The following is a 56,876-nucleotide window of genomic DNA, read 5'->3' on the forward strand; positions in this document are numbered from 1 at the left end:
CCCGGCCCCCCCGCCCCCCCCCCCCCGGCCCCCCGCCCCCCCCCGCCGCACCCCCTCACCCCCCCCCCCCCGCCCCGGGCGCCCCCCCCCACCTACCCACCCCCCACCGCGACCCCCCCCCGCCGTTCTGCTCGGCAGGCCGAGCGCAGTCCTGCGGGCGATCAGGACGTGGCGGGCTCCGGCAGCACGTAGACGCTTCCCTGGACGGTGAGGCGGACGTTGGTGCCCGAGGAGTAGTGGGTCGGCTGGCCGAGGATCCGTGCGGTGATCCGGGTGCCGTCGTCCAGTTGGACGTCGATGAGGGCGTCGTGGCCTTGGAACAGATGGTGGCGGACGGTCGCGGGTACCCCCGGTGCGTCGGCGTCGTTCAGCCGCAGCTGCTCCGGCCGGATCAGGACCGTGACGTCCCCGCGGTGTGGGCTGGAGAGCGGGAGGGTGCCGAGTTCGGTTTCCGCAGTCCCGCCGCTGGCGGTGGCCCTGAGGAGGTTGGCATCGCCGATGAAGGTTGCCACCCACGGGTCCGCCGGGCTGCGGTAGAGGTCGGACGGGCTGGCCTCCTGCCGCACCCTGCCGTCGTGCATGACGACGACCTGGTCGGCGATGGAAAGGGCTTCGGCCTGGTCGTGCGTGACGAGGACGGCGGTGGCGTCGTCGGCGTGGAGCGCGGCGCGCAGGTCGGCGCGTAGTTCCGTGCGGAGGCTGGCGTCGAGCGCGGTGAACGGTTCGTCGAGCAGGATCAGCGGTGGACGTGGTGCCAGGGCTCGGGCAACGGCCACCCGCTGCTGCTGCCCGCCGGACAGTTGGTGGGGCATCCGCTTGCCGTACCCGGCGAGACCGACGAGGCCGAGCACCTCCTCGACGCGGCCGCTGCGCCGGGCGGCGCGGTCGAGGCCGTAGCCGACGTTGCCGGCCACGTCCATGTGCGGGAAGAGCGCGCCGTCCTGGGCGACCACAGCGACCCGTCGCCGGTGTGGGGCGACGTGCAGGCCCGGCCCGGCCACCGGCCTGTCACCGACACGGATCTCCCCGCCGTCGAGGCGCTCGAACCCGGCGATGCAGCGCAGCAGCGTGGTCTTGCCGCAGCCGGACGGGCCGAGCACCGCGGTCAGGGTGCCGGCCGCCACGGTCAGGTCGGCTGCGCGGAGTGCGTGGACCGCCCCGTAGCTCTTGCTGGCGCCGCGGACGGTGAGTGTGGTCATGGTCGGTCTTTCGGGTCGAGGGTGCGCCGGGCCAGGATCAGGGCGGGGCCGGTGGACAGCAGCACCAGCAGCGCCGCGTACGGGGCCCCGCCGGCGTAGGCGGCCACGGAGGTGTGCGTCCACAGCTCGGTGGCCAGGGTGTCGGTGTCGGTGGGGCGTAACAGCAGCGTCGCCGGTAGTTCCTTCATGCAGGTCAGGAACACCAGTGCCGCGCCGGCGCCGATGCCGGGCAGGGTGAGTGGCACGGTGACGGTCCGCAGCACTGTCAGCGGCCCGCGTCCCAGTGACCGTGCGGCCTCCTCCAGGCTTGGCGGGGCCTGGGCGGCGGCTGTCGCGACGGCACCGACGGCGAGGGGGAGGAAGAGGGCGGCGTAGGCCAGCGCCAGCAGCCAGGTGGTCTGGTAGAGCGGGTACGCCACCTGGATGCCGAAGAACACCAGGGACAGGCCGATCACCAGCCCGGGCAGCGCGTGCGTGAGGTAGGTGAGCCGGTCGATGAGGATGGCCAGCGGTCCGGGAGCGCGGGCCGACAGCAGGCCGATCGGCAGGGCGAGGAGCATTGTCAGGGCGGTGCCGAGCGCGGACACGGTGAGGGAGTTGCCGGCAGCCGTGGCGATGTCCGTCAGCGACCCGGGCCGGGAGACGCCCTCGCCCATCCAGTGCAGCAGCGCCGCGGTGGGCACCGCGAAGCTCCCGGCGGCGACGGCGAGCAGCGCGAGGACGGCCGGGATCCGCCACGCGCCGAGTGGCAGCACGGCGGCCGGGCGGCGTACCCCGCTGCCGATCTTGGCGTAGCGTGCGTCGCGCCGCCGGGTCGCGAGTTCGGCGCCGAGGATGAGCAGCGTGACGGCCACCAGGGCGGTCGAGAGCACGAGCGCGCCCGTGCGGTCGAAGCCGAGGTTGAACGAGGTGAAGACGGCGCTGGTGAAGGTCGTGACGCGCAGCATCGCGACCGCGCCGAAGTCCGACAGCACGTACAGCGCGACCAGGAGGCCACCGGCGACGAGCGCGGGGCGGATCTGGCGCAGCGTGACTCCGGTGAAGGTCTGCCACTGGTTGCGGCCCAGTGCCTGCGAAGCCTCCTCGACCGCGGGGTCGGTGCCGATCAGGGCGGCGGCGGTCGGCAGATAGACGTACGGGTAGCAGCAGGACGTGAGCACGACGACGGCCGGCCAGAAACCGTAGAAGCCGTCCAGCATCGAGATCCAGCCGTAGCTGCCGACGTAGGTGGGGATCGCCAGCGGTAGGGCAGCGAGCACCCCGAAGAACCGTCGGGCAGGCAGGTTCGTGCGGGTGACCAGCAGCGCGGCGCCGGCGCCGAGGATCAGGCAGGCGCCGGTGGTGACGGCGGTCAGCGCCAGGCTGGTCGCGGCCAGGCGCAGCAGCTCGGTGGTGAACAGTTCGGCGCGTACCCGGTCCCAGCCCGCCTCGGCGGTGCGTACGCCGAGGTAGACCAGCGGGATGAGCGCGACCGCGACGGCGGCTGTTGCGGTCGCGAGCAGTGCCGGGCGGGGCGCCAGTCGATGCCAGCGGCGCCGCCACCGGTTGCGAGGGGACGGTCGGGCGGGCGCGACCGGCTGCGCCCGCCCGGCCGGAGCGGTGGTGGTCAGGATGTCAGCCCCGAGGCCTGAATCATCTCGACCGACGCGGTCAGGGTGTCCAGATCGTTCAGGTCGATCTTCGGGGCGTGCAGGTCGGCCAGCGCGGGCAGGCCCGGAGCGGTCGGCACACCGGCGACCAGCGGGTACTCGAACGTCTTCTCCGCGAAGTAGGTCTGGCCCTCGGTGCCGAGCAGGTGGTCGACGAACGAGCGGACCTTGCTGTTTCCGGCGGAGCCGGACAGCACGCCGACGCCGGAGACGTTGAGCAGGCCCCCGGTGTCGCCGTCAGCGAAGTAGTGCAGCTTCACCTTGAGCTGCTCCGGGCTGACCCCGAGCTCCTTGGCCTTCTCGAAGAGGTAGTAGTGGTTTACCAGGCCCGCGGCGAGCTTGCCGTCCTGAATCTCGCCGACGATCACGATGTTGTTGTCGCGGATCTGGGGGGAGTTGGCAGCGACGCCGGCCAGGAACTCGCGGGCCTTGTCGTCACCGTGCTGCACCCGTAGCGCGGTGACGAACGACTGGAACGACGCGTTGGTCGGGGCGACGCCGAGCTTGCCCCTCCACTTCGGGTCGGTCATCTCCAGCACGGTGGCCGGCAGGTCGGCCGGCTTGACCTGGTCGGCGTTGTACGCCAGCACCCGCAACCGGCCGGTGACCCCCACCCAGTGCCCGCTGCGCGACCGGTACGCCGCGGGAACCTTCTGCAACACCTCGTCGGGCAGCGCGGTCAGCAGTCCCGCCTTGCTCACGGCCCCCAGGGCCCCGGCGTCCTGCGAGAGGAACACGTCTGCCGGGGATTTGGCACCCTCCTCCTGCAACTGCGCGGCCATCTGCGCGGTCGTGCCGTAGCGCACATCGACGGTGATGCCCGTCTTCTTGGTGAACTCGTCGATCAGCGGCTGCACCAGCGACTGGGTGCGGCCGCTGTAGACCGTGATGTCCTTGTCCGGCTCGCCGCTGCACGCGGTGAGCCCGGTGGCGAGGGTGGCCGCGGCGACGAGTGCTGCGGCGGCGCGCAGGCTGAGCATGAAGGCTCCTAGCAGTAGGGCAGGTGTGCCTAACCTAATTTAGGGCACCCTGATTTCGTCCGGGCGGCACCCCGACTCCCTGCGGGACCGACGCCGAGGGTGGGGGTGGGGCGATCTGCGGATAGGTTAGGGTAGGCCACCCTAACTTAGTCCATCCTAAGGTGCGCCGTGTCCCTCCTCGTCGACCATGCACTCACCGCCCCGGGCGTGCCCTTCGCATGCGGCCTGGCGCGGCACGGTGACCGGACTGCCCTGCTCACGCCCGCGGGAGCCGTGTCGTACCGTGACCTCGCCGACCGGGTCCGTGAACGAGTCGCGATCCTGGGCCCCGGACGTCGTCTCGTCCTGCTGACCGGAGCCAACCGGGTCGACACGATCGTCACCTACCTCGCCGCGCTCGCCGCCGGTCACCCGCTGCTGTTGGCGCCGGCGGACAATCCCGCCGCGCTCGCACGGCTGACGGCGACCTACGACCCCGACGTCACGTTCACGGACGACCACGCGCACCCGAGCCGGCACCGCCGGCGCAGCGCCCACGACCTGCACCCCGACCTGGCGCTGCTGCTCAGTACCTCCGGCTCAACCGGGTCGCCGCGCCTGGTCCGCCTGTCCCGGGACAACCTGCAGGCGAACGCGGAGTCGATCGCGGACTACCTGGGGATCACGTCGGCGGATCGGCCGGTCACGACCCTGCCGATGCACTACTGCTACGGACTCTCCGTGATCAACAGTCACCTGCTGCGCGGTGCCTGCCTGATCCTCAACGACCTGTCGGTGGCCGATGCCGCCTTCTGGCAGCTGGTGCGTGACACGGGTGCCACCAGCTTCGCCGGCGTCCCGTACACCTTCGACCTGCTCGACCGCGTCGGCTTCGCCGACATGACCCTGCCCACGCTGCGCTACGTGACCCAGGCCGGCGGACGACTCGCGCCCGAGCGCGTACGCCGCTACGCGGAACTCGGCCGCAGCAAGGGCTTCGACCTGGTCGTCATGTACGGCCAGACCGAGGCCACTGCCCGCATCGCCTACCTGCCCCCGGACCTGGCGGAGCGTCACCCGCACACCATCGGTGTCGCCGTGCCCGGTGGCAGCCTCCACCTGCATCCCCTGCCCGACGACGAGGGTGCACCGGACACCGGGGAACTGGTGTACCGCGGCCGCAACGTCATGCTCGGCTACGCCGAGCGCCCCGCCGACCTCGGCCGCGGCCGCACCGTCACCGAGCTGCGCACCGGCGACGTCGCTCGCCGCACACCCGAGGGCCTCTACGAGATCGTCGGCCGCCGCACGGACTTCCTCAAGATCTTCGGTCTCCGGCTCGACCTACGGCAGATCGAAACCATGCTGCGGACGAACGGGTACGCCGCCTTCGTCACCGGCGACGACGAACGGCTGCTGATCGCCGTCGAGGGCGACGCCGACCGCGACCAGCTGCACACCCTCGTCAGCCGCCACTACGGGCTGCCGCGCCACGTCGTGGACGTCCACCTGTTCGACCGCCTGCCACGGCTCGCATCGGGCAAACCCGACTACCCCGCCATCCGGGCTCTCGCCGCGACCCCGCCGCAGGCCACTCCGGCAGCCGCTGCTCCCGACCTGACCGCGCTGTTCGCGGAGGTCCTCGGTCAGAAGGAGGTCACCGCCGGACACAGCTTCGTGGACCTGGGCGGCGACTCCCTGTCGTACGTCGAGATGTCGATCCGCCTCGAGCAGGCCCTCGGCCACCTGCCGCCGAACTGGCACACCACACCGATCCGTGACCTGCGGCCCGCGCCCGCCCCTCCGCCGACGCCTGCTCGGAAGGACGGGCCGACTCCGACCGTGCCTGATCGCCGGCGCGGTTGGCGCAGTCGCGTCGACACCACCGTGGCGCTGCGCGCCATCGCCATCGTCCTCATCGTCGGCAGCCACATCCAGGTGTACGACCTACCCGGCGGCGCGCACCTTCTCCTCGGGGTGGCCGGCTACAACTTCGCCCGATTCCAGCTCACCCCGGCGCCACGACGCCAGCGCATCGCCACCCTCGCCCGCAGCACCTCCCGCATCGTGCTGGCCGCCACGACGTGGATCGGCGCGATGTACCTGCTCACCGACGACTACACCCTCGGCAGCGTCTTCCTCGTCGGGTACCTCACCGCCCCCGCGGACGGCACGAACTACTGGTGGCACTTCTGGTTCATCGAGGCGCTGGTCTACTACCTGCTCATCCTTCTCGCCGCGCTCAGTCTGCCGTTCGTCGACCGGCTGGAACGCCGCCGCCCGTTCGCTCTGCCGCTGACGCTGGCCGCTCTCGGGCTCGTCTCGCGCTACCAACTCGTGCCCGGCGTGCATCTGCCCACCCCGGTCGTCGTGTTCTGGCTGTTCGCCCTCGGCTGGGCGGCGGCCAAGGCCACCACCGTCGGCCAGAAACTGTGCGTGACGCTCGCGATCGTCGCGACCGTGCCGACGTTCTTCGGGGACCCCGGACGCGAGGCCGTCATCATCGGCGGCCTGCTCCTCATGATCTGGGTGGCCGACCTGCCCAGCGTGCCCCTGCTCAACCGGGTCGCCGCGGCCCTGGCCGCGAGTTCGATCTACATCTACCTCACCCACTGGCAGATCTTCCGGCCCGTCGATGACATCTCACTGCCCCTGGCGCTGCTGGCCAGCCTGGCGTTCGGCATCGCGTACGCCATGCTCGTCCCCCGCCTGGCCGGCAAGGCGGGGACCGTGGCGGTGCGGTGGTGCACGGGAGCTGCTCACCGCGTCTCGCAGCGTCGATCGTCGCCACCGGGTTCATCGGCACGTCGATCACCTTCGGCCGCGACGAGAACCGCCGAACCCGGTACGACAGCTCCGGCAACTCCCGGAAGCGGTTCCGCGACGTCGGCCAGCGGGCGGTACGTCGCGGTCGACCTCTGACCGTCAGAGATCCACGTCGCCGATCGCACAACTGAGCGCCGGCGGCGTTGATCTCACGGGCGAGGTGACGCGTTGCGTAGCCGGATGCCGCTGAAGCCCAGCGTGCTGGCGATCACGGCGTCCCAGAAGGGCCACAGGTTGTTCAGGACGCGTAGCTGGATGCCGGCCTCGGCATGGCAGTCGAGGAGGTCGCCTACGGGCTCGGGCGGGCCGAGTGGCTCGATCGGCTCGGCCGCGACGTGGGCGTGGGGTTCAGGGACACCGAAGGGCCGAAACCGATCGGCCGGCAGCCGGTAGGCGAACAGCCGGACCGTTCGCATCGCGTCCAGCCAGCCGTACCCGATGGCATGGACGCGGTCGCCGCAGCCGGCGCCGATGATGCTGGCCCGGTCGGCCTCCGTGGTGCCTGTGCGTAGCCAGGCCATCGCGCGGGGGCATTGTCGAGGGAACCAGTAATCGGGTGCCCGGTCGTGATCGACGGCCCAGACGAAGGCGTCTGGCTGTCGGGCGGTCGCGGCGACGTGCGGGAGGAACCGTTTGATTGTCGGGTCCTCGGAGAAGTGCAACACCTCGCCCGGCCCCGGTCGCATGTGGTCGTGTATACACCGGCGGCCGTGCGGGGCGATTCTGGGGTCGTGATCGGGAGGCTGCTCGACCGGCTCGGACCCGCCCTCGTGCCGTTACGTCGGCAGCGAGGGCGGGGCCGTGCACGGCGTCAGGGCTTGATGAGGACCTTGAGGCTCTTGCGGTCGTCCATGTCCTGGTAGCCGGCGGGCACGCCGTCGAGGTCGGTGGTGGCGTCGAACACCTTGCCGGGCTCGATGGTTCCGTCGAGGATGTCGGGCATCAGTTCCTCGATGTACGCGCGCACGGGAGCGGGGCCGCCGGCGAGGATGATGTTGTGGCGGAAGAGGCTGCCGAAGCCGATGGGCGCGTTCTCGTACTGGGGGACGCCGACGCGGCTGATCACGCCGCCGGGGCGGACGACGCCGACGGCCTGCTCGTAGGCGGACATGTGGCCGACGGCTTCGAGCACGGCGTGGGTGCCGTGGCCGCCGGTCAGTTCCCGGACCTTGGCGATGCCCTCGTCGCCGCGCTCGGTGACCACGTCGGTGGCGCCGAACTCGGTGCCCAGGTCCGTGCGGGCCCGGTGGCGGCCCATGAGGATGATCTGCTCGGCGCCGAGGCGCTTGGCCGACAGCACGGCCAGGAGCCCGACGGCGCCGTCGCCGATGACGGTGACGGAGCTGCCCTTGCGCACGCCGCCCTTGATGGCGGCGTGGTAGCCGGTGCCGAGGACGTCGGCGAGGGTGAGCAGCGACGGGATGAGCGCGGAGTCCGCGGCGACGGGCAGCTTGACGAGGGTGCCGTCGGCGAGGGGGATCCGGATCGCTTCGGCCTGCCCGCCTTCGTCGGGGATGCCGTCCAGGAAGTTGGCCTGGGGGTGGGAGCAGGAGGTCTGCAGGTTCTCGCGGCAGAACCGGCAGGTGTTGTCGGAGATGGCGAACGGGGCGACGACCAGGTCACCGCGCTTGAGGGTGGTCACCTCCGAGCCGGTGTCCTCGACGATGCCGATCAGTTCGTGTCCCATCCGGGCCGGGCCGGTTTCACGGGACATCGAGTGGTACGGGTGCAGGTCGCTGCCGCAGATACAGGACGCCGTGATCCGCAGCAGCGCGTCGGTGGGCAGCTTGATCGTGGAGTCCGGGACGTTCTCGACGCGGACATCGCCGGCACCGTACATGAGGGTTGCGCGCATGATCTTCCTTTCCTTCGATTTGTTGTGGGGGTCGTCAGACGGCGGCGTAGGTCTCGACCGCTGCGCTGGTTGTCGTGGCGTCGCCCGGTTTGGGCGGATTCGCGGCGCGGCGCGCGATGAGGGCCAACGCCACCGCGGGGACCACCGCCAGGACGACGATGGCCACGCCGACGGCGGCGGGGCCGGTGGCTCCGAGCGTGGAGGCCAGCGCCAGGCCCGCGATCCAGGAGCCGACGGCGGTACCGGCGTTGAACGCCGACACGGTCAGCGAGGACCCCAGCGTGGGCGCCCGCCCGGCGAAACGCACGGCCAGGGCGATCAGCACCGGGTTCGCGCCCAGCCCGAAGAACCCGAGCAGCACGACCACACCCGCGGTCAGCCACGGCATTCCCGATGCCAGGCAGATCATCCCAAGCAGGATCGCGGTGACGACGGGCGCCACAAGCGTGACCACGTGCGGGTGAGCGTCGCCGAGACGGCCGGCGACCAGTGACCCCACCAGGGCGCCGACGCCGAACCCGACCAGCGCCAACGGCACCAGCCGTGCCGGAACACCGGCCTGGTCGGTGAGCAACGGCGCGATGTAGGAGTACGCGGCAAGCACACCACCGGTGGTCGCCGCGCAGCCGGCAAGGGCCAGCCACAGCCGCCCGGAACGCAGCCCGGACAGTTCGGAACGCACCGACACCGACTGGGCCCGTCCCTTCTCGTGGGGGACGTGACGGGAAATCAGAGCGGTGGCGGCCAGCGCCAGGACGGCGAGCGCCCAGAACGTGCCCCGCCACCCGATGAGCTGTCCGGCGAACGCGCCGAGCGGAACGCCTAGTGCCGTAGCGAGCATGCCTCCGGCGTTCACCAGACCCATGGCCCGCGCTCCGCGCGCCGGCCCGGCGACGCGGGTCGCGACCACGGCGGACAGGGCCCAGAACGCGCCGGTCGCGAACGCGGTGATCAACCGCGCCAGCAGGAGCACCGCGAAGCTGTCGCCGACTGCCACCACGATATGGCCGATCGCGAAGACCACCAGCGCGAGGATGAGGGCCACGCGTTGCGGCAGCCGCAGCGTGAGCATCGCCATCAGCGGCGCACCGATGATCATCCCGATCGCGAACACCGTGATCAGCAGACCCGCACGGGCGACACTGACCTGCAGGTCACCGGCGATCTCCGGCAACACACCTGCCACGATGAACTCGGTCGTGCCCATCAGGAACGTCCCCAGGGCGAGGACGTAGATCAGCAAGGGCAGCGCGGCGGAACGGGCCGAGCTCGCGCCGGACCGGGAACCGCCGTTCAGGGGAGTGGATTCTCCCTGCATACATGAACTCCTGTGCAGGCTCGGAAACGTCTTCGCATCCATTTGAGCGCCGCACCGGGGCGTGAGAAAGGTGGCGTTTATCGGGGGTACAAGCTCTCCCCCCTCTGCCAGGTTCATCCGGGCCTACCGTGGGAACATGCCCGACTCGGCCGACAATCGCACCACTATCCGTGACTTCCTGATCAGCCGCCGCGCCAAGATCAGCCCGGAGCGGGCAGGGCTGCCCGCCGGTGGCCGGCGCCGTGTGCCCGGACTGCGGCGGGAAGAGGTCGCCGTCCTCGCCGGCGTCAGCACCGAGTGGTACACCAGACTGGAGAAGGGCTACATCCGCGGAATCTCCGAAGATGTCCTCGACGCCGTGGCGCGAGCACTGCACCTCGACGACGAAGAACGCACCTACCTGTTCGACCTGGCCCACGCCGCCCGGCCGAAAGCCCGCCGAAGTTCCCGACGCACTGAGGCGAAGGTCGAACCCCACCTTCAGTGGCTGATCGATTCCATCACGATGTCGGCAGCATTCCTGCGCAACGGACGTCTCGACGTGGTCGCCAGCAACGCGCTCGCCCGCGCACTGCACGAACCCATGTTCAGCAGCGACACCACCACAGCCAACGGCAGAGCGAACTTCGCCCGCTACCATTTCCTCGACCCGGCATCACACGACTTCTTCGCAGACTGGGAGGCCGGCGCCGCCTCGACCGTCGCCCTGCTGCGCGCCGAGGCCGGTCGGCACCCCGAGGACCGGCCACTGCGGGAACTCGTCGGCGAGCTCTGCACCCTCAGCGCCGAATTCCGGAAGATGTGGGCATCACACGACATCCGCATCCGGCACGAAGGAGTCAAACGTCTGCAGCACCCTGTCGTCGGCGCACTGGAGTTGACCTATCAGCCCCTCGCGCTGCCGACCCCGTCGCGCGCCGTCCACGAACTGAGCGTGTACACCGCCGAACCCGGAACGATCCACGAAGAGCGGCTGAAAATCCTCGCCACCTGGTCCGCGACCGCCATCGCAGAAGCCGCGCAACGCTCCGACTGACGACGTGGAACTCCGGCTACAAGAGCGTCGGAGAAGGATCCATTCTCTGGCCACAACCCTCCCACCGGGTGCGGCGAGGATATTCAGGCGACGGCAACGCGGCGGGTCCTCAGAATCGTCAGTCATGACCATCGCCGTTCCGGTCGGTGACTTCCTGGTGCTGCCGCCGCGCCTCGACAGGACCGCCGAGCTGCTTGCTGAATCGGCCCGGCGACGGGGCCTGGCAGTGGAGCAACTGCCTCACCCGTCAGTACCAGCTCAGCTGCGGCGGGCCCGGGGTGGGCACCTCTACGGCGGACCGGCCTTCGCCGCTGCCGTCGCCGGGGACCTCGACCTGGCGATGCTCGAACCGGCCGACGACTGGCTGGTGCAGCTGCCGTACGAGTACACCCGCCGCGACATCACTCTCACCACTCTCGGCGACGCACGCTGGTCCCGTACGCCAATGTTCGTCAAGCCGCCCCGAGACAAGACCCTGACGGCCGGCGTCTACGCCGACGGCTCCCGCCTGCCCCGTGCCGAGCGTCACCCCGCCGACACTCCGGTACTGGTCAGCGAGATCGTGACGTTCCTGGTGGAGTATCGGTTGTTCGTCCTCGACGCCGCAGTGCACGCCGCCAGCCGCTACGCCACCAACGGCCGGCTCGACCCGGCTCCCCTCGCCGCCTGCCCGAACCGTGCCGCCGTGCTCGACTTCGCCGTCAGCCTGCTCGACGCCTGCGCTGACAGCCTGCCCAGCGCCGTCGTTGTCGACGTCGGCCTCGCCAGCGACGCCGACCGCGGCGACGAACACTGGGCCGTGGTGGAGGCGAACATGGCCTGGTTCAGCACAAGCTACGCCGCCGACCCCGACCAGGTCCTCGACGTGGTGCTTCGGGCGGCCGGACCACGCCACCGCCTGGCTCCCCGCGACCACGCGTTCACAAGACCGCCCACCCCCTTCGGATAGCAGCCCCACGACGACCGACGTCGCCAACAACGCCCGCCTCGACGCCAGCCGGGACGTCACCACGGAGGAGGCACCCGGACAGCGCCTCGGGCAGTGACGAACGCCCGGCAGGGCGCACCCGCTCGGCGGCAGAGGCGGATGGGCCGACTCGCGCGGCCACGGCGTAACGACCTGCGGCCGCGTTCGGCGGTGATCTGTGGTCCGTCGTCCAGTGCCTCAGCACCAGCAGGAGCATGTTCTCCGTCGCGGGCCTCCCGGCCGCAATTGGATTGTTCGACGAGGGAGCACGGGTGACCATGGTCGGCATGGTGGGGGATCGGTGGTGAGATCGCCGTTTCAGGGCGGGCTACCGCCGGTGGATGCGGTGGTCGGCTCCGTGGTGGAGATCGCCTGTGACGAGTCCGGATTCTCGGGCACCAACCTGCTCCATTCGACCACCCCGGTGATCACGCACGCGAGTGTCGACCTGGGCGCGGACGAGGCCATCGGGCTGATCACAGCGCTGCGGTCCGGGTTCCGGTTCTCGCCGCACGAGTTCAAGTCCGGGCAGTTCCTTCGCGGCCCAGGCGCGGGTGAAGCGCTGGAGTGGTTCCTGGCGGCGCTGAAGGGCCGCGCGCACGTCCATCTGGTCGACAAGGAGTTCTTCCTCGTAACCCGGATCGTCGACCTGCTGCTGACCGAGCCGTCGTACGCGGCCGGTACCCGCCTGACGCAGGACCACCGTCCGGCCGCTCTCGCCCTGTACCGGGCCAGGCGCTCAGCCGGAAGCGACTGGGGTGTCTTCCTGGCAGCCTTCGTCGACCTGGTCCGGATCAAACGGCGGCGTCCGGATCGCCGGACCGTGGAGCGGTTCTTCCAGGCCCGGGATGCGCTGGTACGACACGGGCTCGGCACACAGGCCGATGCTGTCCTCAACGGGCTCAGTCCGACCCGCGTGTGGGCCGTACTGACCAGGCTCGACAACGACGACCGGTCGATCCCGCCACCGCTGGAGCCGATGCTGCCGGCGCTGGCGGAAACGGTCTTGTCCTGGAGCGGCGGACAGCGGCAGGTGCTGGTAATCCACGACGAGCAGAGCGCCCTCACGGCCGACCGGTTGACCCGCCTCCGGCAGGTGCTGGCCAATGGCGGCGGACCATCGGCGGCAGACGCCGAGAGAGCTGGGGCGTTGCCGGCCGGCGTATCGCCCCTGGCTGGGCTGGTGATGGTCGACTCCCGCGACGATCCGCGGGTCCAGGTCGCCGACCTCCTCGCTGGGGTGGCCCGGCGGTTGCCGGCGATCATCAACCCCGCTCTACTTCAGCCGCTGCTCTCCCCGACCTCACTGCACGATCCCGAAGGATGACACGACGACGAGTGGCACGTCGAGATCAGCGGCCCGGAGGACGTCGTGGCACACGTCCGGCTTGGCGACGAGCCGGTCGTCAGCGCGACCCGGATGGCGATCAGCGCGGCTGTAGCCAGGTCGGCCGCCAGTCGACGCACTCGAAGCGGCATGTCAGTGCACGGTGGTGAGATTGCTGGACGCGATCCTGTCGTACCCGGACGGCATGATGCTGGCGTAGCGATCGCGACGGCTCCCGCCGTCGGCGCGAGGAGAGGACGAGCTGGATGAGGGCCGGGCCGCCGCGCTGTCTCGCCATCGATCATGACGACTATCATGCCGAGTATGTGGGGCGCACCGCTGACGGCAGGCAGTTCTTCCTCACCACTCCCTTCGAACCAGCCATCCGAGGCGACGACGACGGTCAGGAGTTCGTCGCTCTGTACCTCTTCGACTCCGAGGGCCGGTTCCTGGAGGCCAGGATCGACGCCTTCGGTCCCAGAGCCCGGATGGACCGTATGGCGCGGCGGGCGGCATGTGATGCTCGGCTGAAGGAGCTTGGAGAGGTTACGTTCACCCGTATCGAGGTCGAGCCCTTCGCGATTGATCGGTTCGGTACAACCTTCGGCCTGATTCTCCGGGAGCCGGAGGACGACGACGACACGTGGTGGGTCACCGTCGAGCCCGGCGACTACATGGCCTTTACTGAGCCATGGGACAGCGGCGAGTACGACACCTGAGGTCCGTTCGGCGGGTGCACACGATTCGGCGAGCTCGTGGTTCGTACTGCTGGGCTCGCCACCTTCGTCTTGCTCGGCCGCCTGTAGATGGTCAGGGCCGACTTCTGCGGGGGTTCTCAGGGTCGCGGGCGGGGGTTCCGCCGGAGGCACCATGATCCGGTGCGCGACCATGATCTCCAGCATGACGAAGGCAGCGAAGTTCGCTCTGATCGCCGGGCCGCTCGCGATGGGCGGCTACGGCGTGGCCCGTATCATCGGCAGACTCGACAATATGTACGGGCCGGGTTTCGACTGGCAACTCGCCCATTTCCTCGGCTTGGCCGGCTTCCTCCTGTTCGTGCCACTGGTTCTGGGGCTGCGGACGCTACTGCCCGCCGGGACGGTCCGCGAAGTGGTGGTCGGCGCGACTCTGCTCGGTCTGGCGGCATCCGTGGTCCAGTTCGGAGCAGACATCGTGCAGGCATTCATGGCTGCCGACAAGGAAGAGCTGCGGAGCCTGCAGCAGGACTTCTCCGGCCTACCCGGCGTGCGACCCGCGATCTACGACGTCGGGCCACTGTTCTTCTTCGTCGGGATCGTGCTGGTCGCCGTGCTGGCCGCCAGGGCGGGCCGGCTGCCGTGGTGGAGTCCGGTGGTCATGCTCGTCGGGGTGCTGCTGCCGCCGGTGAACTTGGATCTGATGCCGTTGGCCGGGCTGTTGATGCTGGTGGCACTGCTGCCGCTGCGGCGTTCGCCCCGGCAGGTAGCGGCGGGCTGAGCCCGCAGAGCCCTTGGCTATGAGCGTATCGACCGCCCCGAACCACTGACACGCCCGACGACCACCACGCCAGCCGACCTGTGCCCCGAGAGTCCGTCCCTGCGGATCACGTCTCCATCCGTCTGTCGGAACGGTGGGTCAACGCACGTGTTCGGGGCGTACGCCGATGCCGACCAGCCGCGCGGGGAGGGCTTGCAGTGCCGGGAACCGCGTCGCCAGGCGTATCGGTGCCGGGGCGTCGATCCGGCCGCTGGCGTGCAGCAGCGGGTCGACGACGCGCCGCTGCGCGGCGCGCTGGAGGTTCTGCGTCAGCACCGTCGGAAGGTGCCGGCGCTTCTGCACCGCGGCGAGGTCGGCTTCGGTGACCGGCTGCCCGGCGGCGAGGTTCGGGCCCAGCATCCGGGCGGTGGCCGCGGCGTCCTGCACCGCCAGGTTGATGCCGACGCCGCCGATCGGGGACATGGCGTGTGCCGCGTCGCCGATGAGCAGCGCGCCGGGCACGTGCCAGCGCTGCAGCCGGTTGACCTTCACCGTCAGTAGTTTGACGTCGTCCCAGGTGGCGAGTTCACCGACTCGGTCGGCGAGGACGGGGTGCCGCCGGATCACCTGCTCCCGCAGCGCCTCCAGCCCGGCCGCGCGGATCTCGTCGTAGCCGCCCTTGGCGATGACGTACGCGCACTGGTAGTAGTCGCCGCGGTCGATGGCGAGCATCAGCCCGCCGGCGCCGACCCGCATCGCCAGGCCCTCGCCGTCGGCTGCGCGGCGCGAGATCCGGAACCACAGCACGTCCATGGGCGCGCCGTAGTCGACCGGCCGCAGGCCGAGCTCCCGGCGTACCACCGAATCACGGCCGTCGCAGGCGACAGTGAGCGACGCCTCGATCTCCAGTTCGCCCTCCGGGCTCATGGCGCGCACGCCGGTGACGGTGCCGGACGGGTCGCGGAGCAGGCTCGTCACGGTGGTGGAACGAAGCAGCGTGAAGGTGGGGAACCTCGTCGCCTCGGTTGCGAGCATCTCCAGGAAGTCCCACTGGGGAACGAAGTACAGGTAGTTGTGCGGCGTCGGCAGGCGCGTGAAGTCCGCGACGGTGTAGGTGCCGTCGTCGAAGGTGACGCGCAACGCGCCGGCCTTGCGCCCGGGCAGCACCGCCATCCGTTCGCCGAGCCCGATCTCGTCGAGCATGTTCAGTGTGGAGGGATGCACCGTGTCGCCGCGGAAGTCCCGGAGGAAGTCGGTGTGCTTCTCCAGCACGGTGACCTCCACACCCTGCCGGGCGAGCAGCAGCCCCAGGACGAGCCCCGCGGGCCCGCCGCCGACGACGCAGACACTGGCCTTCATGGGTAACCTCCAATTGCAACTCGTGTTGCCTTTTGAGTCTGCCGAATGGGATGGTGTAACGCAACAGTCGGTGCGTTAAAGGAGGTGTCCGATGTCTGCCGGTCAGCGACCGGGCGGGCGCAGCGCCCGTGTCCGGGCCGCGGTCCTCACGGCCGCCCGTGGCCTTCTCGCCGACGGGTACGCCGAGCTGACCGTCGAACGGATCGCCCAGGCGGCCGGCGTCAACAAGACGTCGGTCTACCGCCGCTGGACCGACCTGGAAGGCGTCCTCGGCGACCTGCTCAGCGAGTACGCCAGTGAGGTCGTCCCGATCCCGGATACCGGCGACCTCGGCACCGACCTCGAGGAACTGGCGTTGCTGATCCGGCGCGGCATGACCGGCGGACCCGGCGAGCTGATCACGGCCCTGGCCGCGGCCGCGCCCCGCAACCCGCGCGCCGCGCAGATCGTCCGCGGCTTCTTCGCCGAACGGTTCGGCCTGGCCGAGGCCGTCGTCGACCACGCCGTCGCCCGCGGCGAACTGGCTGAGGGCACCGATGCCCGGGCCGCGATCGAGGTCCTGGGCGCGCCCTTCTTCCTGCGGCTGCTCGTCATCGACGAACCCATCGACGAGGAGTTCGCCCGACGTGCCGCCGCCGCGGCCGCCGCAGCCCTCCGCGCCGGCGTCTTCAGTCCGGCGCGAGAACCTCGTCCCGCCATGGGCGCGAGTGCAGTGCCGCCCGCCCGCCGTCCCGGTCGGCAGCGCGGTCCCAGTCGGTGATGACCTCGATATGCACGTCGAACCGCGACGCAAGAGCCCCCGGGCATGAGGTGCCGTGGGAGCCGGGGTTGTGGCCGGCGACGACGTAGAAGCAGCATGTGGGGCGCCGGAGGCGTTGGGGTCGGCATACTTGGCCGGTGTTCGACTTCGGGATCGCCGGGTATCAGCCGTGTTGGTTGAACGGGGAAGACAAGGTCGCGAAGCATCACGGACGGCGCCTGGGCGGGCTTGTCGGCCGCGAGCTGACGGGTCCGTGGGTAGTGTGGGATACCGAGAGCGACGAGTGGTTTGCCGACTGCCCGGTGGTGCTCGACTTCGCCGGGGAGCGTCTGGAGGTCAATCACCAGAAGTTCGATGACCTGTCGATCACATGGAACTCGGTGGACGTGACCCGGCCGCCGGTGTGGCCGACATCGGACGGCTTCCGGCTGGTCTGGCGCGATGACGTTCCCGCCGTGTTGGCTGCCCGGCGCGGGCAGCGGCTTGAGGCGGTCGAGCTTCTCGAATGGGCTGGCGGAGACCTGGCGGACGGCGCCGTCGCTGTTGGCCTGCGCTTTCCGGACGGCTGGTTGACCCTGTACAACGCCTTGGACGAGAACGGACTCGCGTTCGGCCAGCTCCAGCCGCAGTACCGCCGGCACCGGCTGGGATAGGGCTGCCTACCTCTGTGCTGCCAAGGCCACCTGGGGTCGCTTCCGCCGCCGTGCGGTCGGTCAACGTACGTTGGGCCGCCGTCCGGATCAGGGTAGTGACGTCGGCAGGGCGAAAGCCGGGAAGTGTTCCGCGCCGAGGAACGACATGATCTCCGCGATGCGCTCGTCCCTCAAGGTCAACACGGTGATCGACCAACCATGGTGTGGGCCCGTCTGGTCGTTGCCGAGATAGAACCCGACGGCAGGCTGACCGTTCGCAGTCGTCGGACGACACCGCCAACTCCCGCAACCGGTCAGCGGGACCTGGACGGCGAAGTCGGTGACCGCCTCGATCCCGCGATACCAGTGCGCCATCGGGGGCATCGACCACGTGACGTCGCTGGTGAGCAAGGCAACGAGCGCATCGGCGTCACCGCGTTCGAACGCGGTGGAGAATCCGGCGACGATCTGCCGTACGCGAGCGTCGTCGATCTTCCGTAGGGTCTGCTGCTGGGACTGCGGTGGGACCTTCTCCGCGATCACCCGACGGGCGCGGGCGAGGGCGGAGTTCACCGAGGTGGTCGAGGTGTTCATCATGTTGGCAATCTCGGCCGCAGAGAAGCCGAGGACGTCGAAGAGCAGCAGCGCCGCCCGCTGGTTGCCCGGTAGATGTTGCAACGCGGCGGCGAAGGCAAGTTCGACGGCTTCACGCTGTTCATACCTTGCGCTGGGAACTGATCGGCCGTCGCCGAGGCCGGCGTCCGGGTAGGGGCCCAGCCAGGCGAACTCCGTCAGCGGCCGATCATCGAGCACCGCACGGTCACTGGAGGGACCGAGGTCGACGGGTAGCGGTCGCCTGCCACGGGACTCCACGAGATTCAGACAGACCCGGGTTGCGATGGTGTAGAGCCACGAGCGCAGAGAGCTGCGTTCCTCGAATCGCGCGAGTCCTCGCCAAGCCCGCAGCAGGGTTTCCTGCACCGCATCATCGGCGTCATGGGTTGAGCCGAGCATGCGGTAGCAGTGGGCGTGCAACTCCCGGCGCAGCGGCTGGACCAAGCGGGTGAAGGCCTCGTCGTCACCCTCGCGCGCCCGGCCAAGATCGACATTCTCGTCGCGCACCGCAGCCGAGTCTCCAGCCAACCCGGAAGAATCTCTGCTCACGAGCGACGATTCTGCCCCGCAGCGGCGGTCTCCACTCCGGCAGACCCCCACCACCGCGGCCAGTTACCGCTGGACCGGCGCTATCTCGCCCTGACGAACCGACCCTCGACCACGACCGGAGACCTCGACATGACCGAGAAGGAAGCAAGAGCCCGCATCGATCGTGGAAGCGACACCTGGTCTCGGATCCACGCAGAGCGCGCGGCACTGGCGGCCGACCTCGCGGGCCTGACTGATCAGCAGTTCGCGACGCCGTCGTTGTGCACCGGGTTGACGGTGCGCGAGGTGCTCGCTCACCTCACCGCAGGGGCAAGCCTGAACTCCTGGCGATGGCTGGCAGGGGTCATCCGTTGCAGATTCGACTTCGACAAGCAGGTGACCATGCGGCTGAACGAGCAGCTGGGCGCAACTGCCGCCGAGACACTGGAAAGATTCCGCGGCATCGTCATGAGCCGGACCAAACCGCCGCTGCCGACCATGGCGATGCTCGGCGAAACGATCGTGCACGGGGAGGACATCCGGCGCCCCCTGGACATCCGCCGGCCCTACCCGATCGAGACCATCACGCAGATCGCCCGGTACTACCAGGGCTCCGACCAGGTGGTCCTGGCCAAAGGTCGCATCCGCGGCCTGCGACTCGTCGCGAACGACGGCCCCTTCACCACCGGCTCCGGGCCACTCGTGTCCGGCACCACCCTGGCACTGACCATGGCAATGACCGGGCGTACCACGTACTGCGACGAACTCGAAGGCGACGGTGTCGCAACCCTGCGCGGCCGCTGCACCCCTGTCTGATCGACATCCGTACGCGGCAGCCCCTGAAGCGCCCCACAGCCATCGCGCACCGACCGCTCATCGGCGAAGCCGCGAGAGGCGGGTTGTGTCCCGGGAGGCCGGCCTCACCTGCGGAGCCGACCTGCTCGGCCGTGGGACCGACCGCAGTGGCTGCTGCGGCGCTGGTAGCGTGTGTCTGCATTCCAGCCAGCCCGCCGCGGCGGAGTGTTTAGGAGCAACGCGTGGTCGTGATCCTCCCCGAGGTTTCCCGCACCCTCAACGAGTACCTGCTCGTGCCGAACCTCACGACCGAGTACTGCACCCCGGACAACGTCGACCTCTCCACGCCCATCGTGCGGCACCCGGTCGGCGGGTCCTCGCCGCTGCGCATCGCCGTACCGCTCGTCAGCGCGATCATGCAAGCCGTCTCCTCGCCCCGCCTCGCCATCGCGCTCGCGCAGACCGGCGGGCTGAGCTTCATCCACCAGAACCAGACCGTCGAGACGCAGGCCGAGTCGGTCAGCGCGGTCAAGCGCCACAAGGCGGGCTTCCGGCACTCCGACATCAACACGAAGCCATCCGCGACGCTCGGCGAGGTCAGCCGCCTGCTCAAGGCCGCCGAACGGGACGTCGCGGTCGTCACCGACGACGGCACCTCGAGTGGCCTGTTCATCGGCCTGATCTCCACCGCCGACTTCCATCCCCAGCGTCACGACCTCAACGACACGGTCGAGTCCCGGATGCGCCCGGCCGACGGTCTGGTCACCGCGCCCCCGACGATCTCGCTGTCCGACGCGAACACCCTCATCTGGGACCACCGCCTCGACCTGCTGCCGATCGTCACCGCCGACGGTCGCCTCGCCTCGATCGTGCTGCGCCGCGACTACGAGCTGCACAAACAGTTCCGCAACGAGTCCATCGACGACGACAAGCGGTTCCGGGTCGGCGCCGGGATCAACACCCGCGACTACCGCGACCGGATCCCCGCCCTCGTCGAGGCCGGCGCGGACGTGCTGTGCATCGACTCCTCCGACGGCCATTCGGTCTGGCAGCAGAAGACGTTGCAGTACGCCGTTGGTGAGTTGAACGGCGCTGTCCCGGTCGGCGCAGGGAACGTCGTCGACGGCCGCGGATTCCGCTATCTCGCCGATGCCGGTGCCGCTTTCGTCAAGGTCGGTATCGGCGGCGGGTCGATCTGCATCACCCGCGACCAGAAAGGCATCGGGCGCGGGCAGGCCTCCGCACTCATCGACGTGGTTGCCGAACGCGACCGCTATGCAGAGGAAACCGGCATCTACGTGCCGATCTGCTGCGACGGCGGTCTCCTCGCCGACTACCACATGGCGATCGCCCTCGCCCTCGGCGCCGACTTCATCATGCTCGGGCGTTACTTCGCCCGATTCGACGAAAGCCCCTCCAACCTCGTCAATCTCGACGGGCAGCTGTTCAAGGAATACTGGGGTGAGGGCTCCCAACGGGCCCGGAACGTCGCCCGCTACGACCAGGGCGAGACCGAGCTGCCGTTCGAGGAAGGCGTCGACGGCTATGTGCCGTATGCCGGCAGCCTCTACCCCAACATTGCCCGTACGGTCGCGAAACTGCGCGCCACCATGGTCAGCTGCGGCGCCATCACATTGCCGGACTTTCACCGCGACGCGGTGCTCGTCCAGGTGTCGCAGCAGAGCTACGAACAGAATGGCGCCGAGGTCCGGTTGCGCAGCGGCTCAGGCGGCAGCGGACAGTAGCCGGTCGCTTCGTCATCCGCACAGGCGGCCTGCCCTCTACATCCGCGTTCCCCGGCACGGCACCGCGCTTCATCCCCGTCCCGTCAACGCAATAGCGCCCGGTCCAATGCCCGGGGTGCGGCCGGGGCTCAGTCGTCGGCGGCCCCTGCACTGACGGGGTTGGCACGCGCAGCACACGGCGCAGCTGCGGGCCACACCCGCATGCCCGGACGCTCCGAGCGGGTCAGCTTGGCGAACCAGCGGCGGCCGGAGCGGAACACCTCGCCGACCGCCAGCCCGGCCGCCGCCGCCGTGCCCGCCACCGCGCACGTGTCGAGCCACGCCCAGCGGAAGGCTGGGCCCCGGTGCCGGCCGGATGCCACGTGGACCTGTCCCTGCCAGGTGCCGGAGCCGGGCGGCTCCAGCTCGACCAGCACTGTCCCCGCCGGCCGCAGCAACGCCCGGCACCGGCGCAGCAGAGCGATCGGGTCGCCCCCGATGCCGATGTTCCCGTCCAGCAGGACCGCGTGTGCCCAGCGTCCCTCCGCCGGCAACGGGCCGAACAGGTCGGCCCGCACGGCGACCGCGCCCCGGGCCCGGGTCAGCGCCACCGCCCGGGCCGACACGTCCACCCCGAGGGTGGTCAGCCCGGCCACGGTCAGTGCCAGGGTCACCCGGCCCGGGCCGCAGCCCAGGTCGAGGGTGGGACCGGCGCAGCGGGTGACCACCGCCGCCTCCGCCGTCCCGGCGGGCCCGTGCCACCGGTGCACCGGCAGGCGGCGGCGCAGTCCGTCGGCGGGCACCAGCCAGTGCGCGTTGTCGCCCCGGTCGCGCAGGGCGGCGGCGAAACCGTCCCCGGTCACGCCCGCACCACCATGGCGCGGCGCACCGCCGCGACCTGGCGGGCGAAGCGGCCACCCGGGGCCGTCGCGGCCACCGCCCGCGCGTCCGACCAGTCGTCCACGTCCCGCAGCACCGGCAGCGGCATCGTGCGCAGCCCTCGCCCGGTCAGCGCGGACCACGTCGAGCGGCCGGTGCGTGGGGTGGACATCGGCACCCCGCGCAGCGCCACCGCCTGCCGCGGGTCGCGCAGCCCCAGCGCCCACCAGCCGCCGTCGGCGGCCCGTCCCAGCACCGCCTCGGCGTCCGCCAGCCGGCGTACGGCGGCGGCCAGCCGCGCCGGGGTCAGCTGCGGGGTGTCCATCCCGATCTGAAGCACCCGACGGCCGGGGAAAGCGTCGGCGACGTCGACGTGGGCGTTCGCGAGTCGGGCCGCGAAATCCACGCCCCGCTGCGGCAGGACCGGCCAACCGGCGACGGCGGCGGCCAGTTCGGCGGCGTCCTCGGCGTCGGTGAGGCGCCCGGCCAAGGCCAGCACCGGCGTCACCCCGGGAGTGTCCCGGACGGCGTCCAGGGTGTCGCGCAGCGCGGCGGCGGCCAGCTGGGCGGCCTGGACCGGGGTCGCCGGTGGGCAGAGCCGGGTCTTGACCATGCCCGGCACGGGGGCCTTGGCGACCACCAGCAGCACGGTCACCGGGGGCGCTCCACGGTGCGCAGCACGGCCGCGAAGTCCCGGGTGGCGCGCAGGGTACCCCGGAACGAGCCGGAGACCTTGGAGCGGGTGCCCGTGGCACGCGGGGCGTACGCGACGTCGAGTTCGTGGATGCGCCAGCCCGCGGCGGCGGCCCGGATCAGCAACTCCAGCGGGTAGCCGAAGGCCCGGTCGGTGACGCCGAGACCGAGCAACGCCTCCCGGCGGGCCACCCGCATCGGGCTGAGGTCACGCAGCGGGACCCCCCGGTGCCGCAGCAGCGCGGCGACCAGCGCCGTTCCTGCCCGGGCGTGCCAGGGCCAGACCCCGACACGGACCGGCCGGCGACGGCCGACGGCCAGGTCGGCGTTCCCCCCGGCGACCAGGGCGACCAGGGCGGGCAGCTCCCGAGGAGAGAATGAGCCGTCGGCGTCCAGGACGCACACCAGTTCGGTCTCGGCGGCCTCGATCCCGGCGTGCACGGCCGCGCCGTACCCCCGACGGCGCTCATGGACCACCCGGGCGCCGTGCCGGGCGGCCACCTCGGCCGAGGCGTCTCGAGACCCGTTGTCCACCACGATCGCCCGGTATCCGGGCGGCAGCGCGGTCAGCACGGCGGGCAGCGCGGCGGCCTCGTCCAGGCACGGCAGCACCACGTCGATCGGTGTCGGCATACCCTCGACGCTAAGTCCGCGCGGGGCCACCCGTTCCGCGTTCGGCCCTACGGAACGCCTACCGAACAGGCACTTCTTACCGTTCCGTGACGTAGCGGCGATTCGGCTGACAGGGGGCGGGGCAGGCCGTACCGTCCGGTCGACATGAGACCCGGTGCCACACTTTCCCGCTCGCCCGTTGCCGACCGCGTCCGGGCGCGCGACGGGGGCGACCTGGTCGTGCTGGGCGTCGAGGCGGCGCTGCTGGCCACGGCCGTGGTGATCGGCGCGGTGCTGAACCATCGGGGTGTGGGCCTGCACGCCGAGGCCGCCCCCCTCTACGCCACGTGGCGGCCGCACCTGGGCTGGGGCACCCCGGTCGCGCTGCTGGTCGCCGTGGCCGTGCTCGGGCCGGGGCTGCGGTGGGCCCGTGCGGCCCGGTGGGGTCCGCTGCTGTTCGCCGGCTACCTGGCGGCGGTGGCCTGGACGCTCGCCCTGGCGCTGGTGGACGGCTGGTCGGCCGGGCTCGCCCGGCGGCTCACTCCGCAGGCGGAGTACCTGCACGAAGTGCCGCGGGTCACCGATGTCGGGCGGATGCTGGTCGGCTTCACCGACCGGATCCTCGACTTCCAGCCGGACTCGTGGTCCACCCACACCGCCGGCCATCCGCCGGGAGCCCTGCTGTTCTTCGTCGGGCTGGACCGGATCGGCCTGGGCGGCGGGACGGCGGCGGCGTTGGCCTGCGTCCTGGTCGGCGCGACCGTGGCGGTGTCCGTGCCGGTCACGCTTCGGGCGCTGGGCGCAGGCGAGGCGGCTCGGGCGGTGCTGCCGTTCCTGGTGCTGCTGCCGGGGGCGGTCTGGGTGGGCGCCTCCGCCGACGGTGTCTTCACCGGTGTGGTCGCCGCCGGCTTGGCCCTGCTGGCGGTACGCGGGCCCGCGATCGCGCTGGCCGGCGGGCTGCTGCTCGGCTTCGCGCTCTACCTGTCGTACGGCTTCGTGCTGGTCGCGCCACTGGCCCTCGCGGTGCTGGCGTTGCGGCCGGCGCGCCGGCGCGGCGCGATGTTCGCCGGTGCGGCCGGGGTGGCCGCGGTGGTGGTGGTGTTCACCGTCGCCGGCTTTCAGTGGTGGCGGGGGTACGACCTGGTGGTGGAGCGCTACTACCAGGGCTGGGCGGCCGACCGCCCGTACGGCTACTGGGTCTGGGCGAACCTGGCGGCGCTGCTGCTCGCTGCCGGACCGGTGGCCGGGCCGGCGTTGCGCCGCGCACTGTTCTCGGCTCGGGCGGGCCGGGGGGCGGTGACACGGGTCGGAAGTGGTCCGTCGGTCCCGGTGGCCGGCGGCCCGGAACCGGGTGGTTCGGCGGTGCGCGGCCTCGTGCGGCACCACCGGCTCGTCGCACTCGCGTGGCGGGTCCGGGGGCGCGGACCGACCGTGCTGCTGCCGGCCGCCGCCGCGCTGGCGGTGGCCGGCGCCGACCTGTCCGGGATGAGCAAGGCCGAGGTGGAGCGGATCTGGCTGCCGTTCGTGGTCTGGCTGCTGGTCGCCGTCGCGCACCTGCCCGCGCCGGCTCGTCGGTGGTGGCTGGCGGGGCAGGCGCTGACCGCCCTCGCCGTGAACCACCTGCTGTTCACCGTCTCCTGACCGAACGCCAATCTCGTCGGGAGCGGGTGGGCCGCGACCCGGACGGCCGGGGCGGTCCGCCGGCGGAGTCGCCGGGCGGGCCAGCGGGCGGCGGGTGCGGTGGTGTGGTCAGACCGCCACGGTGGCGGGCTCGCGCAGCGGGTCGGTAGCGAAGGCGGTCACCCCGTCGACGAAGCCGACCCGGGCGGTGTAGCCGAGCAGTTCACGTGCGCGAGCGGGGTCGGCCACCACGTGCCGCACGTCCGCGGCCCGGGCCCCGCCGACCACCACCGGCGCCGGCCCACCCATCGCCGAGGCCAGGGCGGCGGCCAGGTCGCCGACGGTGTGCGGCTCGCCGGAGCAGACGTTCACCGGCACCAGGCCGTCCGGCGCCGGCGCGGTCAGGGCCAGCAGGTTCGCCCGCGCCACGTCGGTGACGTGCACGAAGTCGCGCCGCTGCCGGCCGTCCTCGTAGACGCGCGGCGGCCGGCCGTCCGCCAGCGCCGACCGGAAGATCGACGCGACCCCGGCGTACGGGGTGTCGCGGGGCATCCGGGGACCGTAGACGTTGTGGTAACGCAGCGCCCACACCCCGCCCCCGGTCTGCCGACCCCAGGCGGCGGCCAGGTGCTCCTGCGCCAGCTTGCTGGCCGCGTACGTGCTGTGCGGCTCCAGCGGGGCATCCTCGGGCACGAGCGCCGGGGTGAGGGTGCCGGTGCACTCCGGGCAGGTGGGGTCGTACCGGCCGGCGGCCAGGTCGGCCGGGCGCCGCGGGGCGGGCCGGACGACGCCGTGCCGGGCGCACACGTAGCGCCCCTCGCCGTACACCACCATCGAGCTGGCCAGCACCAGGCGGGACACTCCGGCCCGGTGCATCGCGGCGAGCAGCACCGCCGTGCCGTAGTCGTTGTGGCTGGCGTAGTCGGGGGCGTCCGACGGGTCCAGCCCGTGTCCGACCATCGCCGCCTGGTGACAAACGGCGTCGACGCCGCTGAGCAGGTCGTCGAGCAGCCTCGGGTCCCGGATGTCCCCGACCACCGGGTCGTGCCGGCGGGACCATTCGGGAAGGGCGCCCCCGTGTGCCTGCGGCAGCAGCGCGTCCAGGCACACCACGTGGTGCCCCTCGGCGACGAGCAGGTCCGCGACCTGCGATCCGATGAATCCGGCGGCGCCGGTGACGAGTACGCGCATTTCCGTCACGCTAGGTCAACCGGTGGCCCCGCGGGCCGGTTCGGGTCGGGCGTCAGCCTTCCGGAAGGCCCGGCGGTGAGCCCTCAGTCATGCGGACCGGTGGTGAGCCTTCGGTAATGCGACAAAGCCAGCCGGCGGGCGGTGCTGCCGGTTAGCGTGCTGCACGAGGGCCCGCCGTGCCGGGCTCGACGACCCGCCGCCAGGAGAAACGTGCCCGCCGATCCGCCGCCAGACCCGCCTCCGAGGCCCGACCCCGGAGAGCCGACGCGGGCGTCCGGCCGGCCCGAGCCCTCCGCCGTGCCACCCCGGCCGCCCGCCGCCGGGACGACCGACAGTCAGGGGTACGCCTACCCGGCGCGGCTGTGGCGGGCGCTGGACCGGCACCGCCCACCGGGTGCCGAGGCTGCCGCCGGCGCCTGGCGCAGCCCGGTACGCGGCCCGTGGCTGACCTCGGTGTTCGGTGCCGTCCTGCTTGCCGCCCTACCGCTGGTGATCATCACCGGACTGTTGGACTGGATCGCCTACGGTCCCCACCTCGGCCAGGCCCTTCCCCGCGACGTGGGCTGGCTGCACCCGCCCGTCTTCGACTGGCCGACCCGCCCGGCCTGGCTGTTCCGGGTCACCCAGGGCCTGCACGTGACACTCGGCATCGTGCTGGTGCCGGTGGTGCTGGCCAAACTCTGGTCGGTGGTGCCGAAGCTGTTCGACTGGCCGCCGGCTCGATCGACGGCTCAGGCGTTGGAGCGACTGTCGCTGTTGCTGCTGGTCGGCGGGATCCTCTTCGAGATGGCCACCGGCCTGCTCGACATCCAGTACGCCTACCTGTTCGGGTTCGACTTCTACACCGCGCACTGGTACGGCGCCTGGGTCTTCACCGCCGCCCTGGTCACCCACGTGGCGATCAAGTTGCCCCGGATGGTCTCCGCGTTGCGCGGTCCGGGCTTCGCGCGTACCCCGCTGGCCGGGACCCGACCGGAGCCGGCGGACCCGGACGGTCTGGTTGCCCGGCGCCCGGGTCCGGCGACGATGAGCCGACGCGGTGTTCTGGCCCTGACCGGGGGCGGCGCGTTGCTGCTCGCGGCGCTGACCGTCGGGCAGAGCCTGGACGGCGTGCTGCGCCGCACCGCGCTGCTGCTGCCTCGGGGCCGGCGGCACGGCGACGGGCCGAACGGCTTCCCGGTGAACCGCAGCGCTGCCGCAGCCGGCATCCGGTCCGCCGACACCGGGGCGGACTGGCGGCTCAGCGTGCGGGGCGGCGGCCGCAGCGTGGAGTTGGACCGTGACGGCCTGCTCGCGATGGCCCAGCACACCGCGGACCTGCCGATCGCCTGCGTCGAGGGTTGGTCGACGGCGCAGACCTGGACCGGGGTGCGGCTGCGCGACCTCGCCGCCCTGGTCGGCGTGCCCGAGTCCGCCCCGGCACGGGTCCGATCGCTGGAACGGAGCGGCCTGTTCCGTCAGGCCCGGTTGCAGCCCCACCAGGTCCGCGACCCGGAATCGTTGCTCGCCCTGCGGGTCAACGGCGTCGACCTGTCCCTCGACCACGGCTACCCGGCGCGGATCATCGTGCCGGCACTGCCCGGCGTGCACTGCACCAAGTGGGTCCGGGAGATCACCTTCGAGGAACGTGCCGATGGTTGAGTTCCGGCGCGGCTACGGCGCCGCGCCCTGGCACCTGCTGCTCATGCTCGGCTGTTTCGCAGTGACGGGCTGGATCGCGTTGCGGCTGTCCGGGGAACCGGCCGCAGGCGGGATGCTGCTCTGGTTCCTCGGCGCGGTCATCGCCCACGACCTGCTCCTGTTCCCGGTCTACGCGTTGATCGACCGGGGGCTGCGCGCCGCCCCGGGGCGCCGAGGCGCACCGTCGGCGCTGAACCACGTGCGGGTGCCCGCGCTTGCTGCCGGGCTGCTGCTACTCGTCTACCTTCCCGGCATCCTCGGTCTCGGCGACGAGACGTACACGGCGGCGACCGGTCTGGCTCCGCGACCGCTGCTGGCCCGCTGGCTGGCGATCAGCGGGGTTCTCTTCGCCGCCAGCGCGGGGCTCTACGCGTTGCGGCGGCGCTGACCCTTCCGCAGGCCAGGCTTCGCCGACGTCTGGCGACTGGGCTCGCGACGCCCTGCGCGCTTCTGTGGTGATCGCCGACGCGGCAGGTGGACGGGGACTCGACGCAGGGGTCGGCGAGGTGGGCGCTCCTGCCGGGCGGCGAAGGACGTTCGCACGGTGGGTCGCACCGGAAATCGAGTGGACAGGGAACTTGTATCGAGTTACAAGTTGTACGCATGTACAGGATTGTCAGGAGGTGACGTCGTGCGGGCAATGAGCCGGGGCGAGGTGCGCGGTGCGATCGCGAACCTGGACGCGGTCGAGAGCAAGGTCCGTCTGCCGGCCTGGTTCGACGAGGTCGCGTGGGGCAAGCTCGACTACCTCGGGTGGCGGGATCCCCGAGCGCCGTTGCGGGCCTACCTGGTCACCGACATCGACGGCACGGCGTCGGGCGCCTTGCTCCGCCAGAGTCCCAGCCGGGCTGAGCTCGGCGGGCGAGCGGTCATGTGCTCGCTGTGCCACTTCATGCGGCGCTTCAACGAGGTCGCCCTCTTCTCGGCGCCGCGCCCCTCGGCGGACAAGCGCCAGCGGCTGAGCACGCTCGGCATCCTCGTGTGCACCGACCTCGACTGCGCCACGAAGGTGCACAGCGCGCCCGTCCTCGGACCGCTCGACCCACCGGTGGACGAAATAATCCGGGCGCGCAGGGAGGGGCTGCGGATGCGTACCGTCGCGTTCCTACGCTCGGTGTCGAGCACTCCGAGAACCGTACGAGGGAGGGGATGATGGCGTACCTGGCGCGTGCGGAGCGGCGCCGTTCGATCGTCGAGGCGGGGGCCGCCGTGGTCGAGCGCGACGGCTTGGGTGCGGTGACGGCCAGAATCGTGGCGGACGAACTTGGCGGGTCGCAGGGCCAGATCCACCACCACTTCGCGTCAACCGACGAACTCGCCGCCGAGGCCTGGCGGCACTACGCGGCGCAGCAGATCGATGAGTACGAGCGCAACGTCGACGGCCTCGATGCGTACGACGCGCTCGTGCTCTTCTTCGCCGACCTCGTGAGTACCGACGGGGACGGGCACGCGCTTGCGCGGTGGGCCGAGGCGGGCGCACACGCACAGCAGCGCCCCCTCGTCGCGAGGAGCTACGTCGAGACGCTCTCACGGCTGACCGACGTCCTCGCCGCGGTCCTGGCCGGGGACTCCGAGGCCGCGCAGGCGCGAACGGCCGCCTGGCGGATCCTCATGCTCGGAGTCGGGCTCGCCGGGCTCACCCGCATCACGGAGGACTCACCCGTGCCGGCTCGTGACGTCATGCTGTCGGCGATCGGAGCCGAGACGGGCCGACGCTGAACCACACCCTTGCCGGCGACCGCGACACGCTGGTCGCCGACGAGCGCCCCTGGCGACGGCGATCAGCGGCGGGTGGCGAGACGTGGCGGCCGATCGGGCCTGGCGCCGCTGTCAGCCCGCGAAGGTGTACTCGGGGAACCCCGGCACCTCGGGTCGGATCCGGAACAGTGCCCCCGCCGGGGAACGGTCGTCGGCCGGCAGGCCCTGGCGGGAGGTGGTGACGTAGAGGTCAGCGTGGTCGGGTCCGCCGAACGCGCATGCGGTGGGGCGCCGAACCGGCAGCTCCACGACGGCGGTGAGGCTGCCGTCCGGGGCGTACCGGTGGACGACGCCCCCGTCCCACAGGGCGACCCAGACACCGCCCTCGACGTCGAGGCAGAGCCCGTCCGGCGTGCCCGCGTCGGGCGGCACCGCGACCACCGGCCGTCGGTCGTGCAGCTCGCCCGTGGCCAGGTCGAAGGCGAAGGCGTCCATCCGGTGGGTGGCCGAGTCGACATACCAGGCGGTCCTGCCGTCCCGGGTCCAGGCCAGGCCGTTGGAGACGGTGAGCCCGGTGAGCACCGTCTCGACGGCGCCGCTCGGGCTGAGCCGGTGCAGCGCGGCCCGACCCGGCGCGGCGTCGTACGCCATCGAGCCGCAGTAGAAGCGCCCGAGCGGGTCGCATCCGCCGTCGTTCATCCGGACCGACGGGTCCGACCAGAGCTCGGGCAGCAACTCCACCGAGTCGTCCCCGAGCAGCGCGAAGCCCCGCTCGACGGCGGCGACGAGGCCACCGCCGGATCGCGGGCGCAGGGCCGCGACCACCGGGGCGACGTGCCGGCGGCTGACCGCCCCGGTGGCCGGGTCCAGCGCCAGGACGTCCCCGACCAGCATGTCGACCCAGCGCAGCCGCTGGTCGGCGGGGCACCACACCGGCCCTTCGCCGTGTCCCGCGACCGCCGGCGTGACCTGCTCCGCGACGACCATCGGACCTCCCTGACGTGCCGTACGTGGCGTGGTTCGCCCCGCCCACCACGTCACCATCCTCGGTACCGCAGGCGGGGTGCGGCTCGTCCGGTGTTCACAGGTAGTCGGCCGGCCAGTGGAAGGCCCCGGGCGCGCCGGTGATCGCGGCCAGGTGGTCGGGTGCCGCGTGGATCGGCCGGACCATGCCGGTGGCGTCGGTCTCCGTCACCGGGTCGGTCAGGAGACACGGTAGCGCCGCCTCGATCGCCGGGTCGGCCGGCAGCCGGGCCGTGCAGTGCCGTACGCCGCGTTCGGCGGCGGTGCGGGCGACGGCGCCGAACAGGGCGCGCAGGGCGTCCGGCCGGTCGGGCCGGGCGGCGGCCTCGACCACTCGGACGCGCCCGGGAGACCACTGCGCGGCCAGGTAGCCCGCCGTGCGGCCGTGGTGCCGGGCCACCAGTATCTGGGTGGGTGGGGCGTACCAGACCGGGACCCGGAGCCGCCAGTCGTCGGCGTCCCGCACGGTGCTCAGCGGCCGGTGGGCGTTGAACGACTCGTGCACGGGGGCGAGCTCCGCCCAGTCCACCGGGGATTGCTCCCGCACGGTCCAGTCCGGCGGCAGGGGAGTGCCCGCCGCCGGTCGGCCGCTCGGGTGGCGCAGGGTGAACGTGCCGTAGCCGCTGCTCAGGTAGACGCCCGGTGTGCCCGTGAACAGCAACGACCAGGCGCAGCCGTCCGCCGCCATCGCGGCGACGGCCAGGTCGAGCAGGCGGCGGACGTGACCCCGACCGCGGGCCTGGACCCGGGTGGCGACGTTGGCGACGCCGCCGACCAGGTCGACGCCGCCGACGGCGTTGCGTACCCGGCGGGGCAGGTAGTAGACGGCGGCGACGACCGCTCCGGCCTCCACCGCGACGAACGTGCGCCGGAAGCGGTCGTGGTCGTGGGCGTAGAGCCGGGTCACGTGCGCGTCCGTGAACGCCTCGGCCCACGTGGCGTAGAGCGACGGTACGTCCGCCGGTGTGGCCGGACGGTACTCGACGAGGGCGGTCACGCGGGCGCGAGCACGTTGCGCTGCCGGCCGAGCCCGTCGATCGCCGTCTCCATCACGTCGCCGGCCGTCAGGTAGGGGAACCGGCCGGACAGCGCCACCCCCTGCGGGGTGCCGGTGTTGAGGACGTCGCCCGGTTCCAGCACGGTGAACTGGGACAGGTGCCAGATCAGGTACGCCACGTCGAAGATCATGTCGGCCGTGCGGGAGTCCTGCCGGGGCTCGCCGTTGACCCACGAACGTAGCCGCAGCGCCTGCGGGTCACCCACCTCGTCCGGCGTGACCAGCCACGGGCCGAGCGGGTTGAAGGTCTCGCACGACTTGCCCTTGGACCACTGGCCGCCGGGGTCCGCGAACTGGTAGTCCCGTTCGGACACGTCGTTGGTGACCGCGTACCCCGCCACGTGGGCCAGCGACTCGGCCGGGGAGCCCAGGTAGCGGGCGCGTCTTCCGATCACCACGGCCAGTTCCACCTCCCAGTCGGTCCTCGTCGAGCCACGCGGCACCAGCACCTGGTCGTACGGGCCCACCACGGTGTTCGGCGACTTGTGGAACAGGATCGGCTCGCCGGGCGGGGCGACTCCGGACTCGGCGGCGTGCGCGCTGTAGTTCTGCCCGATGCAGAGCACCGCCCCGGGCCGGGCGATCGGGGCGCCGATCCGCTCCCCGGTCACGTCGAGCGGCGGCAGCGGCCCAGCCGCTCGCACGCGCCCCACGGGGTCCGCGGCGAGGAACGCCGCGTCGATGTCGGCGGTGATCCCGCTCAGGTCGAAGTGGTTGGTGCCGTCGAACAGCACCGGCCGCTCGGCGCCGACCGGGCCGATTCGCATGAACTTCATGGTTTCCTCTCTGCCGACAGCAGGCCGCGGGCGGGCCCGGGTCCAGCGCGTACGGGTCGGGTGGGGGCGTCGGGTCAGCCCGTGTGGGCCAGCATCTCGGGCGTCACCGCGTGGGCGAGGGGTCGACCAGTCACGTGCCGGATGATCTCGTCGACGACGATCTCGCCCTGCCGCCGGCGACCCTGCACGGTCCCGGCGGCCTGGTGCGGGGTGAGCAGCACGTTGGGCAGCGCCCGCAGCGGGTGGCCGGTGGGCAGCGGCTCATCGTCGAAGACGTCCAGCGCGGCGTCGATCCGGCCACGGGACAGCTCCGCGACGAGCGCCGCCTCGTCGACCAGCCAGGACCGGGCGGTGTTGACCAGCCCGGCGCCGTCGGGCAGCAGTGCCAGTTCGCGGGCACCGAGCAGGTGCCGGGTCTCCGGCAGGGTCGGTGCGTGCAGCGCGACGATCCGGCTACCGGCGAGCAGTTCGTCCAGGCCGACCAGCCGGACGCCGAGCGCGGCGGCGTCCGCCGTGGCCAGGGTCGGGTCGTACACGCTGACCTCCGCCCCCAGGGCCCGGACCAGCTCCAGGTACGCCCGCCCGGTGCGGGAGGCGCCGACGACGCCGACCGGGCAGCCGAGGATCTCGTGCCGGGGTGGCGCCTGTTCCGCCCGGCTCCAGCTCGTGCCGCCGCGCAGCGCGTGGTCGAAGCGGGGCGTCTGGTGCAGCAGGGCCAGGGTGAACGCGAGCGCGACCTCGGCCACCGACCGGGCCATGCCCTGCCCCGCCTGGGTGACCGTGATGCCGCGGGCGAACACCTCGGGGGTCACGAACGGCTTGACCGACGCGCCGGTGTGCGCGACCAGCCGGAGCACGGGGGCGCGGTCCAGCAGGGCCGCGTCGAGCCGAGGAACGCTCCAGGAGGTCACCAGCACCTCGGCCCGGGCCAGCAGCGGCACCAGGTCGGTGCGGGTGAGTGCCGCGTGGTCGTCGACCAGCGTGGCGTCGGTGACCGTGGTCAGCCGGTCGCCGACCCGGTCGGGGAAGAACTGGGCACGCAGCGCGGCCGGTACGGACACCACGGTGACCGGACGGCGCCCGCCGGGGAGCGTGGTCACGGGCCGGTCGTCCGGCGGCTCGGGCCTGCCGGCCGCGCCGGCCCCGGGGGGCTCACCGGAGCCAGTCATCGCGACGCTCCGCGACGAAGTCGTCGTCCGTCAGCCACGGGTAGGCGGTGGTCACCCGGGTCAGCTCCTCGGCCTGGCCGGGTGACAGCCCCTCGGCCGGGTCGAGGCACCACACCCCGTCGAGCAGCCCCTGCCGGCGCAGCACCTCGTGGACCCCGGCGATGCAGCCGTCGAAGTCGTTCGCCGCGTCGAACACCGCCGCGTTCGCGTCCGTGAGCGCCGCCGCGCGGGCGGTCAGTTCCGCCAGCGCCGCCGCGTCGCCCGAGCGGGCCGCCCGCACCCGGTCGAACATCGCCACCGCCGCGCGGGTCCACACCGCCCACTGGCCGAGCAACCCGCCGACGAACCGGCGGCCGGCGAACTCGCCGAGCAGGTCGCCGAGGATGTGGTCGTCGTTGCCGGTGTACAGAGCCACCTCCGCGCCCCGGTCGGCGGCGGCGATCCCGCGCACCGCCTCCAGGGTGCGGTACCTGTCGAACGGGGCCAGCTTCACCGCGACCACCGACGGCAGGTCGGCGAACGCCCGCCAGAACGCCGGGGACAGGCGCGGGCCGCCGATGGCCGGCTGGAGGTAGAAGCCGATCACCGGCAGCACGTCGCCGACCGCGCGCGCCCGCTGGAGCAGGTACGCCTCGTCGGCGCCCGGCACGACGGGGGACAGCAGCACGGCGTGGTAGCCCAGCCCGGCCGCCAGCTCGGCCTCGGCGACGGCCTGGACGGTGGGGCCGCACGCCCCGGCGACCTTCACCACCGGCCGGCCGGCCTCGGCGTCGACGGTCTCGGCGGCCAGGGCGAGCACCGGCCGCAGCAGTCCGGCCTCCCGGACGGCGAACTGGGTGGTGTGCACGCCGACGGCGAGTCCGCCCGCCCCGGCGGCCAGGTAGTAGCGGGTCAGCGCTCGCTGCCGCCGCTCGTCGAGGCGACGGTCGGCGGTCAGCGCCAGCGGGTGCGCCGGGATGACGGTGCCTTCGCGCAGCAGTTCCAGGGACACGGTCAGAACCTCCCGTCGCGGACGGCGAACTTGGTGGGCTTGCCGGAGGTCGGCAGCCCGGCGGCCAGCCAGTCGGCCTGCCAGTCGACCAGGGTGCCCAGCGGGACGTCCGGGTAGCCGAACAGCGCGTGGCAGCGGGTGGCGTCGTTGAGCAGCGCCGTGGGCGCCTCGGTGCCGGCGTACGTCACCGGCCTGCCCAGGCGCGCGCCGAACCGGGCGGCGATCCGGCGCACCGGCGCGGTCTCCGGGCCGGTCAGGTTCAGGGTGCACACGTCGGCGCTGGCGTGCCGCAGCGCCCGCAGGGCGACCTCGTTGGCGTAGCCCTGCCAGACCACGTTGACGTGGCCGGTGGTGACGTCGACCGGGTCGCCGGCCAGCACCGCCTGCCCGATGTCGGCGAGCACCCCGTAGCGCAGGTCGACGGCGTAGTTGAGCCGGAGCACCGCGACCGGGGTGCCCCGGGTCGCGGCGGCGTGCGCGAAGACCTGCTCGCGGCCGAGGCAGCTCATCGCGTAGTCGCCGACCGGGCCGGTCGGGTCGGTCTCCACGCAGCCGCCGGAGGCCACCGGCACCATCGGGTAGACGTTGCCGGTGGAGAACGCGGCGATCCGGGCGGCCGGGTAGCGGCGGGCCACCGCGGCGGGCAGGACCGCGTTGACCATCCAGGCCAGGTAGGGGGCGGTGGCGGTGCCGAACTTCGCGCCCACCATGAAGATCACGTCGCGGGCGTCGGGCAGGCCGCCCAGGTCGCCGTCGCCCAGCAGGTCGAACGCCACCGGCTCCACCCCGTCGGCGGCCAGCGCGTCGGCCGCCGCCCGGTCCGACCAGCGCGACACCGCGTACACCCGGTCGCCGGTGCGGCCGGCGGCGTCGAGCCCCCGGCGGGCCAGCCGGCACAGCGACGGGCCCATCTTGCCCCCGGCGCCGAGCACCACCAGGTCGCCGGAGTCGCCGGCCAGGTCGGCGACGAGCGCCGCCGACGGCCGGGCCAGCCGGTCCTCCAACTCGGACTCACTGTTGAACACTGGTCTTCTCATCCCTTGATTCCGGACATCGTGACGCCCTCGGTGAAGTACCGCTGGCCGACGAGGTAGGCGGCGAAGATCGGCACGAACGCGACGACCGAGCCGGCGAGCATGACGTTGAGCGGCACGTTCTCCTGCTGGAGGGAGGCGATGCCGACGGTGAGCGTGCGCATGTCCCCGCTCTGCCCGATGATCAGCGGCCAGAGCAGGTCGTTCCAGTGCCACAGGAAGACGAACACGCCGAGGGTGGCCAGGATCGGCTTGCACAGCGGCAGCACGATCTGCACGAACATCCGCCACTCCGACGCGCCGTCGATGCGTGCCGCCTCGAACAGTTCGTCCGGCAGGCCCTGGATGAACTGCCGCATGAGGAAGACCGCCTGCGCGTTCGCGAGCGTCGGCAGGATCAGCCCCCAGTAGGTGTCCACCCCGCCGACCTTCGCGATCAGGATGAAGGTCGGGATGAGGGTGACGTGGTAGGGCACCATCACCATCGCCAGGAACGACCAGAACATCGTCTCCCGGCCGGGGAATCGCTTCTTCGCGAACGCGTACCCGGCCATCGCGGCGAGCAGGAGCACCGCGACGACGCTGACCACCGAGTAGATCGTGGTGTTCAGCAGCCACCGCAGGATGTCCCGCGAGTCGAGCACGGTGGCGTACGCGTCGAGGTCGATCGGCCAGGGCAGCAGGCTGCCGGGGAACTCGACGGCAGCGGTCGGCTTCAGGCTCAACACGACCATCGCGTAGAACGGGAACAGGGTGACCACGCTGGCGACGGCGAGCAGCACGTACCGCAGCGCGGTGCCGGCCGGTCCGGGCTGCAACGCCCGGTACGACCGACGCCGTCGCCTCGCCGGCGGGGATGGCGTGGTGGGCGCGGGCGTGGGGGCGGTGCTCGTGGCGGTCACTTGTTCCTCCCGAGGGCCAGCCGCTGGACCAGGGCGACGACCAGGGTCATCACGAACAGGGCCACCCCGATCGCGCTGGCGTAGCCGAGGTCGAAGTACTTGAAGCCCTGGTCGTACAGGGCCATGACGAGGGTGTAGCTGGCGCGGGCCGGGCCGCCGCCGGTCATCGCGTACACGAGGTCGAAGACCTGGAAGGAGGCGGTGGTCTCGATCACCAGCAGGAAGAACAGGACCGGCTTGAGCTGCGGCAGCACGATCCAGCGGAACCGCTGCCACGGGCCGGCGCCGTCGGTGAGCGCCGCCTCCTCCTGCTCGCGGGGCAGGTCCTGGAGCCGGGCCAGCACGATCAGCATGCCGTACCCGAAGTGTGACCACACGCCGACCAGCGCCAGCGCCGGCACCACCAGCGCGCTGGAGGCCAGCCACGAGTCGTCGGGCAGGCCGAGCCAGCCCATGATCCGCGACCACGGGCCGTCGGAGGAGAACACCCAGGAGAAGATGGTGGCGACGAGGACCAGGCTGGTGACCACCGGCAGGAAGAACACCGACCGGAAGAAGCCGACGCCGCGGAAGCCGCGCCGGACCAGCAGCGCCAGCCCGACCGACACGGCCACGGTCAGCGGCACGTACAGCAGGGTGTAGGCGACGGTGACCCGCAGCGACTGCCAGAACACCGGGTCGTCGACCAGGTGGCGGGCGTTGTCCAGCCCGGTCCACTCGGCGTCGCCGCCGATCGTGTACTCCATGAAGCCGAGCACCAGCCCGGCGATGGCCGGGCCGAAGCGGAACGCCAGGAACAGCAGGAACGCGGGGAGGACGAAGAGCAGACCCCATCGTGCCTCGCGCCGGGCGATCACCCGCCGGGCCCTGCGGGCCGGCAGCTGAGCAGGTACGGCCATCTCGCCATCCTCTTCGCGGGTACGGACCGGCCGACGTGGCCGGTCTGGTGGTGCCCGGCCCGCCGCCGCGACGCGGCGACGGCGGGCCGGTGTGGGTCAGAGCAGCGCGTCGGCGGCCTTGGCCGCGTCGGCGAGGGCCTGCTCGGGGGTCTTCTTGCCGATCAGCGCGGCCTGGATCTCGGGGCCGAGCACGCCCATCACCTCGCGGCTCTTCTCGTTCAGCGAGCCGACGGTCATGCTCGGCAGGGTCTTCTCCAACTCGCCGTTGACCGGGTCCTGGGCGTAGAGCGAGCCGGCGGACTTCTTCGTGGAGAAGTAGCCGCCCGCCGTGTCGTACGCGGTGGCCACGGACGGCTGGGTGGCGAAGGTGATCCACTCGCCGGCGGCCTTCTTGGCCTTGCTGCCCTTGAGCATCGACAGGCTGCCCACGGCGCCGTAGCCGACGCTCTTGACGTCGGTCAGCGGCGGGAAGATCTTGATGTTCTCCTTGCCCCAGAACGTCTCGACGTCGGCCGGGACGTGCTGCCAGGTGCAGGCCACCTTGTTCTTGGCGACGTTGGTCTGCTCGAAGGCGGGGATGTTGGTGAGCAGGTCCTTCTCCACGTAGCCGCCGTCGACGAGCTGCTTGAGGAAGGTCAGCGCCTTGACGCCCTCGGGGCCGTCGAACGCCACCGACTTGCCGTCGGCGCCGAACACGTCACCGCCGGCCTGCCACAGCAGGGGGTAGAAGGACTGGTTCAGGGTGGCGTTCGGGTCGGCGTAGTAGTTGGTCACGTCGAAGCCCTTGGCCTTGAACGTCGGCGCGATGGCGAGCAGGTCCGCCCAGGTCTTCGGGTACTCGGTGACGCCGGCGACGGCGAACACCTTCGCGTTGCACATCAGCGGGTTGGCGCTGGTCAGGATGGGCGCGCCGAGCATCTTGCCGTCCTGGGTGACCGCCTCGCGGAGGTTGTCCAGGTAGTCGGCCTTCGCGTCGGCCGGCAGGTACTCGTCGACCGGTTCGATCATCTTGCCGAACTTCCCGAGCTGGTCGGGGATCAGGTAGACCACGTCGGGGCCCTTGCCGCCGGCGATCGCGGTGGTCAGCGACTCCTCCCGCTTGGCCCACGGGAAGATCTCGACCTTCACGTCGACGTTCGGGTGGTCGGCCTCGAACGCGGCGACCTGCTTGTCCCAGAAGCCCCGGTGGGTGGCCTCGTCGGGGATCACCGGGTAGATCCACATGGTGACGTTCTGCTTGTCGCCGCCGGCGTCGGACCCGCCGCCGCACGCGGTGAGCAGCCCGGCCGCCAGCGCGGCGACCGCGACCGGCGCGAACCTGCGAACTCGCATCTGTCCGTTCCTCTCTGAAGGGTTCACTGCGCGGGCACGGTGACGACCGTGCCGGTGTGCCGGGCCGCCTCGGCGGCGAAGACCGCGAGGTGGCTGGCGAGGGTCTCGTCCAGTCCGGACCGGATGTGTCGGCCGTCGCCGGTGGCGACGGCGCGGACGAAGGCGTCCATCAGCCCGGTGTCGCCGCCGCCGTGGTCGTCGGCGGCGGTGGACCCGCCGACCGTGCCGGCGTCGAGGACCTCGATCCGGTCGGTGCGGAAGTCGTGCACCCGGACCCGCTCGCCGTCGCCGGAGAGCGAGCCGTGGGTGCCGAACAGCTGGGTCTGGCGGTGGGTCTGTTCGGTGAAGGCGGCCATGGTGAAGGTGGCGGTGACCCCGCCGGTCAGCTCCATCGCCACGACCTGGTGGTCGACGACGTCGTTGTCGCCGGCGTAGACGCAGCGCCCGTATGGGCCGGTGCGCAGCGCCTCGACCAGCGCGGCCTCGTCGGTGCCGTCGGTGACCACGCTGACCGGCCAGATCGGCCCGTGCTCGCGCAGCACCGGCAGGTACAGCTTCGGCGCCGAGTACGGGCAGTCCGGCTCGACCGGGCAGTCCAGGCACCGCTGCGCGGCGCCGGCCGGGGCCTGGTCGGGCCGGAAGTGGCGCAGCCCGCCGAAGCTGGCGACGCGTTCGATGCGCCGGCCGGTGACGTAGCCGAGCCAGTCCAGGTCGTGGCTGGACTTGGCCAGCAGCATCGGGGTGGCCAGGTCCTCCCGCCGCCACGGGCCGCGTACGTAGGAGTGGGCGTAGTGCCACCAGCCGACCGGTTCGAGGTGCTGGACGCTGACGATCTCGCCCAGCACCCCGCTGTCGACCACCCGCTTCACCAGGTCGGTGTAGGGGGTGTAGCGCAGCACGTGGCAGACGGCGAACAGCACCCCGGTGGCGCGGACCGCGTCGACGATCTCCCGGCACTGGTCCGCCGTCGGCGCGAGCGGTTTCTCCACCAGCAGGTGCCGGCCCGCCTTGGCGAACGCGACGGCCGGCTCCACGTGCATCCGGTCCTGGGTGGCCACGACGACCGCGTCGGCCGGCGCGTCCGCCGCCAGCAGGTCCCGCCAGTCGGCGTACGCCGCCGCGCCGGGGTGCGCGGCGGTGATCAGCCCCCGCTGGTGGGGGCGCGGGTCGGCGACCGCGACGAGCCGCGCGCGTGCGGGGTTGGCGGCCACCCACCGGGCGTACGTCTGTCCCCGGTTCCCGGCGCCCACCAGCGCCACCCGCACCGGCCGGTCCTGCTGTTCCACCTGTTTCTCGCCTTCTCTCTCGCTCGCCGTCGCCGCGCTCAGACCGTCAGGTTTCCGGCGTCACGCACCCGGGGCGAGGCGGCGGGCAGCTCCCGGGCCACGCCCTCCTCGACGCACCCGGTGTGGTGCAGGTACGACCCCTCGCCGAAGCCGGCGTCGGCCAGCCGCAGCTTCCCGCCGGTGAACTGCGCCCCGACGGCGGAGTACCGGTTGGTGCCGGCGTCGACGCTGACGTGGGCGGTGCCGGCGTCGACGGTGCTGCTGCGGTAGCCGCCCAGTTCCCACCGCACGACGCCGGTGGCCGCGGCGCGGGACAGCAGCGCCTTCGCCGCGTTCGTTCCGGTGAACAGTGCCCCGGATCCGACGCTGATCCGCTGGTCGGCGGCGCCGGCGAGGCGGATGCCGGTGTCGGTGAACGTGCCGCCGGAGACGCGCAGGTCGGCGGACTTCACGGTGACCGGCGCGGCGTCGGGGGCGCCGACGAACGTCACGTCGGTCAGGTGCAGCCGCCCGGTGCCGCTGAAGGTGTGGCCGTTGACCCCCCGGAGCGTGGTGCGGACCAGGTGCACCGGGGTGGTGACGCTGGCCTGCACCACGTCCGTGCCGGCGGTGGCGAGGGTGAAGGAGCAGCCCTCGATGACGTTCGGCCGCTGCGACCGGGTGGACTGCTGGGAGATGATCAGCGTGTCGTCGGCGGAGCAGCCGCGCAGTTGCACGCCGTCGGCGTTGACCCACATCATCCCGGAGCCGGCCAGCCCGGCCTTGCGGATGACCTGCACGTCCTCCAGGGTCAGGTCGGTGACCTTCACCCGGGCCACGAACCAGGAGCAGACGTGCTTGCGCACGGTGATCCGCTTGGCCGCCGAGCCCCAGGCCGCGCCGGAGTTGGCGAAGGTCATCAGCCCGGAGTTGCCGGTGTAGACGAGGTCGTGCTCGTACTGGCCGTGGGTGACGAAGGGACCCTGGTCGTCGCCGTCGCCGTGACAGTTGGTGACGTAGCAGTACGCCGAGGCGGTCCAGTCGTTGAGGTGCCGGGCGTTGGAGGTGCGGCAGTCCTCGACGTGCCCGTACAGGCAGTAGATCTGCTGGGTCAGGTAGCCCGCGCCGCCCCAGGTGACCGAGGTGGGGTTCGTCAGGGTGCACCGGGTGGTGTGGAAGTACGTGCACCAGCGGCGCATGATCACCGGCCAGAACGTGCCGGTGGCGTCGACGTCGGCGACGTCGCAGTGCACGGCGTACTCGTAGGCGATCGGGTGGGAGCCGGTGTACTGGTCGCCGCCGTTGCCGGTGAACACCAGGTCGCGTACGTGGACCCGGCTGACCGGCTCGACCCGGGTCCAGGTGAGGGTGCGTCCGGGGGCCAGCTCCCAGCCGTTCTTGTAGTTGACCCGGATGTGGGTGCCGTCGACGATCTGGGTGACCTGGACGAGCTTCTGCAGCTCCTTCTCCCAGCGGCCGGCGAGCTGGTTGACCTCGACGGCGTACCACTGGCCGACGGCGAACGCGCCGGAGTCGGCGACCTGGAAGGAGTCCCAACCCTCCCGGACCGGCTCGGTCAGGGTGTGGGTGCGCACGTCGTCGGTGACCGTGCCACGGAAGAACAGCACGGCGGCGAACGGGTCGTCGCGGCCGGCGTCCTCGATTCCGTCGGTGGACATGGTGTGCCCGCCGAAGTCGAGCACGAGGTCGCTGCGGGTGAACCGGTGCCGCTTGACGAAGTGCAGGTCGGAGTGGGCCTCGATGCGGTGCACCGACGGGTCGTTCACCATGGCGTCCAGCGCGGCGTCGGCGGGGGTCTTCGCGTCGAAGATGCCGAAGTGCCGGAACTCGACGACGCCGTCGTGCAGCTGGAGCCAGCGGCCGGGGCCGGGCCGGTCGCCGTGCGGGTCGAGCACGGTGCCGCCGTTGCCCGCGGCGGTGCTGGCCGCGTTCCAGCGGACGAAACGGGCGCCGCCGTCGCCGGCGGCGTAGTGCCCGTCGACGTGTACGACCCGCCCGTCGTGCAGGGTGCCGGGACTCAGGCTGAGCAGGGCGGCGACGGTGCCGACGTGCAGGACCGCGTCGAGGCCGGGGGCCAGGGGGTTCGCCGTGCTGTCGGACTCGGGGGCGGCGGACGCGGCGGTGGCGGGGGTGAGGGCGGCGCCGGCGAGGGCGAGCCCGCCGACCCCGGTGGCGCGCAGCAGGGTGCGGCGGGAGGTCGGTTCGGAACGGTCCATGGGGGTGTCTCCTCTTCCAGGGGGGCGAGGCGATCAGAGGGTGAGGTTGTCGCCGGTGGCGACGCGGGCGGAGTCGGCGGGCAGTTCGCGGGCGACCCCCTCCTCGACGCACCCGGTGTGCAGCAGGGTGGAGGCGGCGCCGAAGGCCGCGTCGGCGAGCGCCAGCCGCCCGCCGGAGAAGCGGGCGCCGACGGCCCGGTACCGGTTGACGCCGGTGTCGATGCGCACGTGCGCGGTCTCCGCGTCGGCCGCCGCGCTGCGGTAGTCGCCCAGCTCGATCCGGACCGTGCCGGTGCCGGCGGCCCGGGTCAGCAGCGCCCGGCGGGCGTTGCTGCCGGTGACCACCGCACCGCCGTCGACGACGAGGCGCTGGTCGCGGACGGCCGACAGCTCGATGCCGGTGTCGGTCAGGGTGCCGCCGCGTACCACCACCTCGGCCGCGCCGATCAGCAGCGGTGCCGCGCCCGGCGCCCCGGTCAGGGTGCAGTCGGTGAAGTGGACGGGGCCGGCGCCGCGCATGATCGCGCCGTCCAGGCCGCGGAAGGTGGTTCGGACGAAGTGCACCGGGTTGCTCACCGGGGTCTGCACGATCACCGTGCCGGCGGGCTGGTCGAAGTCGCAGTCGGCGATGACCGTGGGCCGGCGGGAACGGGTCGAGCGCTGGGCGATGCTCAGCGTCCGCGCCGAGCAGCCGCGCAGCTGCGCGCCGTCGGCGTTGACCTGGAGCGTGCCGGCCGGGTCGAAGGTGGAGCGGGCGACGACCCGCACGTCCTCCAGGGTCAGATCGGTGATCTTGGTGCCGGCGACGAACCAGGAGCAGACGTGTCGGCGGACGGTGATCCGCTTGGCGCTGATGCCCCACTGGCCACCGCTGTTGGCGATGTCCATCAGGCCGGAGTTGCCGGTGAAGACGAGGTCGTGCTCGTACTGGCCGTGGGTGGTGAACGGGTTGCCCCCGGCGTCGTCGCCGTCGCCGTGGCAGTTCTCCACCGTGCAGTACGCCGAGGCGGTGAGGTCGTTGAGGTGCCGGGCGTTGGAGCTGCGGCAGTCCACGACGTGCCCGTACAGGCAGTAGATCTGCTGGGTGAGGTAGCCGGCGCCGCCGTACATCACGGTCGGCGGGTTCTTCAGGGTGCAGTCGGCGGTGGTGAAGTGGGTGCACCAGCGGCGCATGATCACCGGCCACCAGGTGCCGGTGGCGTCGATGCCGGAGACGTCGCAGCGCACCGCGTACTCGTAGGCGACCGGGTGGGAGCCGCTGTACTCGCGGTCGTCCGGCCCGGACCCGGGGTACTCGCCGGTGAAGGCGACGTGGCCGAGGAAGACCATGTTGCGTACGTGGGCGCGCTGGACCGGTTCGACCCGCCGCCAGGTGATCGTGCGTCCGGGCTCCAGCGCCCAGCCGTTGAGGTAGCCCACCCGGATGTGGGTGCCGTCGACGATCTGGGTGACCTGGACCATCTTCTGCAGTTCGCGCTCGTCGGCGCCGGTGAGGGCATTGCTGGTGGCGGTCCACCACTGGCCGACGGTGAAGCGCCCCGAGTCGGGCACCTGGAACACGTCGGTCAGCTCGGGGACGGTCTCGGTGAGGGTGTGGGTGATCGTCGTGTCGGTCACCGCGCCCCGGAAGTAGAGCACCGCGCCGAACGGGTTGTCGTGGGTGTTGCGCTCGATGCCGTCGGTGTGCACCGTGTGACCGCCGAAGTCCAGCTCGATGTCGCTTCGGCCGAAGGTGTGTCGCTTGACGAAGCGCAGGTCGGTGTGGGCCTCGATCCGATGGATCGCCGGGTCGGCGACCATCGCGTCCAGCGCGGCGTCGGCGGGGGTGTCCCGGCCGAAGATCCCGAACATCCGGAAGTCGCCGACCCCGTCGTGCACGGCCGACCATCGGCCGCGCCGGTCGCCGCGCCCGCCCGGGTACGGGTCGTGCACGGTGCCGCCGTTGCCGGCGGCGGTGCTGGTGGGGTCCCAGCGCAGCAGCATGCCGCCGCCGTCGCCGGGGGTGTGGTAGCCGGCGACCCGTACGAGCGTGCGGGCCGTCAGCGCGGCGGGGGTGAGGTCGGCCAGGTCGGCGACGGTGTCGACGCGCAGGACCTGGTCGTGGGGGGTGGGAACGGACGTGCCGAGTAGACCCATGGAGAGCCTCAACCTTCGCGGTCCCGCCGGCCGGCGGGTGCGCCGGACGGCGGTGCTGGGGGTCTGTGGGCGCCGCGGGGCGCCACAGGACGGGGGGAAGGTCGGGCAAACGCGCGAGGCGCGCAGGCGGCGGAGCTGCTGACCGGAACGCCCGGTGCCGGGGCTGCGGCACGACGGGAGTCAGCTGGTTCGCCCGAGACGGTCGCGGTCGGGCCGCGACGCTGGCGGAACGTTAAACAGCAGGTGAACCCGCTGTCAAGGGGTCTGTTCCGCCGGGACGTGGCCGAGCCGGACGGAGATGGCGTCGGCGGCCTGGCGCACCAGTCGTCCCAGCTCCTGGTATCGCCAGCTGGGTAGGCCGAGCTTCAGCCCGGTCACGCTGATGGCTCCGCAGCACGCGCCGGTGTGGTCGCGCAGGGCGCTGCCGATGCAGAACACCCCCTCGGCGTCCTCCTCGTCGTCGAGGGCGTACCCGGCGCGGCGGACGTCGGCCAGGTGGGCCAGCAGGGAGTCCAGGTCGCAGATGGTGTGGTCGGTGCGTCGGGGCAGCCCGACGCGGCCGATCAGCTCGGCGACCTGCGGCGGGGTCATCTCGGCCAGCAGGGCCTTGCCCAGCCCGGTGCAGTGCGGCAGCTCGCGCGTGCCCATCCGCAGCTCGATCTGGATCCGTTCGCCGTTGCTGACCTGGTCGACGACGACCGCGTGCGCCCCCTCGGGGACGGCCAGCCGGGAGCTGAGCCCGGTGTCGCGGGTCAGCCGGGCCAGCACCGGGCGGGCGATGTCGCGCAGGGAGAGCTGCTCCTGGGCGCGGACGCCGAGGCGCGCCAGGGACATCCCGAGCCGGTAGCGCCGGTTCATCCCCTCGCCGTCGTCGGCGGCCAGGCCGTGGTGGCACAGGGTGTGCAGGGTGGCGAACGCGGCGCTCTTGGACAGGCCGCAGACGCGGGCGACGTCGGTGACGCTGAGCCCCTCGCCGGGGGTGGCGGCGGACAACGCCTCCAGCACCTCGGCCGCGCGACTGACGCTGCGCACCAGGTAGCGGGAGCTGTCCCCGTCTTCGGTGGTGGTCATGGTCCTTCTTTCGGGCAGGGGGAAGCCGAACTGTTCGCCAAGGCCGAACAGGGTAACAAAGCTGTTCGAGATTTGGCATCCCGGCGTGTTGACCGAGGCGAACGAGCGTGCTTAGTATGCCGAACATCGTTTGGCAATGCCGAACAGTGTTCCGAAACTTCGAAATGTTCCTCCTGCGGCGGACACCCCGCGGCACCGCGACCGGGCTGGGTCGCCGCGCCGCACCGATGAGGAGAAGGTGTGAATTCACGATCGGCCCCGACCGGCGCCACGCTCGCCGAGCGGGCGCGCCGGGTCATCCCCGGCGGCGTCAACAGTGGACAGCGCAGCATCCCCGGCCTCACCGAGCTGGTGATCGCCCGGGCCTCCGGAGCGCACTTCTGGGACGCCGACGGACGCCAGTACACCGACTACCACGCGGCCTTCGGGCCACCACTGCTCGGTCACAACGACCCCGACGTCAACGCCGCCGTCACCGAGGCCGGCAGGCGGCTGGACCTGTGCGGCGTGGCCGTCACCGACGGGGAGGTCCAGCTCGCCGAGACCCTCGCCGAGCTGGTGCCCAGCATCGAGAAGGTGCTGCTGACCAGCACCGGCAGCGAGGCCACCTTCCACGCCCTGCGGGTCGCCCGCGCCGCCACCGGCCGGCGCCTGGTGGTCAAGTTCCAGGGCTGCTACCACGGCTGGCACGACTCGGTCAGCCTCAACGTCATCTCCGCCCCGGACAAGGTGGGCGTGGCCGACCCGATCTCCACCGGCATCCTGCCCGAGGTCCTCGACGCCACCCTCGTGCTGCGCTTCAACGACGTGGCCGCCGTCCGGGCCGCCTTCGCCGCGCACGGCGACGACATCGCCGCCGTCATCGTCGAGCCGGTGCCGCACAACGTCGGCTGCCTCCTGCCCGACCAGGAGTTCCTGCGCACCCTGCGCGAGGAGTGCACCCGGGCCGGCAGCGTGCTCGTCTTCGACGAGGTGATCACCGGCTTCCGGCACGACCTCGGCGGCTGGCAGAAGATCAGCGGTGTCACCCCGGACCTGACCACCCTCGGCAAGGCCATCGCCAACGGCTACCCGATCGGCGCCCTGGGCGGCCGGGCCGACCTGATGGACATGTTCAGCACCCACCCCGGCGCGCCCGCGTTCTTCGCCGGCACCTACAACGGCCACCCGGCCGTGGTCGCCGCCGCCATCGCCACCCTCGGCAAGCTGCGCGCCGAGCCCGTGCACGAGCACGTCTACCGGCTCGGCGAGCGGGCCCGCGCCGGCATCACCGAGGTCCTCGCCGACCTCGGCGTCCCCGCCGTGGTCACCGGCCACGGCTCCGTCTTCGTGACGTACTTCATGGCCGGCCCGGCACCGCGCAGCTACGACGACCTGCTGCGCAACGATGCCGGCATGTTCATCGGCTACCGTCGGCGGATGCCCGAGCACGGCATCTTCGAGCTGCCGCTGAACCTCAAGCGCAACCACATCTCGTACGCCCACACCGACGCCGACATCGACCACCTCGTCGACGCCACCCGGGCGGCCGTCCGCGACACCCTCGCCGCCGGCGGGGTGACCGAGCTGGCCGGCACCGCCACCATGGGCGGCGCGACCCCCACCGGGGGAGGGCGGCGGTGATGCTGACCGTCGACAAGACACGCCCGGTCGGCCCGGCCGGGCGGATCAGCCGGGTGGAGACGCTCACCCTCGGCACCGCCTGGCGCGACTTCTCCTACGTACGGGTGCACACCGACGCCGGGCTCTCCGGCGTCGGCGAGATCACCCACCCGTACCGGGCCCGGGAGACCTGCCAGCTCGCCGAGGCGATGGCCGGGCGGCACCTGATCGGCGCCGACCCGTTCGACGTCGAGGAGATCTGGCTGCGCATGTACCAGGGCGACTTCCTGCGCGGCGGCGACGTCGGCGGGATCGTCGTCTCCGGCGTCGACCAGGCCCTCTACGACATCATGGGCAAGGCCCTCGGCGTGCCCGCGTACCGGCTGACCGGCGGGGCCTGTCGCGACCGCGTCCGGGTCTACGCCAACGGCTGGTACACCGGCGACCGGGAGCCCGCCGCCTTCGCCGAACGGGCCGTCGCCACCGTCGCCAAGGGGTACACCGCGCTGAAGTTCGACCCGTTCGGCGCCGGTCTCGGCGAGCTGTCCCGCGCCGAGCTGCGCCGATCGGTCGACATCGTCGCCGCCGTCCGCGAGGCCGTCGGGCCCGAGACCGAGCTGTTCGTCGAGGGCCACGCCCGTTTCGCCATGCACACCGCCGCCCGGCTCGTCCGGGAGCTGGAGCCGTTCGACCTCGGCTGGTTCGAGGAACCGCTGCCGTGGACCCACATCGAGCGGTACGCCGAGCTGCGCGCCCGCGCCACCATGCCGATCTCCGGCGGCGAGCACTTCCACAACCGTTACGAGTACGCCCGGCTGTTCGCCACCAACGCGGTCGACATCATCCAACCCGACCTGTCCATGGCCGGCGGGTTCACCGAGGTGCGCAAGCTCGCCGCCATCGCCGACCAGCACGCCATGGTGGTCGCCCCGCACAACTCCAACTCGCCGCTGTGCACCACCGCCTCGGTGCACGCCGTCCTCGGGATGCCGAACTTCAAGATCCTCGAGACGTTCGACGGCCTGTTGGAGGAGTACGTCTTCGACGCCGTGCGCGGTGCCCTGCCCGTGGTCGACGGGCACATCGACCTGCCCACCGCGCCCGGCCTCGGCGTCGAGCTGGTCGACGAGGTGTTCGTCGAGCACCCGCCGAGCCACGGCTTCTGGAACATGTTCGCCGAGGGTTGGGAGAAACGGGACCGCCGATGATCGTCGACGTGCACTCGCACCTGTTCGACTGCCCGGACCACGTCGGCGACCCGTTCGCCGCCGAGGCGGCCCGGGCGCACGGCGGCGAGGTCGACCTGACGGTGCGGTGGTCGGAGTACGCGGCCACCGCACCGGAGGACACGAAGACGATCGTGGTCGGCGGCAAGGCCCGCCGCTCCGGGCTGTGGGTCGACGACGCCGCCGTGGCCGCGTACGTCGCCGCCCAGCCCGACCGGCTCGTCGGCTACCTCGCCCTGGACCCCACCCAGCCCGGCTGGCGCGACGAACTGGAGCACGGGCACCGCGACCTCGGCCTGCGCGGCATCAAGCTGATGCCGATGTACGCCGGGTTCGACCCCGCCGACCCGGCCCACGACGACCTGTACACGTACGCCGTCCGGCACGGACTGCCACTGCTCGTGCACACCGGGACCACCTTCGTCTCCACCGCACCGCTGCGCTTCGCCCTGCCGGTGCACCTCGACGAGGTGGCGATCCGCCACCCCGAGCTGCGGATGGTGCTGGCCCACCTCGGCCACCCGTACGAGGGGGAGTGCATCGCGGTCGTCCGCAAGCACCGGCACGTCTACGCCGACGTCTCCGCGCTGCACTACCGACCCTTCCAGCTCTGGCACAGCCTCCGGCTCGTCCAGGACTACGGGGTGTGGCACAAGTTGCTGTTCGGCAGCGACTATCCCTTCACCACCGTCGACGCCTCGATCGAGGGGCTGCGGGCGGTGGGTCGGGTGCCCGGCATCCCCGGCCTCGACCCGCTCGACACCGAGCAGATCGAGCAGCTCATCGACCGCCCGTCGCTCGACCTGCTGGGGTTGGCATGACCATCGTCCCGCCCTCCTTCGACCTGTCCGGCCGGCTGGCCGTGGTGACCGGTGCGGCGCGCGGGCTCGGGGCGGCCTTCGCCACCGGGCTCGCCGCCGCCGGCGCCGACGTCGTGGTCGTCGACCGGCCCGGCGTCGACCTCGGCGCGGTCGCCGCCGCGATCACCGACCGCGGCCGCGCCTGCCATCCGTACGCCTTCGACCTTGCCGACACCGAGGCGATCGCACCCTGGGTGGACGACCTGCGGCGCGCCCACGGGCCGGTGCACGTCCTGGTCAACAACGCCGGCGTGGCGCGGCTGGAACACTTCAACGAGATCACCGTCGCCAACTGGCGGGAGGTGATGCGGGTGAACGTGGACGCCGTCTTCTTCCTCGCGCAACGCGTCGCCGAGCACATGATCGCCGACGGGGTGGCCGGCCGCATCGTCAACGTCTCCTCGAAGAACGGGCTGATGGCGGAGGCCGGACTGGCCCACTACAACGCCTCCAAGGGCGCCGTCGAGCTGCTCACCCGGTCGCTCGCCGCCGAACTGGGGCCGCACGGCATCACCGCCAACACGATCGCTCCCGGGATGATCGCCACCCCGATCGACGGTGAGTTCTCCCTGGACCGGCAGGCGTTCGAGGCCGCCTGGGAGGAGCGGATCCCCCTGCGCGGCGGCTACGGCACGCCGGCCGACTGCGTCGGCGCGCTCCTGTTGCTCGCCTCCGAGGCCGGTCGTTACATCAACGGCACCCACCTGGTCGTCGACGGGGGAGTGCTCGCTGACCAGATGCCCCGACTGCGGTTCATGCCGCCGTACCGCAGCACGCTCTGAGGGCGCCGGGACGCTCGCGGGCCCGGCCGGGCCGCCGTCATGCCCTGAGGTAGGCGAGGACAGCGAGCACCCGACGGTGCCGGGCGTCGTCAGGCGGCAGGCCGAGCTTGGCGAAGACGTTGCCGATGTGCTTTTCCACCGTGCTGGCGGTGACCACCAGCCGCTCGGCGATGGCCGTGTTGGAATGACCTTCGGCCATCAGCGCCAGGAGTTGCCGTTCACGCGTGGTCAGCGCCCCCAGGGCGTCGTCCCGGCGCTGCCCGGCCAGCAACTGCGCGACGACCTGCGGGTCGAGCACCGTCGCGCCGCGGGCGACGCGATGCAGGGCGTCCAGAAACTCCCCGACCCTGGCGACCCGGTTCTTCAGCAGGTACCCGACCGCGCCGGAGCCGTCCGCGAGCAGATCGCCGGCGTAGGACGCCTCCACATACTGGCTGAGCACCAGCATGGGGGCGCCGGGCAACTGCGAGCGGGCGGTGATCGCCGCGCGCAAGCCCTCGTCCGTGTAGGTCGGCGGCATCCGCACATCGACGATCGACACGTCCGGGCGGTGTCTGAGCACCGCCTCGACCAGGGCCGGGCCGTCACCGATCGCGGCCACCACCTGGTGACCGTCCTCGGCGAGCAGGCGGACCAGGCCCTCGCGCAGCAGTACCGCGTCGTCGGCCAGGACGATCCGCAGCGGACCGCGGGCCGCGCGGTCCGGCGGTGGTTCGTGCGGGTTCAGCAGCACGGCAGTTCCGCGGTGATCGTCGTCGGGCCGCCGTAGGGACTGGTGACCCACAGCCGGCCGCCGACCGCGTGCAGCCGGTCTTCCAACCCGCGCAGCCCGTGTCCCTTGTCCAGCGCGGCGCCGCCCACCCCGTCGTCCGTCACCCAGACCCGCAAGGTTCCCTCACGGTGGCGCAGCCCGATCGCACACCGGTCGGCGCGGCTGTGCTTGGCGACGTTGGTCAGGGCCTCGGCGATCACGAAGTACGCGGCCGTCTCGACCGCAGCGGCCAGCCGGTCGTTCAGGGGGTCGGCATCGAGTTCGACCGGTACGGTCGAGCGCGCGGCCAGGGCGGTGAGCGCCGCACGCAGACCGCGGTCGACGAGGATCGGCGGGGCGATGCCACGCGACAGGGCCCGTAGCTCGTCCAGCGCCTCCTCGGTCTGGACGATCGCGTCGGCGAGCGCCGCGCGGACGGCCTCCGGCCTGCTGTCGAGGTGGTGCTGGGCGCGACCCAGTTCCATCGCCAGGCGGACCAGCCGCTGCTGGGGCCCGTCGTGGATGTCGCGTTCGAGCCGGCGCAGCGCGGTCGCCTCGGCGGTCACCGCGGCGACGGGCCGCGCGCGGGCGGTGTCCCGCTCCCGCTCCAGTCCGCTGATCCTGCGGTGCACCGCGGACGCGTCGGACAGCAGCGCCTGCCCCAGCCCGGCCTGGGCGGCGACGCACGCCCGGGTCACCAGCGGCAGGGTGAACAGCAACAGCAGGCCGACTGCGGTCCCGAAGGCGAGCCGCTCGGTCGGCGACGTCAGGCCCAGGGTCACGGCGATGTGGGACCGGGGGCTGCCCACGGTCAGGGTCGTGGGCCGCATCGGTCCCGCGGAGGAGTAGGGGCTGCGCAGGGCGGACGTGCCGGCGCCGAGTCCGACGAACCACCACAGCACCGTCACCACCGAGGTGACCAGGGCGACAGGGAGCACCGCCACCGCGTGCGCCACGCCGAGCCACAGCCCCGGGCCGGACGCGGCTGTCTCCTTCGGTCTCCGCCGCTGGCCCACACCCCCCACGCCGACGGCCGGGGGACGCACCTTGGCGATCCGCCACCGTTCCACGTCGGCGAACCACCGCACCAGCGCCAAACCGCCGGCCACGACCGGCGACCGGCCCGGCAGCAGCAGACCGACCGCTCCGACACACAGACCAGTGAGCACCAGCAACAGGCCAGCCGCGGCGGTCACCGGCGCGGTGAGCAGGTACAGCGACTCCACGAGCGTGCGACGCCCCGTACGGAAGACGAACCTGACGCCCGACCGCCACCGACGCCCGCGGCTCGCCACCGCTCGGCCTGGACCGACCACGACGGCGGATTCCCCACCGTCGCGCGCACGCCGATCCGCCTTCAGGTCGACCATCTGCCCGGTGGAGGTGACCCGGTGCCGGTCCGGCTGTGGTCCTCGAAGACCAGGATGCACAGCGCCGATGTGGACGTGCGCTGGCGGTAACTCGTCGCCCGGCCCGCTGGACCGTGTTCATGCCCCATTGTTCCCTGTTCTGGCGCAGCGGTTCTGACATCGTGGTGCTGCCGTGGCGGTTCAGGCATCACGGCGGGTGAGAGCCGAACCCCGGCCGCTAGCGCGTCCATCGTATACGTGCGCAGCAGGATCGCGGGCGTGCCGGAACGGAGAGCAGCGGCAACACGAACAGCACGCCGACCATGGCGCGGATGGCGCCCACGGCGTGCCGGATGGTCGCGCCGATGCCCAGGCCGACGAGCGCGATCAGCGGGGATGCGCCGGCCATCACACCGCGCGCCGTACGCCAGGTTGACCGAGCGTGGCCTGCGGGGCCGACGCTTGCCGCGGCCGCCTCTCTGCGCCCGCCCTGCCCCGAGAGGTGGGGCAGGCCCCACCTCCAAGTGTCCGGCGCACCCCCGTGACCGGGCGTCCGCCGGTGCGGGATGGTGATCGGAATGAACGACAGCATCACAACCCACCGGCGCGCACGAACGATCCCGAACACGATCTGCTCGCCGCCGACCCGGTAACCGCCTCATGGTGGCGGCGGCCCTCCTGGCTGCGGCCGGACCGTCTACACACACTCGACCGAGCCGAAGGAATCTCCTTGCGCAGTCCCGTAGCCCCGTCGCGATCCGCAGGCGTCTCCGGTCGCATCCTCGTCATGCTCGTCGCCCTCGCTGTGGCCCTCGCCGCCGCCTTCGTCGTCGCCCCGCGCACGCTGGCGGCGAGCGGGTCGGGCGGCGGCTTCGTCGGAAGGCGCGACCTCGTCGAGGCCCTGGGCGAAGAATTCGTCAAGTATTGGCAGTCCGGCGACCGGGCTTTCTCCCCGGGAATGCAGAGGGTTGTCGATTACTGGTTCCGTTACCACCTGGCCAAGGCCGTGATCGCTGCGATCTTGCTGATCGTGCTCGTCGCACTCGGCCTTCTTCTCTGGAAGGCATTCCTGAGGGCCGGCGGTATCGGGGCGGGAAGGAGGGCCGCCCTCACGTCGGGCGGCGTTCTTGTCACGATGCTCGCGCTGTTCTCGTTGGCGATGGTGATGGCCAACGTGCAGGGTGCGGTAGCGCCCTACGCCTCGCTGTTGCCGATGTTGACGGCCGGCGAAACCGACGGAGAGCTCGCCGACACGCTCGATCAGGTCAGGCAGCGACTGGCGGATTCCCTGAGCGCGGGTGACCAGACCCCGCCGGCCCTCGAGGTGATGATCAGCGACTTCTCCCGATATCACGTGGCGATGGCCGTGGTTGCTGCGATCGTGGCGGTCGTCCTCGTCGGCACGAGCGTGGGGTTGTGGAAGAGGGTTGCGAGAACAGCGCCGTCCGACAGGCGAACGAGGCGCGTGTTGGGGTCCTTCGGTGCTCTCTCGGCGTTGTTGTCGCTGGTCGTGATCGTTGTCGTTGTGGCGAACACGACCACCGCAGCGGACCCGGCGCCGGCACTCCTGGCCTTCTTCGACGGCGGATGGTGACGCACCTCGTGGGCGATCAGCTGCACGCTCTCCAGCGAGAAGACACCTCTCGTGCTGTGGGCAGCCCTCCGCTGTGCCAGCCCTGGTGCGGTGTCCACCAACGTTCCCCGGGTTTTCGACGGATTTCTGTGGATCATCGCTGTAGAGGCGAGCGACTCCCACCGGGGGGCGGGCCACAGCGCGATGACCGTCGCAGGGCCGGGCGCCATTCGGCGTCGGCCCGGATCAATGCGGGGCCGGCTCTTGCTTCGAAGGTCAAATGTCGGGAAAACTGGCCATGATCCTCGTGGGCCAGTCGCGACGCGCGGTCCGTGATGTGGACAAGGAGCTGACACGTGGGCATTGGTCGGCGCAGCGCGGGAGGGTCCGTGACAGTCGACAGTGTCGCCATGCCGGCCATGGTGTTCACACTGCTGACCCGCGCCGCCGTGGCCGGGGTCGCATTTTCGCGCCGGCCTCCGATGTGGATGCCGGCGGCCGTCGCGGAGGGTTCCGGCCCGGTCGACGGCACCGCCGCTGCCGTGCTGCATCGCCAGACCTCGCGTTGCCTGCTGCTCGGTGCTCTGGCATACCGGGTGTGCGTCCTGCCCGTCGCCATGGGCCTGCTCGCGGTGCGCGGGGAGCCGGTGGCACTGGTTGCTCTGCTGCCGATTGCGGCTCTGCTGCTGGCCGCCAACGTCGCGGCGATCGTCACGGTCCACCGGCGGTCTACGGTGGACCTCGAACGCGTACGCGGGGCCGTGCTGGTCGACCTCGCCGTGGCGTACGGGGTGCACGTGGTGGGAAGTGCGGTGGTGCCCCACACCGAGGTGTTCTGGTCGTACCTGGCCGGCGCCGTGGTCCTGGTGACCGGCGCGTACGGGCTGGTCGGTGGCGTGCTCGCGGTGCTGCTGTCGATGCCGGTCCAGTTGGCGACGGTCGCGTTCGGCGCTGCCGTGGACAGCGGAACGGTCGCCGGCCGGGCCGGGTGGCTCGGATTGGCGGTGGTGGTCGCGTTGGCGGCGCTCGTGATCTGTGGGCTGAGTCTGCACCTGACCATGTCGTACGGGATCCAAGCCGGTCGGGAGGCCGAGCAGGCCCGGTGGCTGCGGTCGCTGCACGACACGGTGTTGCAGACCCTGGAGGCGATCGCCCTGCACAGCGCGGCGGATGAGACGGCGTCAGCGGTGCAGCTCGCCCAGGTGCGGGCCACCGCCCGGGTCCAGGCCGCTCGGCTGCGGAGGACGCTCGACGACCCCGGTGGCGGCAGAGACAACCCGCTCGCCGACGGGTTGGCCGAACTGGTGGAGGAACTCGCGGGACGCGGGCTGCGGGTGGAGTTGGCGGTGGCCGCCGGCGCCGGCAGCCGGATGTCCGGCCCGTACCGGGACGCGGTCCTCGGTGGGGTGCGGGAGGCGCTGGGCAACGTGGCAAAGCACGCCGGGACCGGTGACGCGGTGGTCCGCGCCGACGAGGAGAGCAGCGGCCTGGTCGTGGTGGTCCGTGACCACGGCTGTGGCTTCGACGTCGCCGGCCGACCCGGGTTCGGCATCCGGGAGTCGATCGTGGCCCGGATGCGCGAGGTCGGCGGCAAAGCGACCGTGGAGTCCTGGCCCGGCCGCGGCACCCGGGTAACCCTGCGGGTGCCGGCATGATCCGGCGGGGCCGTCCCAGGCGCGGCGTCGGCACGGCAGCCCGGCCGGCTGGCCCGCGACCCGCTCTCGGCGCGCTGGCGGGCGTCGTCGGCGCGCTGGTCGGGGCGCTGCCGGTAGCCCCGCCGGCCAGCCATGCGGCACCGGCCGGCTGCGCCAGCCCGGTGGGAGTGCACACCGCCGGCACCCCGTGGGCGATGGAACTGCTCGGGCCGCGCCGGGTGTGGCCACTGAGCACGGGTTCCGGGGTGCGGACCGCGGTGCTCGGCACTGGCGTCGACGCCCGTAACGCACAGTTTCGCCCAGGCCAGGTCGAGGAAGGTCGGGACGTCCTGGCCAACCGCTCCGGGGCCACCGACGACTGTGACGGCCGAGGTACCTTCGCCGCCGGCCTGATCGCCGCCCGGCCACACGACAAGACCACCTTCGCCGGTCTGGCTCCCGGCGTGTCCGTGCTCCCGGTTCGCTACACCCAGACCACCAGACAGGGAGACGGGAACGTCGACCCCGGCCGGCTCGCCGCCGCCATCGACTTCGCCGTCACCGCCCGCGCCCGAGTGATCTACGTGGTACTGCCGGCGACCAGGAACAGCGCCCAGCTGCGGGACGCCACCGCACGGGCGATCGCGGCCGACATCGTGGTGGTGTCGCCGGCCGCTTCCGGCGCGCGGAACCAGGGTGCGACCAGCTACCCGACCGCCCTGCCCGGGGTGCTGGCGGTCGGTGCCTTCGGGCCGGACGGCGCGGTGGCCTCTACCGAATCCGGTGACCACATCGGGGTGGCCGCCCCGGGAAGACAACTGGTGAGCCTCTCCGCCGGAGCGGCCGGTCGGCTGGGACACTCGCCCACGGTCGACGATCCGGCCTACGCGGCGGCGTACGTGGCGGGCACGGCGGCGCTGCTGCGGTCCTACCGGCCGGAACTCAGCGCCGCCGAGGTGGTGCGGCGGATCGAGTCGACCGCGCAGCGAACCGCGGTTGACGGGCACCACCCGCAGCTCGGCTGGGGAATGGTGGATCCGTACCGGGCGGTGGCCGCAGAGGGCGTCGAGGATCCGCCGGGACCCGTGGGCGCGAGCGCGCAGCCGGTCGCCGCGGCCCGTGCGAACCCCGGTTCCCGTGTGGACCCGTCGGTGCTGCCGCTGGCGTCGGCGGGACTCGGGGCGGCGCTGCTGCTCGGGATCGGTACGGCCGTGGCGCGTCGAGGCCGGGCCCGCGGTTGGCGTCCCGGCGGCTGACCGGCCCCACCCGTGGTGCGGCTGGCCGCTACGGCATCTCGGTCGGTACGCAGCGGCTGGAGCCGCCCACCACCACCTCGCCGGTGCCGTCCCGGGAGATGTGTACGCCGAGGTTCGCCCCGTCCCGCTGGAACTGGTAGGCGACCTCGGAATCGCCGCTGCGGTCGGTGGCTCGCCAACCGTCCGCGCTCAGCTCCGGCACCACCTCGGTCAACAGGATCTCGACGGCGCCGGGCGGGACGGGAACCCGGAGGTTGTACTCCCAGCGCACCGACTCGCTCGGTACGCCGGCCGGCCGGAACGGGTCGCAGTCGAGCTGCTCGTCGCGGCTGATCCGGACGTCGGCACCGAACCGCGCGGCGACCGCGTGCAGCACGGCCCGCAGCGGCCCCGCCACGGCGGCCAGCGGCTCGTAGTCGATCGGGCTGGTCATGGCGTCGACGGTACCGTCACCACCGGGCCGCCGGTGAACACCTGGTACATGTTCCACCACGCGTCACTGTGGTAGGTCAGCACGTCGGAGTGCGCGGAGGTGCCCTCCAGCGGTCGACCGTCGGGGTAGTTGCCGGTCTCC

52 protein-coding genes (1 of these 52 running past the window's edge) are annotated in these 56,876 nt (G+C 72.1%); 22 read left to right on the plus strand and 30 right to left on the minus strand.

The genetic code is table 11. The annotated features are described in order from the left end of the window. Positions 1-161: 161 nt before the first annotated feature. The 3 genes from AB0L34_RS05315 to AB0L34_RS05325 all read right to left on the minus strand — a co-directional run bounded on the left by AB0L34_RS05315 (position 162) and on the right by AB0L34_RS05325 (position 3,828). Positions 162-1,199, minus strand: a complete 1,038-nt coding sequence (locus AB0L34_RS05315) for an ABC transporter ATP-binding protein (protein ID WP_363702069.1) — start codon at positions 1,197-1,199, stop codon at positions 162-164. Beyond that, complete coding sequence (locus AB0L34_RS05320) at positions 1,196-2,719, minus strand: iron ABC transporter permease (RefSeq protein WP_363702180.1); 1,524 nt, start codon at positions 2,717-2,719, stop codon at positions 1,196-1,198. The genes AB0L34_RS05315 and AB0L34_RS05320 overlap by 4 nt, the downstream gene beginning before the upstream one ends. 86 nt (positions 2,720-2,805) lie before the next feature. Next, positions 2,806-3,828, minus strand: a complete 1,023-nt coding sequence (locus AB0L34_RS05325; RefSeq protein WP_363702071.1) for an iron ABC transporter substrate-binding protein — start codon at positions 3,826-3,828, stop codon at positions 2,806-2,808. Positions 3,829-3,996: 168 nt separating this feature from the next. Here AB0L34_RS05325 and AB0L34_RS05330 point away from each other — a divergent pair, with 168 nt between their 5' ends. Beyond that, positions 3,997-6,729, plus strand: coding sequence for an AMP-binding protein (locus AB0L34_RS05330; RefSeq protein WP_363702073.1), 2,733 nt, complete (start codon positions 3,997-3,999; stop codon positions 6,727-6,729). Positions 6,730-6,782: 53 nt separating this feature from the next. Here AB0L34_RS05330 and AB0L34_RS05335 read toward each other — a convergent pair whose 3' ends face one another. The 3 genes from AB0L34_RS05335 to AB0L34_RS05345 all read right to left on the minus strand — a co-directional run bounded on the left by AB0L34_RS05335 (position 6,783) and on the right by AB0L34_RS05345 (position 9,806). Next, entirely contained in the window at positions 6,783-7,319 is a 537-nt protein-coding gene (locus AB0L34_RS05335; protein ID WP_363702075.1) for a DUF6886 family protein, read from the minus strand. 125 nt (positions 7,320-7,444) lie between these two features. Then, positions 7,445-8,488: a zinc-dependent alcohol dehydrogenase family protein gene (locus tag AB0L34_RS05340; RefSeq protein ID WP_363702077.1), complete on the minus strand. Its 1,044-nt coding sequence runs from the start codon at positions 8,486-8,488 to the stop codon at positions 7,445-7,447. 34 nt (positions 8,489-8,522) lie between these two features. Then, entirely contained in the window at positions 8,523-9,806 is a 1,284-nt protein-coding gene (locus tag AB0L34_RS05345; RefSeq protein ID WP_363702079.1) for an MFS transporter, read from the minus strand. A 136-nt stretch (positions 9,807-9,942) separates the two neighbouring features. On the opposite strand from AB0L34_RS05345, the gene AB0L34_RS05350 reads away from it, so the two are divergent. The 5 genes from AB0L34_RS05350 (at position 9,943) to AB0L34_RS05370 (ending at position 14,612) form a co-directional block, all read left to right on the plus strand. Beyond that, positions 9,943-10,842 (plus strand): helix-turn-helix transcriptional regulator, encoded by a 900-nt coding sequence (locus tag AB0L34_RS05350; RefSeq protein ID WP_363702081.1) that lies wholly within the window; start codon positions 9,943-9,945, stop codon positions 10,840-10,842. 124 nt (positions 10,843-10,966) lie between these two features. Further along, entirely contained in the window at positions 10,967-11,791 is an 825-nt protein-coding gene (locus tag AB0L34_RS05355) for an ATP-grasp domain-containing protein (RefSeq protein ID WP_363702083.1), read from the plus strand. A gap of 355 nt (positions 11,792-12,146) precedes the next feature. Next, positions 12,147-13,136, plus strand: coding sequence for a DUF3800 domain-containing protein (locus tag AB0L34_RS05360; RefSeq protein ID WP_363702085.1), 990 nt, complete (start codon positions 12,147-12,149; stop codon positions 13,134-13,136). A gap of 266 nt (positions 13,137-13,402) precedes the next feature. Then, positions 13,403-13,855 (plus strand): hypothetical protein, encoded by a 453-nt coding sequence (locus AB0L34_RS05365; protein ID WP_363702087.1) that lies wholly within the window; start codon positions 13,403-13,405, stop codon positions 13,853-13,855. Between the two features lie 181 nt (positions 13,856-14,036). Further along, positions 14,037-14,612, plus strand: coding sequence for a hypothetical protein (locus tag AB0L34_RS05370; protein ID WP_363702089.1), 576 nt, complete (start codon positions 14,037-14,039; stop codon positions 14,610-14,612). A gap of 138 nt (positions 14,613-14,750) precedes the next feature. Here AB0L34_RS05370 and AB0L34_RS05375 read toward each other — a convergent pair whose 3' ends face one another. Further along, positions 14,751-15,950, minus strand: a complete 1,200-nt coding sequence (locus AB0L34_RS05375; protein WP_363702091.1) for an FAD-dependent oxidoreductase — start codon at positions 15,948-15,950, stop codon at positions 14,751-14,753. Positions 15,951-16,041: 91 nt separating this feature from the next. Here AB0L34_RS05375 and AB0L34_RS05380 point away from each other — a divergent pair, with 91 nt between their 5' ends. Together AB0L34_RS05380 and AB0L34_RS05385 are read left to right on the plus strand one after the other, a co-directional pair. After that, the gene (locus AB0L34_RS05380; protein ID WP_363702093.1) at positions 16,042-16,710 is read left to right on the plus strand and encodes a TetR/AcrR family transcriptional regulator; all 669 of its coding nucleotides are present in this window, start codon (positions 16,042-16,044) and stop codon (positions 16,708-16,710) included. Between the two features lie 137 nt (positions 16,711-16,847). Then, positions 16,848-17,363, plus strand: coding sequence for a hypothetical protein (locus AB0L34_RS05385; RefSeq protein WP_363702095.1), 516 nt, complete (start codon positions 16,848-16,850; stop codon positions 17,361-17,363). An 87-nt stretch (positions 17,364-17,450) separates the two neighbouring features. On the opposite strand, the gene AB0L34_RS05390 is transcribed toward AB0L34_RS05385, so the two are convergent. Then, positions 17,451-18,464, minus strand: a complete 1,014-nt coding sequence (locus AB0L34_RS05390; protein ID WP_363702097.1) for a sigma-70 family RNA polymerase sigma factor — start codon at positions 18,462-18,464, stop codon at positions 17,451-17,453. A 171-nt stretch (positions 18,465-18,635) separates the two neighbouring features. Between AB0L34_RS05390 and AB0L34_RS05395 the strand changes: the two genes are divergently transcribed. Both AB0L34_RS05395 and AB0L34_RS05400 read left to right on the plus strand, forming a co-directional pair. Beyond that, entirely contained in the window at positions 18,636-19,301 is a 666-nt protein-coding gene (locus AB0L34_RS05395) for a maleylpyruvate isomerase family mycothiol-dependent enzyme (protein WP_363702099.1), read from the plus strand. A gap of 221 nt (positions 19,302-19,522) precedes the next feature. Then, on the plus strand, positions 19,523-21,025 hold the full coding sequence (locus AB0L34_RS05400) for an IMP dehydrogenase (protein ID WP_363702101.1): 1,503 nt from the start codon (positions 19,523-19,525) through the stop codon (positions 21,023-21,025). A 128-nt stretch (positions 21,026-21,153) separates the two neighbouring features. Here AB0L34_RS05400 and AB0L34_RS05405 read toward each other — a convergent pair whose 3' ends face one another. Genes AB0L34_RS05405 through AB0L34_RS05415 form a run of 3 tightly spaced genes read right to left on the minus strand, consistent with a single transcriptional unit; the run spans position 21,154 to position 23,209 of the window. Continuing rightward, complete coding sequence (locus tag AB0L34_RS05405; RefSeq protein ID WP_363702103.1) at positions 21,154-21,867, minus strand: methyltransferase domain-containing protein; 714 nt, start codon at positions 21,865-21,867, stop codon at positions 21,154-21,156. After that, on the minus strand, positions 21,864-22,538 hold the full coding sequence (locus tag AB0L34_RS05410; protein ID WP_363702105.1) for a DUF2064 domain-containing protein: 675 nt from the start codon (positions 22,536-22,538) through the stop codon (positions 21,864-21,866). The genes AB0L34_RS05405 and AB0L34_RS05410 overlap by 4 nt, the downstream gene beginning before the upstream one ends. Next, complete coding sequence (locus AB0L34_RS05415; protein ID WP_363702107.1) at positions 22,535-23,209, minus strand: glycosyltransferase family 2 protein; 675 nt, start codon at positions 23,207-23,209, stop codon at positions 22,535-22,537. The genes AB0L34_RS05410 and AB0L34_RS05415 overlap by 4 nt, the downstream gene beginning before the upstream one ends. 219 nt (positions 23,210-23,428) lie before the next feature. Here AB0L34_RS05415 and AB0L34_RS05420 point away from each other — a divergent pair, with 219 nt between their 5' ends. After that, on the plus strand, positions 23,429-24,829 hold the full coding sequence (locus AB0L34_RS05420) for a hypothetical protein (RefSeq protein WP_363702182.1): 1,401 nt from the start codon (positions 23,429-23,431) through the stop codon (positions 24,827-24,829). A 108-nt stretch (positions 24,830-24,937) separates the two neighbouring features. Here the strand turns inward: AB0L34_RS05420 and AB0L34_RS05425 are convergent, their stop codons facing one another. Then, the gene (locus AB0L34_RS05425; protein ID WP_363702109.1) at positions 24,938-25,999 is read right to left on the minus strand and encodes an NAD-dependent epimerase/dehydratase family protein; all 1,062 of its coding nucleotides are present in this window, start codon (positions 25,997-25,999) and stop codon (positions 24,938-24,940) included. A gap of 297 nt (positions 26,000-26,296) precedes the next feature. Here AB0L34_RS05425 and AB0L34_RS05430 point away from each other — a divergent pair, with 297 nt between their 5' ends. The 4 genes from AB0L34_RS05430 to AB0L34_RS05445 all read left to right on the plus strand — a co-directional run bounded on the left by AB0L34_RS05430 (position 26,297) and on the right by AB0L34_RS05445 (position 29,398). Further along, on the plus strand, positions 26,297-27,640 hold the full coding sequence (locus AB0L34_RS05430) for a molybdopterin-dependent oxidoreductase (RefSeq protein ID WP_363702111.1): 1,344 nt from the start codon (positions 26,297-26,299) through the stop codon (positions 27,638-27,640). After that, positions 27,633-28,067, plus strand: coding sequence for a hypothetical protein (locus AB0L34_RS05435; protein ID WP_363702113.1), 435 nt, complete (start codon positions 27,633-27,635; stop codon positions 28,065-28,067). The genes AB0L34_RS05430 and AB0L34_RS05435 overlap by 8 nt, the downstream gene beginning before the upstream one ends. 252 nt (positions 28,068-28,319) lie before the next feature. Further along, entirely contained in the window at positions 28,320-28,832 is a 513-nt protein-coding gene (locus AB0L34_RS05440) for an FBP domain-containing protein (protein WP_363702184.1), read from the plus strand. After that, the gene (locus tag AB0L34_RS05445) at positions 28,832-29,398 is read left to right on the plus strand and encodes a TetR family transcriptional regulator (RefSeq protein WP_363702115.1); all 567 of its coding nucleotides are present in this window, start codon (positions 28,832-28,834) and stop codon (positions 29,396-29,398) included. Before AB0L34_RS05440 ends, AB0L34_RS05445 begins: the two co-directional genes overlap by 1 nt. A 111-nt stretch (positions 29,399-29,509) precedes the next feature. Here AB0L34_RS05445 and AB0L34_RS05450 read toward each other — a convergent pair whose 3' ends face one another. From AB0L34_RS05450 to AB0L34_RS05510, 13 genes are all read right to left on the minus strand, one after another. Continuing rightward, a complete protein-coding gene (locus AB0L34_RS05450; RefSeq protein ID WP_363702117.1) occupies positions 29,510-30,364 on the minus strand; it encodes an SMP-30/gluconolactonase/LRE family protein in 855 nt (284 codons plus the stop codon). A gap of 94 nt (positions 30,365-30,458) precedes the next feature. Continuing rightward, positions 30,459-31,397 carry a GNAT family N-acetyltransferase gene (locus AB0L34_RS05455; RefSeq protein ID WP_363702119.1) on the minus strand — a complete coding sequence of 313 codons (939 nt, stop codon included), beginning with the start codon at positions 31,395-31,397 and terminating at the stop codon, positions 30,459-30,461. Beyond that, complete coding sequence (locus AB0L34_RS05460; RefSeq protein WP_363702121.1) at positions 31,394-32,233, minus strand: fumarylacetoacetate hydrolase family protein; 840 nt, start codon at positions 32,231-32,233, stop codon at positions 31,394-31,396. The genes AB0L34_RS05455 and AB0L34_RS05460 overlap by 4 nt, the downstream gene beginning before the upstream one ends. A gap of 74 nt (positions 32,234-32,307) precedes the next feature. Continuing rightward, entirely contained in the window at positions 32,308-33,333 is a 1,026-nt protein-coding gene (locus AB0L34_RS05465; protein ID WP_363702123.1) for a hydroxyacid dehydrogenase, read from the minus strand. A gap of 52 nt (positions 33,334-33,385) precedes the next feature. Beyond that, positions 33,386-34,393, minus strand: coding sequence for a dihydrodipicolinate synthase family protein (locus AB0L34_RS05470; protein ID WP_363702125.1), 1,008 nt, complete (start codon positions 34,391-34,393; stop codon positions 33,386-33,388). Between the two features lie 2 nt (positions 34,394-34,395). Next, the gene (locus AB0L34_RS05475) at positions 34,396-35,418 is read right to left on the minus strand and encodes an NAD-dependent epimerase/dehydratase family protein (protein WP_363702127.1); all 1,023 of its coding nucleotides are present in this window, start codon (positions 35,416-35,418) and stop codon (positions 34,396-34,398) included. A gap of 8 nt (positions 35,419-35,426) precedes the next feature. Beyond that, a complete protein-coding gene (locus tag AB0L34_RS05480) occupies positions 35,427-36,329 on the minus strand; it encodes a carbohydrate ABC transporter permease (RefSeq protein ID WP_363702129.1) in 903 nt (300 codons plus the stop codon). Further along, a complete protein-coding gene (locus AB0L34_RS05485) occupies positions 36,326-37,228 on the minus strand; it encodes a sugar ABC transporter permease (protein WP_357458149.1) in 903 nt (300 codons plus the stop codon). The genes AB0L34_RS05480 and AB0L34_RS05485 overlap by 4 nt, the downstream gene beginning before the upstream one ends. Before the next feature lie 96 nt (positions 37,229-37,324). Continuing rightward, positions 37,325-38,560 (minus strand): sugar ABC transporter substrate-binding protein, encoded by a 1,236-nt coding sequence (locus AB0L34_RS05490; protein WP_363702131.1) that lies wholly within the window; start codon positions 38,558-38,560, stop codon positions 37,325-37,327. Between the two features lie 23 nt (positions 38,561-38,583). Next, the gene (locus tag AB0L34_RS05495; RefSeq protein WP_357692900.1) at positions 38,584-39,846 is read right to left on the minus strand and encodes a Gfo/Idh/MocA family oxidoreductase; all 1,263 of its coding nucleotides are present in this window, start codon (positions 39,844-39,846) and stop codon (positions 38,584-38,586) included. A gap of 38 nt (positions 39,847-39,884) precedes the next feature. Continuing rightward, the gene (locus tag AB0L34_RS05500; RefSeq protein ID WP_363702133.1) at positions 39,885-42,062 is read right to left on the minus strand and encodes a hypothetical protein; all 2,178 of its coding nucleotides are present in this window, start codon (positions 42,060-42,062) and stop codon (positions 39,885-39,887) included. Between the two features lie 33 nt (positions 42,063-42,095). After that, complete coding sequence (locus AB0L34_RS05505; RefSeq protein WP_363702135.1) at positions 42,096-44,198, minus strand: hypothetical protein; 2,103 nt, start codon at positions 44,196-44,198, stop codon at positions 42,096-42,098. Positions 44,199-44,453: 255 nt separating this feature from the next. Next, positions 44,454-45,269, minus strand: coding sequence for an IclR family transcriptional regulator (locus AB0L34_RS05510; protein WP_363702137.1), 816 nt, complete (start codon positions 45,267-45,269; stop codon positions 44,454-44,456). A 240-nt stretch (positions 45,270-45,509) separates the two neighbouring features. Between AB0L34_RS05510 and AB0L34_RS05515 the strand changes: the two genes are divergently transcribed. Genes AB0L34_RS05515 through AB0L34_RS05530 form a run of 4 tightly spaced genes read left to right on the plus strand, consistent with a single transcriptional unit; the run spans position 45,510 to position 49,739 of the window. Beyond that, the gene (locus AB0L34_RS05515) at positions 45,510-46,892 is read left to right on the plus strand and encodes an aspartate aminotransferase family protein (RefSeq protein WP_350705935.1); all 1,383 of its coding nucleotides are present in this window, start codon (positions 45,510-45,512) and stop codon (positions 46,890-46,892) included. Then, positions 46,892-48,079 (plus strand): mandelate racemase/muconate lactonizing enzyme family protein, encoded by a 1,188-nt coding sequence (locus AB0L34_RS05520; protein WP_350706185.1) that lies wholly within the window; start codon positions 46,892-46,894, stop codon positions 48,077-48,079. Before AB0L34_RS05515 ends, AB0L34_RS05520 begins: the two co-directional genes overlap by 1 nt. Continuing rightward, entirely contained in the window at positions 48,076-48,918 is an 843-nt protein-coding gene (locus tag AB0L34_RS05525) for an amidohydrolase family protein (RefSeq protein WP_363702139.1), read from the plus strand. The genes AB0L34_RS05520 and AB0L34_RS05525 overlap by 4 nt, the downstream gene beginning before the upstream one ends. Beyond that, positions 48,915-49,739 carry an SDR family oxidoreductase gene (locus tag AB0L34_RS05530; RefSeq protein ID WP_363702141.1) on the plus strand — a complete coding sequence of 275 codons (825 nt, stop codon included), beginning with the start codon at positions 48,915-48,917 and terminating at the stop codon, positions 49,737-49,739. The genes AB0L34_RS05525 and AB0L34_RS05530 overlap by 4 nt, the downstream gene beginning before the upstream one ends. A 37-nt stretch (positions 49,740-49,776) precedes the next feature. Here the strand turns inward: AB0L34_RS05530 and AB0L34_RS05535 are convergent, their stop codons facing one another. The 3 genes from AB0L34_RS05535 to AB0L34_RS05545 all read right to left on the minus strand — a co-directional run bounded on the left by AB0L34_RS05535 (position 49,777) and on the right by AB0L34_RS05545 (position 52,251). Next, the gene (locus tag AB0L34_RS05535) at positions 49,777-50,421 is read right to left on the minus strand and encodes a response regulator transcription factor (RefSeq protein ID WP_363702186.1); all 645 of its coding nucleotides are present in this window, start codon (positions 50,419-50,421) and stop codon (positions 49,777-49,779) included. Between the two features lie 41 nt (positions 50,422-50,462). Beyond that, complete coding sequence (locus tag AB0L34_RS05540) at positions 50,463-51,716, minus strand: sensor domain-containing protein (RefSeq protein ID WP_363702143.1); 1,254 nt, start codon at positions 51,714-51,716, stop codon at positions 50,463-50,465. Positions 51,717-52,077: 361 nt separating this feature from the next. Continuing rightward, complete coding sequence (locus AB0L34_RS05545; RefSeq protein ID WP_363702145.1) at positions 52,078-52,251, minus strand: hypothetical protein; 174 nt, start codon at positions 52,249-52,251, stop codon at positions 52,078-52,080. 375 nt (positions 52,252-52,626) lie between these two features. On the opposite strand from AB0L34_RS05545, the gene AB0L34_RS05550 reads away from it, so the two are divergent. The 3 genes from AB0L34_RS05550 to AB0L34_RS05560 all read left to right on the plus strand — a co-directional run bounded on the left by AB0L34_RS05550 (position 52,627) and on the right by AB0L34_RS05560 (position 56,302). Further along, complete coding sequence (locus AB0L34_RS05550) at positions 52,627-53,433, plus strand: hypothetical protein (protein ID WP_363702146.1); 807 nt, start codon at positions 52,627-52,629, stop codon at positions 53,431-53,433. Between the two features lie 368 nt (positions 53,434-53,801). Continuing rightward, positions 53,802-55,067, plus strand: coding sequence for an ATP-binding protein (locus AB0L34_RS05555; protein WP_363702148.1), 1,266 nt, complete (start codon positions 53,802-53,804; stop codon positions 55,065-55,067). Further along, positions 55,064-56,302 (plus strand): S8 family serine peptidase, encoded by a 1,239-nt coding sequence (locus AB0L34_RS05560; protein ID WP_363702150.1) that lies wholly within the window; start codon positions 55,064-55,066, stop codon positions 56,300-56,302. Before AB0L34_RS05555 ends, AB0L34_RS05560 begins: the two co-directional genes overlap by 4 nt. 28 nt (positions 56,303-56,330) lie before the next feature. On the opposite strand, the gene AB0L34_RS05565 is transcribed toward AB0L34_RS05560, so the two are convergent. Next, a complete protein-coding gene (locus AB0L34_RS05565) occupies positions 56,331-56,735 on the minus strand; it encodes a hypothetical protein (protein WP_363702152.1) in 405 nt (134 codons plus the stop codon). After that, on the minus strand, positions 56,732-56,876 hold the 3' portion of the coding sequence (locus AB0L34_RS05570) for an alpha/beta hydrolase (protein ID WP_363702154.1). 1,175 nt of this gene lie beyond the right edge of the window; 145 of the gene's 1,320 nt are visible here — the last part of the coding sequence; its start codon lies off the right edge, out of view — the gene reads right to left on this strand; its stop codon occupies positions 56,732-56,734. The genes AB0L34_RS05565 and AB0L34_RS05570 overlap by 4 nt, the downstream gene beginning before the upstream one ends.

The organism is Micromonospora sp. NPDC052213 (genome assembly GCF_040679695.1).
Lineage (GTDB): Bacteria > Actinomycetota > Actinomycetes > Mycobacteriales > Micromonosporaceae > Micromonospora.

Excerpts from the sequence above, each read along its gene's own strand:
- AB0L34_RS05460 (WP_363702121.1), bottom strand. The coding sequence starts at position 32,233 with ATGAAGTTCATGCGAATCGGCCCGGTCGGCGCCGAGCGGCCGGTGCTG.
- AB0L34_RS05530 (WP_363702141.1), top strand. The coding sequence starts at position 48,915 with ATGACCATCGTCCCGCCCTCCTTCGACCTGTCCGGCCGGCTGGCCGTG.
- AB0L34_RS05335 (WP_363702075.1), bottom strand. The coding sequence starts at position 7,319 with ATGCGACCGGGGCCGGGCGAGGTGTTGCACTTCTCCGAGGACCCGACA.
- AB0L34_RS05380 (WP_363702093.1), top strand. The coding sequence starts at position 16,042 with ATGTCTGCCGGTCAGCGACCGGGCGGGCGCAGCGCCCGTGTCCGGGCC.
- AB0L34_RS05355 (WP_363702083.1), top strand. The coding sequence starts at position 10,967 with ATGACCATCGCCGTTCCGGTCGGTGACTTCCTGGTGCTGCCGCCGCGC.
- AB0L34_RS05325 (WP_363702071.1), bottom strand. The coding sequence starts at position 3,828 with ATGCTCAGCCTGCGCGCCGCCGCAGCACTCGTCGCCGCGGCCACCCTC.
- AB0L34_RS05425 (WP_363702109.1), bottom strand. The coding sequence starts at position 25,999 with ATGCGCGTACTCGTCACCGGCGCCGCCGGATTCATCGGATCGCAGGTC.
- AB0L34_RS05375 (WP_363702091.1), bottom strand. The coding sequence starts at position 15,950 with ATGAAGGCCAGTGTCTGCGTCGTCGGCGGCGGGCCCGCGGGGCTCGTC.
- AB0L34_RS05450 (WP_363702117.1), bottom strand. The coding sequence starts at position 30,364 with ATGGTCGTCGCGGAGCAGGTCACGCCGGCGGTCGCGGGACACGGCGAA.
- AB0L34_RS05500 (WP_363702133.1), bottom strand. The coding sequence starts at position 42,062 with ATGGACCGTTCCGAACCGACCTCCCGCCGCACCCTGCTGCGCGCCACC.
- AB0L34_RS05490 (WP_363702131.1), bottom strand. The coding sequence starts at position 38,560 with ATGCGAGTTCGCAGGTTCGCGCCGGTCGCGGTCGCCGCGCTGGCGGCC.
- AB0L34_RS05565 (WP_363702152.1), bottom strand. The coding sequence starts at position 56,735 with ATGACCAGCCCGATCGACTACGAGCCGCTGGCCGCCGTGGCGGGGCCG.
- AB0L34_RS05440 (WP_363702184.1), top strand. The coding sequence starts at position 28,320 with ATGAGCCGGGGCGAGGTGCGCGGTGCGATCGCGAACCTGGACGCGGTC.
- AB0L34_RS05370 (WP_363702089.1), top strand. The coding sequence starts at position 14,037 with ATGACGAAGGCAGCGAAGTTCGCTCTGATCGCCGGGCCGCTCGCGATG.
- AB0L34_RS05520 (WP_350706185.1), top strand. The coding sequence starts at position 46,892 with ATGCTGACCGTCGACAAGACACGCCCGGTCGGCCCGGCCGGGCGGATC.
- AB0L34_RS05395 (WP_363702099.1), top strand. The coding sequence starts at position 18,636 with ATGACCGAGAAGGAAGCAAGAGCCCGCATCGATCGTGGAAGCGACACC.
- AB0L34_RS05340 (WP_363702077.1), bottom strand. The coding sequence starts at position 8,488 with ATGCGCGCAACCCTCATGTACGGTGCCGGCGATGTCCGCGTCGAGAAC.
- AB0L34_RS05445 (WP_363702115.1), top strand. The coding sequence starts at position 28,832 with ATGGCGTACCTGGCGCGTGCGGAGCGGCGCCGTTCGATCGTCGAGGCG.
- AB0L34_RS05485 (WP_357458149.1), bottom strand. The coding sequence starts at position 37,228 with ATGGCCGTACCTGCTCAGCTGCCGGCCCGCAGGGCCCGGCGGGTGATC.
- AB0L34_RS05550 (WP_363702146.1), top strand. The coding sequence starts at position 52,627 with ATGCTCGTCGCCCTCGCTGTGGCCCTCGCCGCCGCCTTCGTCGTCGCC.
- AB0L34_RS05415 (WP_363702107.1), bottom strand. The coding sequence starts at position 23,209 with ATGCCGACACCGATCGACGTGGTGCTGCCGTGCCTGGACGAGGCCGCC.
- AB0L34_RS05435 (WP_363702113.1), top strand. The coding sequence starts at position 27,633 with ATGGTTGAGTTCCGGCGCGGCTACGGCGCCGCGCCCTGGCACCTGCTG.
- AB0L34_RS05365 (WP_363702087.1), top strand. The coding sequence starts at position 13,403 with ATGAGGGCCGGGCCGCCGCGCTGTCTCGCCATCGATCATGACGACTAT.
- AB0L34_RS05350 (WP_363702081.1), top strand. The coding sequence starts at position 9,943 with ATGCCCGACTCGGCCGACAATCGCACCACTATCCGTGACTTCCTGATC.
- AB0L34_RS05345 (WP_363702079.1), bottom strand. The coding sequence starts at position 9,806 with ATGCAGGGAGAATCCACTCCCCTGAACGGCGGTTCCCGGTCCGGCGCG.
- AB0L34_RS05315 (WP_363702069.1), bottom strand. The coding sequence starts at position 1,199 with ATGACCACACTCACCGTCCGCGGCGCCAGCAAGAGCTACGGGGCGGTC.
- AB0L34_RS05560 (WP_363702150.1), top strand. The coding sequence starts at position 55,064 with ATGATCCGGCGGGGCCGTCCCAGGCGCGGCGTCGGCACGGCAGCCCGG.
- AB0L34_RS05510 (WP_363702137.1), bottom strand. The coding sequence starts at position 45,269 with ATGACCACCACCGAAGACGGGGACAGCTCCCGCTACCTGGTGCGCAGC.
- AB0L34_RS05525 (WP_363702139.1), top strand. The coding sequence starts at position 48,076 with ATGATCGTCGACGTGCACTCGCACCTGTTCGACTGCCCGGACCACGTC.
- AB0L34_RS05505 (WP_363702135.1), bottom strand. The coding sequence starts at position 44,198 with ATGGGTCTACTCGGCACGTCCGTTCCCACCCCCCACGACCAGGTCCTG.